The organism is Pseudorhodoferax aquiterrae (assembly GCF_014652235.1).
Taxonomy (GTDB): Bacteria; Pseudomonadota; Gammaproteobacteria; order Burkholderiales; family Burkholderiaceae_C; genus Pseudorhodoferax; species Pseudorhodoferax aquiterrae.
Map to the genome: position 1 here is coordinate 389,808 of NZ_BMYK01000003.1, position 55,090 is coordinate 444,897.

Here is a 55,090-nt window from a genome sequence, read left to right on the forward strand (position 1 = left end):
CTTCCAGTTGTTGGCCAGCTTGGGGTCCTTCTTGGACACGGCGGAGGGCGGCGGAGCGATCATGGGGGAAGACATCTCTTGCAGAAAACTGGCTTTGGCAGCGGTGGAGGCCACTGCTGGGGCCATGGATGGTACGGTGATTTGCGAGAGCCGCGAAGCCCTGCCGGCGCGGGCGGGCATGGGGGCCGCGGCGGTCTGCGCAGCGGGTGCGGGCGCTTTGGCCGCCTTCTTCGCGGCGGCCGCCGGTGCAGGCGCCTCCTGCGGCTTGGCCGCAGCCTTGGTCTTGGCGGATGGTTCTTTCACGCGGCGCCTCCTCGCGGGTTGGCGAACCCCGGCGCCAGCGGTTCCGGCACCAGGCGGGTCCGACCACCGCCCGCAACGTCGGCACGGTTTATACCCGCAATAGGGGGCTTTTCCGCGCCGGCGCGAAACTTTGTGCCCTGCGCCTCAGACCAGGCACTGCTCCAGGCCCTGCAGGAAGATGTCCTTGGGCAGGTCGATGCCGATGAACACCATCTTGCTGGTGCGTGCCTCGCCCTCGGCCCAGGCCGGGCCCAGGTCGCTGCCCATGAGCTGGTGCACACCCTGGAAGATGACCTTGCGCTCGGTGCCCTGCATGTGCAGCACGCCCTTGTAGCGCAGCATGCGCGCGCCGTAGATGTTCACCACGGCGCCCAGGAAGTCCTCCAGCTTGGCCGGGTCGAAGGCACGGTCGGCGCGGAACACGAAGCTCTTGACGTCGTCGTCCGTGTGGTGGTGGTGCCCATGGCCGTGCTCGTGCGCATGCGAGGGGTGGTCGCAGTGCTCGCCGTGTTCATGGTCGTGGTGGTGGTGATCGTGGTCGTCTTCCTTGAGGAAGTCGGGGTCGATGTCCAGCTTGGCGTTGAGGTTGAAGCCGCGCAGGTCGAACACCTCGGACAGCGCCACCTCGCCGAAATGCACGGCCTTGTGCGGCGCGCGCGGGTTCATGTGCTTGAGGCGGTGGATCAGCGCATCGACCTCGTCCTGGGCCACGAGGTCGGTCTTGCTGATGAAGATCTGGTCGGCGAAACCGACCTGGCGGCGCGCCTCCTGGCGCTCGTTGAGCTGCTCGGCGGCGTGCTTGGCGTCCACCAGCGTCAGGATGGAGTCGAGCAGGTAGCTCTCGGCGATCTCGTCGTCCATGAAGAAGGTCTGGGCCACGGGGCCGGGATCGGCCAGGCCGGTGGTCTCGATGACCACGCGCTCGAAGTCGAGTTCGCCCTTGCGCTTCTTCTCGGCCAGCATGGACAGCGTGGAGCGCAGGTCCTCGCGGATGGAGCAGCACACGCAGCCGTTGTTGAGCTGGATGATCTGCTCGCCGGGCTCGGAGACCAGGATGTCGTTGTCGATGTTCTCCTCGCCGAACTCGTTCTCGACGACGGCGATCTTCTGGCCATGGGCTTCGGTCAGCACACGCTTGAGCAGCGTGGTCTTGCCCGAGCCGAGGAAGCCGGTGAGGATGGTGGCGGGAATGAGGGCCATGGGGGTCTCGCTAACGACGAAAGGGCGCAAGTTTAAAGAGCTTGCGATGACCCTGTTCAGCGCCGCATGACCACCAGGCCCTTGAGGTATTCCCCTTCCGGGAAGTTGATGGTCATGGGATGGTCGGGCGCGCCGCCCATGCGCTGGGGGATGTAGCCGTCCACACCGGCGTCGATGCCGGCGCCGGCCACGATCTTGTGGAACAGGTCGGCCGGGATGCCGCCCGAGCAGGAATAAGTGAACAGCACGCCGCCCGGCTCCAGCAGGGCCAGCGCGAGCCGGTTGATGTCCTTGTAGGCGCGCGCGGCGCGCTCGGCATGGGCGGCGGTGGGCGCGAACTTGGGCGGGTCCAGCACGATGGCGTCGAAGCGCCGGCCTTCCGCACCGAAGCGCCGCAGCGAGGCATTGACGTCGGCGTCCAGGCATTCGGACCGGTCGGCCGCGAAGCCGTTCAGCGCCACGTGGGCCTGCACGCGCGCCAGCGCCGGCCCCGAGGAATCGATCGAGGTCACATGCCCGGCCACACCCGCCGCGCGCATGCCGGCCAGCGCGGCGACCGTGAAGCCGCCCGTGTAGCAGTAGCAGTTGAGCACGCGCTGGCTGCCGAGGCGCGCCACGGTGTCGGCGAACAGCTTGCGGCTGTCGCGCTGGTCCAGGTAGAAGCCGGTCTTGTGGCCGGTGGCGATGTCCAGCGTCAGCTTCCAGTCGTGCTCGGCGATGGTCAGTTCGGTCGCGCCCTCGCCGCGCAGCCAGCCCGTGGCCTCGGGCAGGCCCTCCAGGCCGCGCACGCTGGCGTCCGAGCGCTCGTACAGGCGCGTGAGGCCGGTCAGCGCGCACAGGGCGTCGGCCAGCGGCTTCTTCCAGCGCTCGGCGCCGGCCGCGCCGAACTGGGCCACCAGCGTGTCGCCGTAGCGGTCCACCACCAGACCGGGCAGGCCGTCGGCCTCGCCATGGACCAGGCGGACCCCATCGCTGCGGATGTCGAAACGGCCACGCGCCGCGATGGCCTGGGCCAGGCGCTCGCGCAGGAAGGCCGCGTCGATGCGCTGGCCTTCGTCGAAGCTCCAGGCGCGCGCCCGGATGCGCGAGGCCGGGCTGAACGCGGCCCAGGCAAGGAAGCGGCCGTCGGCCGCCTCCACGCGCACGGTCTCGCCGGCATCGGCGCCACCCCGCGCGATCGCGGACTCGAAGACCCAGGGGTGGCGGCGCAGCAGGGATTTCTCCTTGCCCTCGCGCAGGCGGATGGTTTTCATGGAAAGGGACGGTTCAGGATTTGCCCGGCGCGCGCCGCGCGCGCGGGTGCGCGGCGTCGTAGGCGCGGGCCAGGTGCTGGAAGTCGAGCCGGGTGTAGACCTGGGTGGTGGCGATGTTGGCGTGGCCCAGCAGTTCCTGCACGGCGCGCAGGTCGCCGCTGGACTGCAGCACATGGCTGGCGAACGAGTGCCGCAGCATGTGCGGATGCACGGGCGTGGCCAGGCCGGCCTGCAGGCTGCGCCGGCGCAGCCGCTGCCAGACCGACTGAGCGGTCAGCCGCGTGCCGTGGCGACCGATGAAGAGCGCCGGGTTCAGCGCGGCACCCTCGCCGCGCAGCGCCAGCCAGGCCTTCAATGCGGCCGCCGCGGCCGCGCCGATCGGCACGCTGCGGCGTTTGCTGCCCTTGCCCAGCACATGGGCTTCGCCGGCGTCCAGGTCGATCCAGCCGCGCGCGGCGCCGCTGGCCCGCACGTCCAGCCCCGTCAGTTCGGCCACGCGCAGGCCGGCGCCGTAGAGCAGCTCGACCATGGCGGCATCGCGCGCCTCCAGCCAGGGATCGTCGGCCTCGCTGCTGAACTCGGCCAGTTGCACGGCCTCGTCCACGCCCAGGGCCTTGGGCAACGGCTTGCCGGACTTGGGCGCGCGCACGTCCTGCACCGGGTTGGCGGCGACCAGGCCCTCGCGGCCCAGCCAGGCGTAGAAGCCGCGCCAGCCCGACAGGATCAGCGCGATGCCGCGCCCGCTGCGGCCGCCGCTGTGCATCTGCGCGACCCAGCGGCGGATGTGGGCGTTGTGCACGGCCAGCAGGCCGATCTGGGAGGACTCGGCATGCGTGCGCAGCTTGGCCAAATCGGCCTGGTACAGCGCCAGCGTGCGCGCGGCCAGGCGGCGCTCGACGCGCTGGTGTTCGAGGTAGCGCTCGACCAGCGCGGCATCGTCCATGGCGGGCGTCGCGGCCTTACTGCAGGCGCGACAGCGCGGCGCTGGCCAGTTCTGCGATGCGTTCGAGGAAGTCCGTGCCCATGCCGGATTCGAAGCGCTGCGGATCGGGCGAGGCCAGCACCAGCATGCCGAAGGCCGGCTCGGTGCTGTTGAGTTCGCCCACGCGCAGCGGCATCAGCACCACCGACATGGCCTGGGCCGGCTCGGGCAGCCACTGCACGGCGTCGAAGCCGGGGTTCACGCCGCAGAACGGCGCCGTCAGCGAGGACGCGAAGCTCTTGGCGTCGTCGCTGACGCCCTGGGCGAAGCCGTGGCCCGCATAGTCGCCCGACACACCCCAGACCTTGAGCGCGGCCTGCGGCACGCCGAACTGGCTCTGCACCTCGGCCACGATGCGCTGCGGCAGCTCGGCCGGTGCGCGCGTGCGCAGCAGGCTGCGGGCCCAGCGCTGCAGCTTGTCGGCGATCAGCACGTTCTCGTTGCCGTGGCGCATCATGTCCATGATGCGGTGCTCCAGGCCCTTGATCTTCTCGCGCAGCATCTCGGCCTGGCGTTCCTGCAGGCTCACCGCGCGGTTGCCGTGCGGGCTGGTCATCTGCACGGCCGTCAGCACCTCGGCATGGCGCTCGAAGAAGGCGGGCGTGTGGATCAGGAAATTGGCGATGTCGTCTTCGGTGATGGGGTTGTTGGCATGCATGCTTGTGCTTTTCCGCAGAGGGGTGCGATCAGAGTGCAGCACCGCGCAGCTGCGACACGCAGGCAGCGGTACCGAAGGCCGCGGAGCAGGCCGTGCCAGCGACATCCGCGGGACTGGCTCTGCCAGACCGCTGGATGTGCCCCCTCGAGGGGGTTGGCGAAGCGCGCAGCGCGGAGACTGGGGGTGTTCTCATGCTGGGATGTCGATTTCGCCTTCGAAGACGGTCTGGGCCGGGCCGGTCATGCGCACGGGCTGGCCGGGGCCGTCCCAGGCGATGGTCAGCAGGCCGCCGCGCGTCTGCACGTCCACGGGGCTGTCGAGCCAGCCCTGCTGGATGCCACCGACCACGGCCGCGCAGGCGCCCGTGCCGCAGGCCAGCGTCTCGCCAGCGCCGCGCTCGTAGACGCGCAGCTTCACATGGCGACGGTCCAGCACCTGCAGAAAACCGGCGTTCACGCGGTTCGGGAAACGCGGGTGGTGTTCGATCAGCGGGCCCTGCGCGGCCACGGGCGCGCTGTCCACGTCGTCCACGCGCTGCACGGCGTGCGGGTTGCCCATGGACAGCACGGCCAGCTCCACGGTGGGGCTGTCGGCTTCGGTGCCGAGCGCGAGCTTCCAGGGGCCGACCAGGCTTTCGCCTTGCGGCGACAGGCCGGCGGCGTCGAAGGGCACGCGCGCGGGCTCGAACACCGGCGCACCCATGTCCACGGTCACGCGGCCATCGGGCTCCATGGCCGGCGCGATCACGCCGGCGGCCGTGTGCACGCGCAGAGCCGCCTTGTCCGTCAGGCCATGTTCGCGCACGTACTGGAAGAAGCAGCGCGCGCCGTTGCCGCACTGCTCGACCTCGCCGCCGTCGGCGTTGTGGATCACGTACTCGAAGTCCACGCCCGGGCCGGTGGAGGGCCGCACCGTCAGGATCTGGTCGGCGCCCACGCCGAAATGCCGGTCGGCGAGAAAGCGGTACTGGTCTGCATGCAGGCCGAGCCGGCCGCGCGTCTCGTCCAGCACCACGAAGTCGTTGCCGGCCCCGTGCATCTTGGTGAATCGGATTCGCATGGCGGGATTATCGCGGGCGGGCGGTGGCCTTGTAGCCTGCGGGACAGACGCCTGCACACCGTTGGTGCGCAGCCGGCAGAATCGCCGCCATGCCACGCTCCAGCCAACTGCTCCACCCGCAGCGCGACCCGGTCGTGCCGCGCCCCGCCGCCACCGTGCTGCTGCTGCGCGATACGCCGGCGGGCATCGAGGTGCTCATGACACGGCGTTCGCTGACGGCCAGCTTCGCACCCGGCGCCTTCGTGTTCCCGGGCGGCACCATCGACGCGGCCGACCACGCGGCCCACGCCCAGGCCAATCGCCGGCCCGGGCAGGACGATGCGCGGCTCACGCAGGCGATCGCGGCCGTGCGCGAGAGCTTCGAGGAACTGGGCGTGCTGCTGGCCCGCCGCGCCGACGGGCGCTGGGCCGATGCCGCCGACGCCGCCGGGCTGGACCGCCACGCCCCGCTGCTGCCGCAGTGCGCAGCCCAGGGCCTCGTGCTGGCGGCCGACCAGGTCTTCGTGCTGGCCCACTGGACCACCGACCGCGACCTGCCCAAGCGCTTCGACGTGCCCTTCCTCGTCGCGCGCATGCCCGCAGGGCAGGAACCGGTGGCCGACGAGGCCGAGCAGTTCGAGCCCAGCTGGGTGCGCCCGGCCGACGCGCTGGCGCGCCATGCGGCCGGGCAGTTCGAGATCATCTTTCCGACCATCCGCACGCTGGAACGGCTGCAGGCCTATGCCTCGGTCGATGCCGTGCTCGCGGCCTGCGCCAGCGAGCAGCCGCTGTGGACCTCCTGCCCGCGTGCCGGCTGGCTCAACGGCGCCGAGGCCCGCTACATGGAGCACGAGACCGCCTTCGGCGAGCTGGCCATGGTCTGCCCTGACGGCCAGCTGCTGCACGCGCTGGACTGGCGCCACGACCAGCCCACGGCCCTGCTGCGCAACGTGCAGCGCCTGACCTGCGGCAACCCGGGTGTGATGACCGGCCCGGGCACCAACAGCTACCTGGTCGGCGATGCGGCCAGCGGCTACATCGCGATCGACCCGGGCCCGCTGGACGAGGCCCACCTGGACCGGCTGTTCGCGGCGGCCGGCGGCGACATCCGCAGCATCGTCTGCACGCATTCGCACGCCGACCACTCGCCCGGCGCCCAGCCGCTGGCCGATCGGGTGGAACGCGCGGGCCGCCCACGGCCGCCCGTGCTGGGCCTGGCCTCGCGCCCGACCGCGCGGCCGGCCAGCCAGTTCACGCCCGACCGCGAGATGGTGGACGGCGAACGCCTGGTGCTGCGGGGCGATGGCGTCACGCACACGCTCAAGGCCGTGTTCACGCCCGGCCACGCGGCCAACCATGTCTGCCTGGTGCTGGAGGAAGACGCCCTGCTCTTCAGCGGCGACCACGTGCTGAACGGCAGCACCACCGTGGTCGACCCGCCGGACGGCGACATGGGCCACTACCTCGCGTCGCTGGACAAGCTCAGCGCCGCCTGCGCGAAGGACGGCATCGCCTTCATCCTGCCGGCCCACGGCTACGTGCTGGGCGACGCGCCGGGCGCCATCGCCAGGCTCAAGGCGCACCGGCTCGCGCGCGAGGCCAAGGTCTTGAAGGCCATGCGCGCGGTCCCGGCCGGCAGCATGCGCGACTGGGTGGCCATCGCCTACGACGATGTGCCCCCCAAGATGTGGCCCGTGGCCGAGCGCTCCATGCTGGCGCATGTGGAGCACATCCGGTCGGCTGGAATGGTGTGAGACTCGGGCGCCCAACGGCACCCTTGGCAGAATCCCACCGCATGACCACCGACGCGACGACCACGCAGGCCGCCATCCGGGCGCTGTCCGAGGCTGCGCCACCGGACACGCAGATCCTGCTGTTCGGCTCGCAAGCCAACGGCACGGCGCACGTGGACTCGGACCTGGATTTCCTGGTGATCGAGCCCGAAGTCGATGACCGTGCCCAGGAAATGGTGCGCCTGCGCCGGTCGTTGCGTCCGCTGCGCGTCGCGGCGGACATCCTGGTCTATTCCAGGGACGAAGTGGCGCGCTGGGGCAGCCAGCCAGGCACGGCCCTGTACTGGGCGCTGAAGGAAGGCCGCCTGGTCCATGGCTGAGCCGGCGCCATCGGGCGACGTGGCGCAGCTTCTGCTCGCAGCGGCGGAGCAGGATTTGGCCGCCTGCGAGGCACTGGCGCAGGCGCCGGGCATCGGCGATGCCATCGTGGGCTTTCATGCGCAGCAGGCGGTCGAGAAAGCCATCAAGGCCGTCCTGAGCCGGCATGGCGTGGAGTTCCGCCGCACGCACGACCTGGCGCTGCTGCTGGACCTGCTGCACGACGGACAGCTGCCGGCCCCACCCGGCGCGGACTGGCTCGACGAGCTCAATCCCTATGCTGTCGAGTCCCGCTACGGCGTGCCCGGCATCGCGGGCCTGGACCGGCCCAAGGTGCTCGCGGCGCTGCGCGCGCTGTTGCAGTGGACGCGCGCGCAGCTTCGCGGCAGCGCTTGAATCACTCCCCCAGGTAAGCCCGCATCAGCGCCCCGTCGGCCTGCAGTTCCGCGGCGCTGCCCTGGGCCACGATGCGGCCGGACTCCAGCACATAGGCGTGGTCGGCCAGCGACAGCGCCAGGCCGGCCATCTGGTCCACCAGCAGCAGCGTCATGCGCTCGTCGCGCAGGCGCGCCAGCGCCGCGAACAGGTCCTCGATGACCTTGGGTGCCAGGCCCAGCGAGGGCTCGTCCAGCAGCAGCACCTGCGGCTGGGCCATGAGGCCGCGCGCGATGGCCAGCATCTGCTGCTCGCCGCCCGACAGCAGGCCGGCGCGCTGGTGCAGGCGTTCGCGCAGGCGCGGGAAGCGCTGCAGCATGTCCTCCACACGGGCCTCGCACCCCTCGGGTTTCAGGAAGGCGCCCAGGCGCAGGTTGTCCAGCACGCTGAGCTCGGGGAAGACCTGGCGGCCTTCGGGCACCAGCACCAGGCCCAGGGCCGCGATCTGCTCGGCGCCCAGGCCCGCCAGCTCCCGGCCGTTCAGGTGGATGCCGCCTGCCACCGGCCGGTGCAGCCCGGCCAGCGAGCGCATCAGCGTGGACTTGCCGGCGCCGTTGGCGCCCAGCAGCGCCGCCATCTGGCCTGCCCGCACGGACAGCGCCACGCCGTGCAGCACGGGTTCGGCGCCGTAGCCGGCCTGCAGCGCACCGATGCCCAGCACCTCCGCGCTCGCCGCAGGCGCCGGGCGGGGTACGGCGGCGCTGTGCAGACCCGCTTCGCCGAGGTAGGCGCGGCGCACCGCCGGATCGGCCCGCACCGCGGCCGGCGGGCCGTCGGCCAGGCGCTGGCCGGCGTCGAGCACGACGACGCGGTCCGACAGGTCCATCACGAGCGCCATGTCGTGCTCCACGATCACCACGCCGATGCCGCTGTCGGCAATGGCGCGCAGCAGCGTGGCCAGCCGCGCCTTGTCCTCGCGCGAGAGGCCGGCGGCCGGCTCGTCGAGCAGCAGCACCTGCGGGTCGGTGGCCAGCGCACGCGCGATCTCCACCAGGCGCTTGTCCACGTGTGCAAGGTCGGCCGCAGGCACATCGGCCGGCCCGGCGTAGCCGCATTGCGCCAGCAGCGCGCGGGCGCGTGACCGCACGGCCGGTGCGTGGAAGCGCCGCGCCGCCAGCGGCGAGCCCAGGCGGCCACGGCACATGGCCAGCGCCACGTTGTCCTCCACGCCGAGGCTGCCGAACAGCTGCGAGGTCTGGTAGCTGCGCGCGATGCCGGCCCGCGCCAGCAGGTGGCCCGCGCGGCCCTGCAAACTGCGGCCTTCGAGGCTGAAACCGCCCGCGCTGGGCTTGTAGAAGCCGCTCAGCATGTTCAGCACCGTGGTCTTGCCGGCACCGTTGGGGCCGATCAGGCTGGTGACGCCGCCGCCCACGGTCTCGAAACTGAGGTCGTGCACGGCGCGCAGGCCGCCGAACTGCCGGCCCAGACCCTGCACGCGCAGCACGCCGCGCGCAGGGCCGCGCGGCAGCGGCGGCACCGCCACCGGCGTGGTTGGCCCGGTCGGCTTGCGCCGCCAGCGCCCGAACAAGCCCGCCACGCCCAGCGGCGCCGCCCACAGCACCACCAGCAGCAGCGCGCCGAAGAACAGCAGCCGCCAGTCCTCCATGCCGGCCAGAAGTTCGGGGAGCAGGCCCACGATCAGCGCGCCGATCAACGGCCCGGCCACCGCCCCTGCGCCGCCCACCATGACGACCAGCACGAACAGGATGGACTGCAGCATGCCGAAGGTCTGCGGCGTGACGAAGCCCGACAGCGGCGCGAACAGTCCGCCCGCCAGACCCGCCAGCGCGGCCGACAGCGCGAAGGCCACGGCCTTCACGCGGACCGGCGCGATGCCGATCGATTCGCTGGCCACCTCGCTGTCGCGCACCGCGCGCAGCGCCGCGCCCCAGGCACTGCGGTCCAGCCAGGCATAGAGCAGCACGAGCACCGCGCAGGCCAGCACCGCCAGCGCGGCCACGGCGCGCTCGCCCGCCAGGCCGAACAGCCCCGGCGCGGCGATGCCCATGATGCCGTTCTGCCCGCCCGTGAGCCCGCGCCACTCCACCGCGCCGTGCTCGACGATGAAGCCGAAGGCGATGGTGACCATGGCCAGGTAGGGGCCCTTCACGCGCAGCGCCGGCACCGCCAGCAGCAGGCCCACCGCGCCGGCCAGCAGCACGCCGATCGGCCAGGCCAGCCAGAACGACAGCCCGGCCTTGGTCGTCAGCACCGCCACCGCATAGGCGCCCAACGCATAGAAGCCCACATGGCCGAACGACACCTGGCCCGCCAGGCCCAGCAGCACGTTCATGCCGATGCCCACGATGGCCAGCAGCGCCACGTTGGCCAGCACGTAGACGTAGTAGCCATTGAGCGTGGCGGCGAGCGCCAGCGCGCCGGCCAGCAGCAGCACCCACGCGGCCCAGCCGGTGGGCGAGACGACGCACTTCATACCTTCTTCACCTCGGCGCGGCCGAACAGGCCATCGGGCCGCAGCGCCAGCGCCACGATCACCAGCGAAAACATCATGATCTGGGTGTAACCCGATCCCAGCGTGGCCGTGACCAGCGCCTCGCCGGCGCCGAACACGAGACCGGCCAGCATCACCCCCCAGGCACTGCCGATGCCGCCCAGGATGGCGACTGCGAAGGCCTTGAGCCCGAACAGCGTGCCCATGTCGGCATGCACATTGAACAGCGGCGCCACCAGCGCGCCGGCCACGCCCGCCAGCAGCGTGGACAGCGCGAACGCCAGCAGCACCACATGCTTGACCGGGATGCCCATGAGCCGCGCCGCATCGCGGTTCTGCTGCACGGCCAGCACGGCCACGCCCCAGCGCGTGCGCCGCGCCACGAAGTGCAGCACGCCGGCCAGCGCCAGGCCGACCACCGGGATCACGAGCTGCAAGGGGTAGACACCGAGCGCGGTGTCGCCCAGGCTCATCGGCGTCTGCGCCCAGGGCGAGGGCAGGCTGCGCGGCTCCTTGCCGAAGCCATGCATGACCAGGTTGTCCAGCACGATGCCCAGCGCCACGGTGGACATCAGCCACGCGTTGGAGCCGCGCCGCGCGAACGGCCGCACGGCCACCAGCTCGACCACCATGCCGTACAGCGCACACACGGCAAGCGCCGCCGCCAGCGCCAGCGGCATGGGCCAGCCCATGGACTGCGAGAACACCCAGGTCAGCACCGCGCCCAGCATCATCGAGCTGCCCTGCGCGAAGTTGACCGTGCCCGACACCGCGTAGGTGATGTGAAAGCCCAGTGCGATCAGCCCGTACATGGCGCCCAGGCCCAGGCCGCTGACCAGGGCGGAGATCAGCAGCATGGCGCGCCCTCCCGGCAACGCCCCGTCACTGCGCCCCTCATGGAGCGACGGGCAGGATCTTGTTGTCGATGAACTGCGCCCAGACGTAGTCGTTCTCGGTCACCGCGTCGTGCACCTGGTCCGTGAAGGGCTTGTCATAGGTCTTGATCAGGCCCTCGTAGCGCCCGATCTTGTAGAAGCCCTGGCGCACGGCGTCGCCCTGGGTGCTGCCGGCCTGGGCGATGGCCAGCGCGCTGAGCTGCACGGCGTCGTAGGCGTTGGCCACGCCGACGGCGGGCGTCACGTCGTCCGGGCCCTTGATGTCCGGGTACTTGGCCTTCAGTGCCGCCAGCACCTTCTCGCCCACGGGTGTCTGCTTGCCGAAGAAGCTGTAGGTCTGCACGAAGTGCACGCTCTTGGCGTTGGGGCCGGCCAGCTCGGTGAAGCGCCCGCCCGCAGGGCCCCAGTGCGAGACCACGGGCACCTTCCAGCCCATGCGGTCCAGCGACTTGACGACCTGAGCCGAGGGCCCCACGTTGCCGACCAGGAACAGCGTGTCGGCGCCGGCCGCCTTGAGCTTGGTGAGCTGCGGCACCACGTCGACCGCGTTGCCGTCGAACTTCTCGATGCCCGCGGCCTGCATGTTCTTGGCGGCCAGCGCAGCCACCAGGCCCTTCTCGTTGGATTCGCCCCAGGGGTTGTCGACCAGGATCATGGCCGGCTTGGCGGCCTTGAAGGTCTTTTGCGCGTACTGCAGCATGGCCTTGTTGACGATCTCGTCCACGGCCGAGACGCGGAACGCGAAATTGGGGTTGGCGCCGTTCTTGGTGATGGGCGTGCCTGCCGCCCAGGGCCCCATGAAGGGCACCTTCTCCTGGTTGGCGATCGGCACGATGGCCATGGAGACGGGCGTGTCCAGCCCGCCGAACAGCACGGCCACCTTCTCCTTGTAGATCAGTTCGCGCGCGGCCACCACGCCCTTGGCCGGGTTGCCCTCGTCGTCGCGGCGCACGAGCTCGAGCTTGCGGCCGCCCAAGAGGCCGCCCTTGGCGTTGATCTCGTCGATGGCCACCGCCATGCCGCGCGTGATCGCTTCGCCGGCGCGCGCCGACTGGCCCGACAGCGCGGTCACGAGACCGATCTTGATGGTCTCCTGGGCGAAGGCCTGGGGGCCGGAAAGGGTGGCCAGGGCCGTCAGTGAGGTCACAGCCAGCGAGAGCAGGGAGCGGCGAAGCAGGGGCATGGGTTTCTCCGTCGGATGAATGAGGACGCACGCTCTTCGCAAGCTCCATGCCATTTCTGTCAGCAAGCCGTCAAACACATTGACGTCAAAGTCAAAAACGGATTGTCGACAATCAAAGGCGTAGATAGGCACCATAATTGCTCGGCCCTGTCCGGCGCAGCCCACCGCGCCTCGCACCATGTCTTCGCACCAAAAGCTCTCTTTTTCGCACCTCGACAGTGCAGGCCCGCTGGCCGAACGTGCCCTGCCCCACCACGGGCTGTTCGACTACCGCCCCATCACGCAGCGCAGCGACTACCACTGGCCCGGCGGCCGGCGCCTGGCCTGCTACATCGGCTTCAACCTCGAGCATTTCGCGTTCGGCGACGGCCTGGGCGCCTGCCTGGGGCCGGCCACGCCGCATCCCGACGTGCTGAACTACGCCTGGCGGGAGTACGGCAACCGTGTGGGCGCCTGGCGTTGCCTGGAGCTGTTCGACCGGCTGGGCCTGGCGACAGGCGCCATCCTCAACACCGCGCTGTACGACCACTGCCCCGAACTGGTGGCGGCCTGCGCCGCGCGCGGCGACGAACTCATCGCCCATGGCCACACCAATGCCGAACGCCAGGGCGCCATGGACGCGGCCGCCGAGCGCCGGCTGCTGGCCGACTGCCGCGCCCGCATCGCGCGCGAGAGCGGCGTGGCGCCGCAGGGCTGGCTGTCGCCCTGGATCTCCGAAAGCCCGGCCACGCCGCACCTGCTGGCCGCCACGGGCTACGCCTACACGCTGAACTGGTGCCACGACGACCAGCCCGTGCGCATGGCCACGCAGGACGGGCCGCTGTGGTCCGTGCCCTACCCGCAGGAGCTCAACGACATCCCGATGATCATGGCGCGCCAGATGGACGCCAAGGACTTCGCGCAGATGGTGATCGACAACTTCGACGAGATGCTGGAACAGTCGCGTGCGCAGCCGCTCGTGATGGGCATCGCGCTGCACCCCTACATCGTGGGCCAGCCCTACCGGCTGCGGCACCTGCGCCGCGCGCTGGAGCACATCGCACGCGCGCGCGACGCGGGCGCCATCTGGTGGACCACGCCCGGCGCCATCGCCGCCCACATGCAGGAGCACCATCCCCATGGCCACGCGTAGCCGCAGCGCCGCTGTCACCCCCTCCGTCGCGCCCGCAGCGCCGGCCCCCGTGACCGGCCTCAACGAGGCCGAGAGCCGCATCTACCACCAGGTGTTCGAGAGCGTCATGAGCCAGCGCCTGGCGCCGGGCACCAAGCTGCCCGAGCAAGGCCTGTCCGATCTGTTCGGCGTGCACCGCGCCGTGGTGCGCAAGGTGCTGCAGCGGCTCGCGCACGACCGCATCGTGGACCTGCGGCCCAACCGCGGTGCGGTGGTGGCCGAACCCACGGTGCAGGAGACGCGCCAGATCTTCGAGGCGCGCCGGCTGCTGGAAGCTGCCATCGTGCCGCTGGCCGCAGCCCGCGCCACCAAGGCCGACCTGGCCGCGCTGCGGCGCCAGCTGCGCGAGGAGCACGCCACGCTGCACCAGCAGAACCAGCCGGCCTGGGCCCGGCTGGCCAGCGCCTTCCACCAGCGGCTGGCCGAGATCGCCGGCAACGAAGTGCTGCAGCGCTACCTGCACGAGCTGATCTCGCGCTGCTCGCTGATCGTGGCGCTCTACGAGCCGCCCGGCAACGCGGCCTGCGAGCACGACGAGCATGCGCGCATCGTCGACCACATCGAGAAGGGCGAAGTCGCCAAGGCGATCAAGCTCATGGACGAACACCTGCTGGACCTGGAGCAGCGGCTGCACCTGGACCGGCCGCAGTCTGAAAAGTCACTCGGGCAGATGCTCGGATTGGGGTAGCCATGGACATCGATTTCTCCGCCATCACCGAATACCAGCGCTACAAGCTCATGGCCAGCCTGATCGTGCCGCGGCCGATCGCGCTGATCACCACGGTGAATGCACAAGGTGTGGTCAACGCCGCGCCCTTCAGCATGTTCAACATGCTGGGCGAGGAGCCACCCATCGTGATGGTCAGCATCAACCGGCTGCAGGACGGCGAGCTCAAGCACACGGCCCAGAACATCGTCGCGAACAGGGAGTTCGTGGTGCACATCGCCGACGAGGCCATGGCCCGGCAGATGCACCGCTGCGGCGAGACCTTCGCGGCCGACGTGAGCGAGCTGGCGGCCGTGGGGCTGACGGCCGCGCCCTGCCAACGCGTCAAGCCGCCGCGCATCGTGGAGGCGCCCGTGGCCTTCGAATGCACGCTGCACGAGCTGCTGGAGACGGCCAGCCGGCAGATCTTCATCGGCCAGGTGCGCTGGCTGCATGCACGCGAGGGGTTGATCGACACCGCCACCTGGCGCGTCAGGCTGCAGGATTACTTTCCCGTCGCGCGCTTCGGCGCCAGCTTCTACGTGAACACGCGCGAGCGGTTCTCGCTGGAGGGCAGCGCCAGCGCGCCGGCCACGACGACGGCCATCGACGAGATGTGAGCCGATCCAGCGTTCTCCGGGGAACGACAATCGCCAGCCTGCAGCCCACCCGAAAATGCCATGGCCAATGCTTCCAAGCTGTTCGATGGCAGTGTCGCCATCCCCGTAGCCTTCCTTGCCGAACTCGACTGGCGTGATGGCGACCAGATTGTTTGGACCGCCAGAGGCGGCGAGTTGGTGGGCATCACGCGTCGTGCGCAATTGCGCCGCGCCCAACTGCGGTTCCAACAGAGTGCCGCCAATCCTTCACCGTCTTTGTCGCAGGAATTGATCACGGAGCGCCGTCGCACAGCACAAGCCGTGTAAGGCAGGCCCGTCGTGGACGGCAGTGCTGGCGGCAGACCGAAAATGACATGACATCTGCCGACCGCGCATCCGTGCCCACTGAATCCACTGCATCCATGAACCTCCCCGTCCCCGAGGACGACGGCGCCGAGCGCCTGTCCAAGCGCGTCGCCGCGCAAGGCGGCTGGTCCCGCCGCGACGCCGAACTTCTGATCGACAACGGCGTGGTGCGCGTCGACGGCACCGTCGCCGTGCTGCCGCAGATGCGCGTGCGGCCCGAGCAGCGCGTGGAGATCGAGAAGAACGCCCGGCCGCTGCCGGTGCCTCCCGTCACCTTGCTGCTGCACAAGCCCGCCAGCGTGGAACTGGACCTGACCGCGCCGCTGGCCGGCGCGCAGCGCAGCGCGGCCGACCGCTCGGGCCTGCGGCCGCTGCCCAGGCACCTTGTGGACCAGCACTGCGTGGCGCCGCTGGGCCCACGCGACAGCGGGCTCGTGGTGTTCACGCAGGTGCACGGCATCGAGCGCAAGCTGACCGAGGATGCGGCCCTGCTGGAGCACGAACTGCAGGTCGAGGTGGATGGCGAGGCCACGGCCGAGGCGCTGCAGGCCATGCGCCCGGCGCGCGTGAGCATCGGCTCGCAGCGCGAGGGCCGCACCGTTCTGCGCTTCGCCGTCAAGGGGCCGCAGCCGGGCCAGGTCACCAACCTGTGCGCGCGCGCCGGCCTGCAGGTGCTGGGGGTGCGCCGGCTGCGCCTGGGCCGGGTGGCGCTGGCCGGCCTCGCGCCGGGCGAGTGGCGCTACCTGCGCAGCGACGAGAAGTTCTGAAGCGCCGCGGCCGCGGCGCCGTGCATGAAAAGTGTGAAGCCCGCCGATACGCCGGATTCTGTGCACCGGGGTCGCCCCCGGTGTGACCGCCATTCCTCTGGGCCGTCTGTCGCCAGACGGCTCGGTGCTACCTACCCGCCGGCTCCGCGGAGCCACATCATCACCGGCCTATTTGGTATTGCTGCGCGTAGAGATTGCCCGTTTCACCCCCGGTGGTTTGCCTTGCGGCACTCCCCCGGGACTCGTCTCTGTTGCTCTGATCCTCACCTCGCGGTGGAGAGCCGTTAGCTCCTACGCTGCCCTGTGCAGTCCGGACGTTCCTCCAGTGCGGCCTTTCGGCGCTTGCACCAGCGGCGGCCTGGCGGGCTTCACGGCGAGCATTATCGCAGTGCGCCAGAATGCCCTCTTTGCCCACCCACCGGGAGACGCCATGAAAGCCGCCAACGTCCTGCACACCATCGGCAATACGCCGCACATCCGCATCAACCGCCTGTTCGGCGACCAGGCCCAGGTCTGGGTCAAGTCCGAGCGCAGCAACCCGGGCGGATCGATCAAGGACCGCATCGCCCTCGCCATGGTCGAGGACGCCGAGAAATCCGGGCAACTCAAGCCCGGCGGCACCATCGTCGAGCCGACCTCGGGCAACACCGGCGTGGGCCTGGCCATGGTGGCGGCCGTCAAGGGCTACAAGCTCATCCTCGTGATGCCCGATTCCATGTCGGTGGAACGCCGCCGCCTGATGCTGGCCTACGGCGCCAGCTTCGAGCTCACGCCGCGCGAGAAGGGCATGAAGGGCTCGATCGCGCGCGCCCAGGAGATCGTGGCCAGCACGCCTGGCGCCTGGATGCCGCAGCAGTTCGAGAACCCAGCGAATGTGGAGGTGCACGTGCGCACCACGGCGCAGGAGATCCTGGCCGACTTCCCCGACGGCCTGGACGTGCTGATCACGGGCGTGGGCACGGGCGGCCACCTGTCCGGTTGCGCGCGCGTGCTCAAGGAAAAGTGGCCGCAACTGAAGGTCTTCGCGGTCGAGCCCCAGGCCTCGCCAGTGATCTCGGGCGGCGCGCCCTCACCGCACCCGATCCAGGGCATCGGTGCGGGCTTCATTCCCAAGAACCTGGACACCGCCCTGCTGGACGGCGTGATCCAGGTCGACGCCGAACCAGCGCGCGAGATGGCGCGCCGCTGCGCGCGCGAGGAGGGCCTGCTGGTCGGCATCTCGTCGGGCGCGACGCTGGCCGCCATCGCGCAGAAGCTGCCCGAGCTGCCGGCCGGCAGCCGCGTGCTCGGCTTCAACTACGACACGGGCGAACGCTACCTGTCGATCGAAGGCTTCCTGCCCGCATGACCCCCTCGCGCACGCTGGCCATCGCGCAGCCGGCGGCCACCAGGCTGTCGCCCGCGCAGAAGAAGTTCAACAGCCTGGTCAAGCGCATCGCCGAGCAGCGCGCGCTGCTGGCACAGTGGGAAGAAGCGGTGCCTTTGTTCCGCGAGCGGCGCGCACGCGAACTCCTGCCGCTGCTCGACGACTACCGCGTGCTCAGCGTGCAGATGGTCCGCGTGCTGCACGCGGCCGCCGCCAACCGCAAGGGACTGGGCAAGGCCGACCGCGACACCATCGCCGCGCTCATCACCGACCTGGCCGGCGCGCTGGCCGACAGCGCGCCCGACGAGGCCCTGCGCGCCGAGATGAAGCAGCGCTACAACGAGCATGCGGGCAGCGACTTCGATGAAGACGGCGCCGACAGCGATGCCATGGCGCGCGAGATGGCGCGCGATCTGTTCGGCATGGACATTCCCGACGACGTGGACCTCAACTCGCCCGAGGAGTTGATGCGCCACATCGCGCAGGAGATGCAAGCCGATGCGCAAGCACCACCGGATCGCCCGGCGAAGAAGCCATCCAAGCGCGCGCAGCAGGCCACCCAGTCGCTGCGCGAGGTCTACCGCAAGCTGGCCAGCGCGCTGCATCCCGACCGCGAGGGCGACCCGGCCGAGCGCGCCCGCAAGACGGCGCTGATGCAGCGCGCCAACGAGGCCTATGCCAACAACCGGCTGCTCGACCTGCTGCAGCTGCAACTGGAGGCCGAGCAGATCGATCCCGGCCAGCTCGCCAACCTCAGCGCAGAGCGCCTGAAGCACTACAACCATGTGCTGGCAGAGCAACTGGACGAATTGCGCCACGAGGTCGCGGCGACCGAGGGCGCGTTCGTGCTGGAGTTCAACCTGCCGCCGCTGCAGCCCCTGAAGCCAGCCCGGCTCATGGACACGCTGCGCCACCAGATCGCGCAGCTCACGCTGGACACGCACCATCTGCGCCAGCAACTGCCGCTGCTGGACGATCTGCCGACGCTCAAGCGCTGGCTCAAGGAACAGCGCGCCGCGATGCGCGCACGGCAGGAAGAGGAAGACCTGCTGAGCCTGTTCGGGCGCTGAGCGGCGATGGTGGATCTCGTCACCACGGCCGACCGCGGCCAACCGCCCCAGCTGGCCGAATTCCACCGCCTGACCGACGCCATCGCCGCGCAGCGCACCGTGCTGCAGCGCTGGCAGCAGGCCGGCGCGGACTTCCACCGGCAGCAGGCCCAGGCGCTGGCGCCGCTGCTGGCCAGCCAGCGCGCGATCGACCTCGACCTGCTGCGCCTGCTGGACCAGGCCGCCCATGCCGGCGAACTGGGCCGCAACGACCTGCACATCCTGCATGCGCTGGTGCGCGACCTTGCGGCCAGCCTGCTGCGTCAGGGCGAAGAACCCGAACTGCGCGCGATCTTCGCGCGCCACCAGGACAACGCCTACGACGACGTGCCCGAGGAAGCCCCCGAAGCCGCGGCGCCAGCCCCCACCGCCGCCGCCCCGGCCGACGACGATGGCGACTGGATGGCGCAATGGGAGCGCATGGAAGCCGCGCAATCCGATGCCGCCCAGCAGCGCGCACGCCAGCGCGCCCAGCACAAGGCGGCCAGCCGGCGCCGGCGCATGGCCGCGCCCGAACCCGAGGACGCCAGCCAGACCATCCGCGCCGTGTTCCGCAAGCTGGCCAGTGCGCTGCATCCCGACCGTGCGCCCGACGATAGTGAGCGCGCACGCAAGACCGCACTGATGCAGCGCGTCAACGTGGCCTATGCCGCGCGCAATCTGCTCGATCTGCTGCAGCTGCAATTGGAGATCGAGCAGATCGACCTGCGCAGCATCGCGGCCATGGGGGAGGAGACGCTGGCCCGCCACAACCGCGTGCTGGCCGAACAGCTCGAGGAGCTGCGCCAGGAGACTGCCGACACCGAGCGCGGCCTGCGCACGCTGCTGGGCCTGGGCCACGGCGCCGAGCCCACGGCGGCGCGGATCGCGCGCGCGATCCGCGAGCAGAGCCGCGCGCTGCAACAGAACATCGCCTACTACCGCTGGGAGCTCGACGAACTGCAGGACCCGCGCTTCTTCAAGCAGTGGCTGCGCGAGCAGCGTGACTGAGCCCCAGAGGGTCTTTCCTCTCAGCGCAACAGCGTGCGCCGCGCGAACCGCACCACCGTGACGCCGGCGCGCGCCTGCCGCGTCGAGGGCATGACCAGCACGCAGTCGTCGTAGGGCGTCGCCACCGGCTCGCCGTCGTTGTCGCCGATCACGGTGCCGGCCTTCGCGATCACTTCCAGCCCGGTGAAGGCCTCGGTGAAGCGAAAGCGCGCGCTGCGCGCGACGACAGGGCCCGTGACGTGCAATGCCCACTGGTGCGGCGCGTCCGGCTGGCGCCAGCCGGGCAGCTGGCTGGCCTCGGCGCCCGGCGCCAGCAGGCCCGCCGCGTCCAGGAAGCGCACGCACTGGTCGCGCGCCACGGCCACGCTGGCGGGATCGCCATGGAAGCCGCATTCCACCAGGAGCGAGCGGGTGTCGGGCGCCTGCGCGTCCGGCGCGCCGAAACGGCCGAAGTCGCGCATGCGCACACCGTCCTGGTGGCCGGCATCGACCACCACGTGGGCGGGCGTGCGCAGCTGGCGTGCCAGCGCCAGGTTGCGCGCTTGCAGGCCGGTCAGCGCCAGCGGTGCGCCGCTCTCGTGCATGGAATGCAGGTCCAGCAGCCAGTCGGCGCGCGCCACGAAGGCTTGCAGCGCGGCCGCGCGGCGCCGCTCGCGCGTGCCGCCCTCGGCCATGCGCGCGGGAAGCCACTGGCGGTTCAGGTCCTCGTCGACGAAGCGCGAGGCGTCGTGGTCGCGCACGTCGAAGCGGTCGAAGGCCTCCAGGTTGCAGAAGGCCAGGGTCAGCGTGCCGCGCGCTGGGCGCACGCCGGCCTCCAGCAGCCCGCGCAGGGCCCAGGCACCACACAGCTCGTTGCCGTGGACCAGGGCGCTCAGCATGACGTGGGGGCCGGGCCGGCCAGAGTCGAAGGACCAGACGCCCTCGGTGCCGGTGTTGCCGGCGCGCCAGGCGGACAGGTCGGGCGGCGCGAGTTCGAATGCGGGGGTGTTCATTCCTTGATCTTCGCAAACTCGACGATCCGGCGGTACTTGGCCGTCTCGGCGGCCAGGAAGCGCGGCAGGTCCGCGCCCGCCAGCGCCAGGGTGGAGCCGCTGTCCTCCAGCTTCTTGCGCAGCTCGGGTGCCTGCAGCGCCTCGGCCAGCGCCGTGCGCAACCGGGTGGCGATGGCTGCGGGCAGCTGCGCCGGCGCCATCAGCGCGAACCACACGCCGATGTCCAGGTCCTTGAGCGCCGGATGGGCGGCCAGCGGCGCGATGTCGGGCGCAGCGGCCGAACGCGTCTTCTCGGTGATGCCCAGCGCCACCACCTTGCCGCTGCGGATGTGCGGCAGGCCGCTGGACAGCACGTAGACGCCCAGGTCGATCGTGCCGCCGTACAGGTCGGTCGTCAGCGGTGCCACGCCGCGGTAGGGAATGTGGGTCATGAACAGCCCGCCCTGCTGCTTGGCCATCTCGCCGGCCAGGTGCAGGGCGGTGCCCACGCCGGAACTGCCATAGCTGTAGTGGCCGGGCCGGGCGCGCACGGCCTGCAGCATCTGGTCGACCGTGCGCATGCCGCTGGCGGTGGAGGCCACCAGCACCATGGGCTGCGAGGCCACCAGGCCGATGGGCGTGAAATCCGACGTGCTGTACTTGACGGCGGCCGAGACCTGCCGGGCGATGGCGATCTCGTTGTTGGCGCCCAGCAGCAGCGTGTAGCCGTCCGGCGCGGCACGGGCCACCTTCTGCGCGCCGATGGTGCCGCCGGCGCCGCCCAGGTTCTCGACCACCACCGGCACGCCCAGCGTGCGGGCCAGCTGGTCGGCCACGGCCCGGCCGGTCAGGTCGGTGCTGCCGCCCGGCGGATAGCCCACGACCAGCGTGATCGGGCGTTCGGGATAGCCGCCGCCCTGGGCCTGGGCGGCGGGCGCGAGCATGGCGGCCAGCAGCGCCGGCAGCAGCAGCGCGCGGATGCAGTGGATGGATGGCATGGTGTGTCCCCGGGGTTCGGATGCCGCCGATTGTTCTGGCGCGGCCGGCGCAACCCGGTGCCGGATCGGCACGGAACGGTGCCGATCCGGTGCGCCTGCCCTCATGCCGGCACGACGGCCTCCCACAGCCGCTCGGCCAACGGTGACAGCCGGCGCTTGGAGCGCACCATGCGCACCTCGAACGCGATCTCCATGGCCTTGCCGGCCAGCGGCACGATGTTCTTCTGCCGGCAGGCGCCCGCCGCCAGCGACCAGGGCAGCCAGGCCACGCCCATGCCCTTCTGCACGTACTCGAGCAGAGCGTCGGCGGAATCGACCTCCAGCCTGCGCTCCAGGCGCGGCGCCTGGGCGTGGTTGGCCAGGTGGTCGGCCACCAGGTGGCCCAGTGCCAGGCTGTCGGCATAGGCCAGGAAGGGTGCGGGCCGGGCACCGTCGAGACGGAACATCGGGCGCCCGTCGGCCTGCGCGCGGGCCACCGGCACCAGGCGGTCGTGCGCCACCGTGTGCTGCAGGTGCTGCGCGGGCTCCAGGTGCAGCGCGATCAGCGGGTGGTGGTAGCTCAGCATGAAGTCGATTTCGCCGCGCTCCAGGCGCTGCAGCACCTCGGCCATGGCGCTGGTGCGCACCTGGACCATGGCCTGCGCCGTCAGCGTGCGCACGCGCCAGAGCCAGTCGGCCGCGATGGTGCGTGCCAGCGTGCGGCCCGTGCCCAGCGTGAAGACGGGCTGGCCCGAGGCTGCGCCGCCGCGCATCTCGCGCTGCGCGGCGGCCAGGCCGTCCACGGACTGGCGCGCCTGCCGCAGCAGGGTCTCGCCGGCGGCCGTGAGTGTGACCGGCGCGCCACCGCGCAACACCAGCGGCACGCCGGCCCATTGCTCCAGCTCCCGGATGCGCCGGCCGAAGGCCGGGTGCGTCACATGGCGCACCGCGGCTGCGCGCGTGAAGCTGCGCGTCTCGGCCAGCGCGATCAGGTCTTCCAGCCATTTCATCTGCATCGTGGGGCTCTCCTGCGCAACGCGCACATGTTCCGTATCATCCGCGGGCCCGAAGCCTGCCCGATCACCACGGGCCACCACCATGCCCCTGCGCCTTTCCGAGATCAAGCTGCCGCTGGACCACGATGCCGCGGCACTGGCCAACGCCATCGCCCGCAAGCTGGATCTGCCGCCCGCCGCCATCGCCGGCCACACCGTCCACAAACGCAGCTTCGACGCGCGCAAGGCCGAGCTGCTGCGCGTGTACATCGCCGACGTGGCGCTCGCCGACGGCCGGGACGAGGCCGCCGTGCTGGCGCGGCTGGCCGGCGATCCGCATGTGGCGCCCACGCCCGACATGGCCTGGCACCCGCCCGTGCAGCGCGCGCAGCCGCCCCAGCTGCGCCCCGTGGTCGTGGGCTTCGGCCCCTGCGGCATCTTCGTCGCGCTGGCGTTGGCGCAGATGGGCCTGGCGCCCATCGTGCTGGAGCGCGGCAAGGCGGTGCGCGAACGCACGCAGGACACCTGGGACCTCTGGCGCCGGCGCGAACTGCACCCCGAATCCAATGTGCAGTTCGGCGAAGGCGGCGCCGGCACCTTCTCCGACGGCAAGCTGTACAGCCAGATCAAGGACCCGCGCTTCCTCGGCCGCAAGGTGCTCGAGGAATTCGTCAAGGCCGGTGCCCCCGAGGAAATCCTGTGGGAAGCCCACCCCCACATCGGCACCTTCCGGCTCGTGAAGATGGTGGAGAACATGCGGGCCGACATCCTCGCGCTGGGCGGCGAGATCCGCTTCCAGCACAAGGTGGAGGACATCGTGGTCGAGAACGGCCGGCTGCGCAGCCTGGTCGTGTTGAACCAGGCCAGCGGCGCCACCTACGAACAGCGCGCGGACCATGTGGTCATGGCGCTGGGCCACAGCGCGCGCGACAGCTTCGAGATGCTGCACCGGCGCGGCGCGCCCATGGAGGCCAAGCCCTTCTCGATCGGTTTTCGCGCCGAACACCCGCAAAGCCTGGTCGACCGCGCGCGCTGGGGTCGCCATGCGGGCCACCCGGACCTGGGCGCGGCGGAGTACCGGCTCGTGCACCACGCCAGCAATGGCCGCTCGGTCTACAGCTTCTGCATGTGCCCGGGCGGCACCGTGGTCGCCGCGACGAGCGAGCCGGGACGCGTGGTCACCAACGGCATGAGCCAGTACTCGCGCGCCGAGCGCAATGCCAATTCGGGCATCGTGGTGGGCATCACGCCGGCGGACTTCCCGACGGAGTACCGGCATCTGGACGTGCCGGCCTCGGCCCAGGGCAAGCCGCATCCGCTGGCCGGCGTCGAGCTGCAACGCCGACTGGAGACCGCCGCCTTCGTGCTGGGCGGCGGCGACTACAGCGCACCGGGCCAGCTCATGGGCGATTTCCTGGCCGGCCGGCCTTCGACGCAGTTCGGCGCGGTGCAGCCCAGCTACAAACCCGGCGTGCACCTGACGGACCTGTCCGGCGTGCTGCCCGACTACGCCATCGCCGCGATGCGCGAGGCCTTCCCGGCCTTCGCGCGCAAGATCCCCGGCTACGACCTGCCCGATGCCGTGCTGACCGGTGTGGAGACGCGCACCTCGGCGCCCGTGCGCATCGCGCGCGACCCCGACACACTGCAGTGCGAGGGCCTGGCAGGCCTGTACCCCGCCGGCGAGGGCGCGGGCTATGCGGGCGGCATCCTGTCGGCCGGCGTGGACGGGCTCAAGGTCGCCGAAGCCGTGGCCAAGGCGATGGCGTGAGCGCAGCGCCGGGCCGCCCCCAGCCAGCTCGCTGCTGCCCCATGGGGGGACAGGCCGCAAGCCGAAGGGGGCCGCAGTGAGCGGCGCGCCGCGCGGCGCCGACGGCCGGTTCCGTAACACCGAGGCCTTCGAGCCCCGCGGCCTGGCCGACGTGCTGCGCTGGCAATGGCAGGCCCGGCGCGAACAGCAGGCCGCAGCACAGCCCACGCCGACCCAGCCTGCCGACCTCGACTTCCTCGCGCGCAACCGCGGCGGCGCGATCGGCCCGGCCGTGACCTGGCTGGGCCACGCCAGCGTGCTCGCCCAGTTCGGCGGCGTGAACCTGCTGACCGACCCGCATTGCAGCCACCGTGCCTCGCCGTTCTCGTTCACCGGCCCGCAGCGCGCGCAGCCTGCCGCCATCGCGCCGCAGGACATGCCGCCCATCGACCTCGTGCTGGTCTCGCACAACCACTACGACCACCTCGACGTCGCCACCGTGCAGGCGCTCGCGCGCCAGCCCGGCGGGCCGCCGCTGTTCGTCGTGCCGCTGGGCCTGAAGACCTGGTTCGCGCGCCGCGGCATCGCCGAGGTGCTGGAACTGGACTGGTGGCAGACCGCGCTGGCGCGCGGCGTGGAGCTCACGCTGACGCCCGTGCGCCACTGGTCCTCGCGCACGCTGGGCGACCGCATGGCCTCGCTGTGGGGCGGCTTCGCCGTGCTGGCGCCCGACATGCACCTGTACTTCGGCGGCGACACGGGCTATTCGCCGAGCAACTTCATCGACACGCGCGCGCACTTCGCCGGGCGCCAGAGTGCGGCGCACGGCGGCGGCTTCGACCTCGCGCTGCTGCCCATCGGCGCCTACGAGCCGCGCTGGTTCATGGCGCCCCAGCATGTGAACCCCGAGGAATCGGTGCGCATCCACCAGGAGCTCGGCGCCAAGCGCTCGCTGGGCATCCACTGGGGCACCTTCAAGCTGACCAACGAGCCGCTGGACGAACCGCCGCGCAAGCTGGCCGAGATGCTCCGCACCGCGGGCCTCACGGCGCAGGACTTCTGCGTGACGGCCATCGGCGAAACCCTGCGGCTCGCGCCGCGCACTCCCCTGCCTCCACCATGATCCACGACGACCTGCACTCCTACGAACCGCGCTCGGGCCATGACCTGCCACACGACCCGTTCAATGCCATCGTCGGGCCGCGGCCGATCGGCTGGGTGTCCACGCGCAGCGCGGCGGGACTCGTGAACCTCGCGCCCTACAGCTTCTTCAACGCCTTCAACTACGTGCCGCCCATCGTGGGCTTCGCGAGCATCGGCCGCAAGGATTCACTGGCCAACGTGGAGCAGACCGGCGAGTTCGTCTGGAACCTGGCCACGCGCCCACTGGCCGAGGCCATGAACGCGAGCTGCGCGGCCGTGCCGCCCGAAGTGAACGAGTTCGAACTGGCCGGCCTCACCCCCGTGCCGTCCGTGCGCGTCGCCCCGCCGCGCGTGGGCGAAAGTCCCGTGGCCTTCGAATGCAAGCTGTCGCAGCTGATCCGGCTGCAGGGCGCCGACGGCCAGGCCGTGGACACCTGGCTGGTGCTGGGCGAGGTGGTGCAGGTGCACATCGCGCGCACGCTGCTCAAGGACGGCATCTACGACACGGCCGCCGGCCAGCCCATCCTGCGCGGTGGCGGCCCGGCCGACTACTTCGGGCTGGGCGAGAAGTTCCTGATGCGCAGGCCGCGCTGAAATGCAAAGAGCCGCCCGAAGGCGGCTCCTTGCATGGGAGAAACGAAGCTCAGACTTCGCCGCCCACTTGCTGGCCGTGGCGCACGGCGTAGACGGCTTCGGCACGCACGGCGTCGCGGCTCAAGGTGCTCTTGGCGGTGGCGACCGCACCGGTGTCGGCGCCTTCGCCGTACTCGGGCAGCGTGCCGTTGCGCTCGGCCTGCAGGTACTCGGCACGCACGGCGTCGCGGGACAGGCCGCTCACGGTGCTGGAGACTTGCGGCACGTAGCCGACTTCACCGCTGATGTTGTCGCCCGCGAAGCTGGGGGCGGCAGCGAAACCGGCGGCGGCGATCAGGGCGGAGGCGAGGAGCTTGTTCATGATGGATTCCTTTCAACGGTGGACGGGACTTCTCAGTCGGCGGGGCTGGACACCATGTCTGCCCCGTCTCGATGAGTCGTCTTGCATGCGTCTCATCGATGGGTTGAATTGTGGAAGTCGCAGCACAAAAGAAAAACCGGCCTTCGCGCAATGGATCGTTTCCTTTGCAGAAACAAAAGAGCCGCCCGAAGGCGGCTCCTTGGCGGGGGACACGCGGCTTATTGCGCGTTCTGCAGCGCGGCGATGCGCTGTTCGATCGGCGGGTGCGTCGAGAACAGCTGGCCGATGCCACCGGCGATGCCGAAGGCCGCCACGCTCTTGGGCAGCTCGCCCGTGTGCAGGCCGCCCAGGCGGGCCAGCGCGTTGATCATGGGCTGCTTGCGGCCCATGAGCTGGGCGGCGCCCGCGTCGGCACGGAACTCGCGCTGGCGCGAGAACCAGGCCACGATGATGGCGGCCAGGAAGCCGAGCACGATGTCCAGCACGATGGTGGTGACCCAGTAGCCGATGCCGGGGCCCGAGTTCTCGTTGTCGCCGCGGCGCAGGAAGCTGTCCACCGCATAGCCGATCACGCGCGAGAGGAACACGACGAAGGTGTTCATCACGCCCTGGATCAGCGTCATGGTGACCATGTCGCCGTTGGCGATGTGCGCGACCTCGTGGCCGATCACGGCCTCGACCTCTTCGCGCGTCATGTTCTGCAACAGGCCGGTGGACACCGCGACCAGCGCCGAGTTCTTGAACGCGCCGGTGGCGAAGGCGTTCGGGTCGCCCGGGAAGATGCCGACCTCGGGCATGCCGATGCCGGCCTTGTCGGCGAACTTGCGCACGGTCTCGACGATCCAGCGCTCGTCGGCCGAGCCCGTGCCGTCGATCACCTGCACGCCCGAGCTCCACTTGGCCACGGGCTTGCTGATCAGCAGCGAGATGATGGCGCCGCCGAAGCCCATGATCAGCGCGAAACCGAGCAGCGCGCCGAGGTTCAGGCCATTGGCGGTGAGGTAGCGGTTGACGCCGAGCAGGCTGGCGACGACGCCCAGCACCACCACGACGGCGAGGTTGGTCAGGACAAACAGGACGATGCGTTTCATGGGTTCTCCGGGGGCGCCCTTCAATCAAAGTGGGGGGACGGTTGCGCACATGGGGGCAGTGTGCACAACCTCAAGCCGCGCCTGGCAATGTCCTTTGTTCTCGTACGTCTGAACACGGGGCGCGGCGAAAGACAAACGGGTCATCATAGAAGGATTCGTGTGCGTTCCCTGCGCACCACCCTGGTACGCCGAGCACCGGCAGCGGTGCGAAGGGCTTGGCCTCCCACGCGTCGGCAGCGATGGAAGCGGCCAGCCAGCGGTCGATGTCCGCTATCGAATCAAGAGCTTTCGGAGCCGCCAGCACGTGGGCGGTGAGGGGCTTGCGCGGGTGCTGGAGCTGCTCCAGCAAGCCGTGACCGAAGACCAGCAGGCGGGCCTGGGACCACAGCGCACGGCGCGTGACGAAAAGGCCGCGCCAGTCGCGCGCGCGCAGCGCATCCCACATGCTGCGTGGGGCCAACAGCAGCGCGCCGTTCTCGTCGAACAGCGTCAGCGCGTCGCGCAGGGGGCCGCGCCGCGAGTCTGCACCGCGCCGGGCGATCTCGGCTGCGTGCAGCGCGTTGAAGCGCCACTTCGTGCGCGGAAAGTGCAGCCACGACAGGCCATTGAGCAGGTCGTGCAGGTTCTCGCGCGTGGGGCACAGGCGCTGCGCGTGCAGCAGCGCCTCGTAGCCCTGGCCCGCGGACAGCGACTGCTGCGGCACGAAGCGGGGCTGGTCCGTGCCGGCGACGGCGTTCAGGGCCGCGTGCAATGGCAGGCCCTGACCCCTGGCGTTCTCGAGCGCGTGCCCCTGCGCGGCGTAGGGCTGCAGCCAGGGCCGGGACCAGTCCAGGCTCACGCCGGGTCGGGTGCCCAGCGCAGCTTGCGCGGCTGCGCCTGCGGCGTGAGTTCCACGCCGGGCACGTGCTTCTTGAGAAACTTGGACATCACGGCCTGGCGGCCCAGCAGCTTGGCCTCGCGCAGGCGCTTGGCGACTTCGCCGAAGTCGACCTCCTGGCCGTCGGCCACGCCCGGCAGTTCGCGCAGCAGGGCCTGCACGCGCTCGCTGAGCTCGGCTTCCTTGGCGGCGGCGGCAGCTGCACGGGCCGAGACCGCGGCCGCCTCGGGGGCCGTCGCCGGTGCAGACGCTGGCGCTGGCGCCGGCGCGGGCGCCGCTTCCACCACGGCCTTGGCGGCGCTCTTGCGGGCCGGCGTCTTCCGCGCGGCCGCCTTGCGCACCGGCGCGGGCGCCTCGACCGGTGCGGCGACCGCCACGACGCTGGCCGCCGCGCTGCGCCGCGCGCCGAGCAACACCACCTCGTCGTAGAAGCCGTGCACCTCGGGCGACATCTTGTTGGCCTGCGAGAAGCAGACCGTTCGCACGCCGCGCTCGCGCAGCCGCAGCACCAGCGGCGCGAAGTCCGCGTCGCCCGTGCCGATGGCCAGCACGCCCGGCTGGTATTGGGCGCACAGGTCCATGGCGTCCACGGCCAGGGCCATGTCGGTGGTGTTCTTGGCCAGCGGCAGGTTCACGCAGAGGTGGAAGGCGTACTCGCGCAGCACGCCGGCCAGGCCCCTGAGGTTTTCGGCGCTGCCATAGGCGCGGCGGACCGCCACCGGCCCGGCCAGCTGCGTCAGGTGCCGCACGGCCTGGGCCACCATCTCGGGTGCCGACAGGTTGTCGGCATCGATGAGCAGGACGACCGGGCCCGCAGGCACCACCGTGCTCATGCGAGGACCCGCCACGGCAGCACCTCGCCCGCGCGCAGCGGCTTGAGGTTGGCCTCGCCGTAGACGTAGCTGTCGGGCACCGTCCACTCCTCGCGCCGCAAGGTCACGGTGCCCTGGTTGCGCGGCAGGCCGTAGAAGTCGGCGCCGTGGAAGCTCATGAAGCCTTCCAGCTTGTCCAGCGCCCCGGCCTTGTCGAAGGCCTCGGCGTACATCTCCAGCGCCGCATGCGCGGTGTAGCAGCCCGCGCAACCCGTGGCGTGCTCCTTGAGGTGCGCCGCATGCGGCGCGCTGTCGGTGCCCGCGAAGAACTTGGGACTGCCGCTGGTGGCGGCCTCGACCAGTGCCACACGGTGCGTCTCGCGCTTGAGCACGGGCAGGCAGTAGTAATGCGGACGGATGCCGCCCGTGAAGATGGCGTTGCGGTTGTACAGCAGGTGGTGCGCCGTGATGGTGGCGGCGGTGTTGGCATCGGCGCTGCCCACGTACTGCGCGGCCTCGCGCGTGGTGATGTGCTCCATGACGATCTTGAGCCCGGGGAAATCGCGGCGCAACGGGATCAGCTGCTGGTCGATGAAGGCGGCCTCGCGGTCGAACAGGTCCACGCTCTGGTCGGTCACCTCGCCGTGCACGAGCAAGAGCATGCCCTCGCGCTGCATGGCTTCGAGCACGGGGTAGACCGTGCGCAGCCCGGTCACGCCCGCATCGCTGTTGGTGGTGGCCCCGGCCGGGTACAGCTTGGCCGCCACGACACCGGCCGCACGCGCACGGCCGATCTCTTCGGGCGCGATCTGGTCCGTGAGGTACAGCGTCATGAGCGGCTCGAAGGCCGCGCCCTGCGGCAGGGCCGCCAGGATGCGCCCGCGGTAGGCCACGGCCTGGTCGGTCGTGGTGACGGGCGGGCGCAGGTTGGGCATGACGATGGCGCGCGCGAACTGCGCGGCGCTGTGCGGCACCAGCGTGCGCAGCACTTCGCCGTCGCGCAGGTGCAGGTGCCAATCGTCGGGGCGGGTCAGCGTCAGGGTGTCGGTGGTGGCTTGCATGGGGCGGATTCTCCCATCGCACCTCCATGTGAAGGCGCGCCTCCATAGAATCGAACATCGATATTCATAACAACGCAATCGCACGCACCGAGTTGGATCACCGATGCAACCCGGTGGTGCATTCCAGACCCGATGGCCACACGCAAGCCCACCGCGGCGCCCGCGCCCAAGGTCGACGAGGACAAGCCCGCCGACCCCCTGTTCAACCAGTCGCTGGAGAAGGGCCTGGCCGTGCTGCGCGCCTTCGACGCCTCGCACCGCACGCTGACGCTCGCGGAACTGGCCGAGCTGACCGGCATGACCAAGGGCTCGGCCCAGCGCACCGTGCACACGCTGCAAGTGCTGGGCTACGTGGGCAAGCACCCGCGCACGCGGCGCTTCCAGCTGCTGCCGCGCGCCATGGAGATCGGCGCCAACTACCTCGTGGGCCATCCGCTGGTGCAGGTGTCGCACCCCTACCTGGCGCAGCTGACCCATGCCAGCGGCGAGACCGCCAACGTGACGGAGCCGGTGGGCACCGACATGCTCTACCTCGCGCAGCTCACGACCTCCAAGCACATCCCGGTGTTCACGCCCGTGGGCATGCGCATCCCCATGTACTGCAGCAGCTGCGGCCGGGCCTGGCTCAGCATGCTGCCGGACGAGCAGGTGCGCCAGATCCTGCAAACCTCGCCGCGCCCCGCGCGCACGCAGCACACGCTGACCGACGTGGATGCCATCCTCGAGCAGGTGCGCCAGTGCCGCCAGGTCGGCTACGCCACCAATAGCGAGGAGCTGTTCCTGGGCGACATGGGCCTGGCCGCGCCGCTGGTGGACCGCCAGGGCCAGCCCGTCGGCGCGCTGCACCTGTCGCCACCGACCAGCCGCTGGACCATGGAGGAGGCGCGCCAAAAGCTCGCGCCCATGCTGATCGAAAGCGCGCGGGCGATCTCGAGCACGATCGCGTTCTGACGCTCAGACCACCGAGGCCGCGGCCACCTCCGTCGGCACCGAAGCGTGCGGATCACGCGGCGGCGCCGTGACGATGGAGGTCACCGCCGGTTCGGCCATGCGCAGCCGCGCGATGTCCGGCCGTGGGCGGCGCAGCCGCGGGTCGGCCGCGAAGGCCTGCTCCAGCGCCTGGGCCGCGTCCAGCAGCCGCAGGTCGCCGCGGAAGGGGCCCACCACCTGCAGGCCGAACGGCATGCCACGCGCGTCCACGCCGCAAGGCAGCGTGATCGCCGGGTTGGTCGCGAGCGTCACCACATAGGTCAGCGCCAGCCAGCGGTAGTAGTTCTCCTGGGGCTTGCCGTCGACCTCGGCCGCGTAGAGCTGGGTCCAGGGGAAGGGCGAGACCGGCGTGGTCGGCGACAGCACGAGGTCGTAGGAAGCGAAGACCCGCTGGAAGCGCTGGATGATGCGCGTCTGCTCGGTCTGCGCCCAGGCCGCGTCGCGCAGACTCATGCGCACGCCCATCTCGTAGTTGGCGCGGGGGTTGGGGCCCAGGCTGTCCGGGTCGCGTTCGTAGGTGGCACGCATGCCGGCGACGAAGGCCTCGGCGCGCAGCACGTCGAAGCAGCGGTGCACCTCGCCCAGCTCGAAGCGCACCTCGTCGCAGGCCGCGAACAGGCCACGCATGGCGGCCATGCGCTCGCGCATGGTGCTGCGCACCAGCGGGTCCACGTCGCAGGCGTCGAAGTCCTCGGTCCAGGCCACGCGCAGGCGCGACAAGTCCAGCGGCGCAGCGTGCAGGAAGGCCAGCGGGTCCAGCGGATGGCTCAGCGGATCGCCCGGGTGCGGGCCGGCCGTGGCAGCCAGCTGCAGCCGGCAGTCGGTGACGTCGCGCCCCATGGGGCCGACCACCGAGATCGGCGACCAGCCGAGCGGCTTGCGCACGCTGGGCACCACGCCGGGCGAAGGCCGCAGGCCCACCACGCCGCACTTGGCGGCCGGGATGCGCAGCGAGCCGCCCGTGTCCGAGCCGGTGCACACGGGTAGCATGTCCAGCGCCAGCGCGGCCGCCGAGCCGCCCGAGGAACCGCCCGCGTTGAGGTTGGGATCGAAGGGATTGCCGGTCGCGCCCCAGACCGGGTTGCGGCTGTTGGCCCCGGCGCCCATCTCGGGCACGTTGGTCTTGCCGACCACGATGGCGCCGGCCGCGCGCAGCCGGCGCACCAGTTCCACGTCCTGCGCCGGCACATGGTCGCGCAGGCTGGGCGTGCCCGAGGTGGACAACAGGCCTTGGGTGGGCTCCAGGTCCTTCACGCCCAGCGGCAGGCCGTGCAGCAGGCCCAGCGGTTCGCCGCGCAACACGGCCTGCTCGGCCGCGCGGGCCTCGGCGCGCGCACGCGCGTAGCAGGTGGCTGTCACGGCGTTGACGAAGGGATTGAGCTGCTCGATGCGCGCGATGCAGGCCTCCAGCAGTTCGACGGGCGAGAGTTGGCGAGCGCCGATCAGGCGGCGCAGTTCGATGGCGGATTGCTCGACCAGCATGGGATCAATCGGCCTTGATGTCGGCACGTTGGGCCACGGCGCGCATCAGCGGCAGCTCCTTCTCGATCAGCGCGGCCGATGCGGCCGAGCCCGAGAACAGCGGCTCGGCGCCGTTGGCGCGCAGCTGCGCCGCAACCGACGGCAGGGCGACGCTGCGGGCCAGCGCGCTCTCCAGCTTCTGGCGCACGGCGGCGGGCAGGCCCTTGGGCGCAACGACCATGATCCAGGTGTCGGCATCGATGTCGGGGTAGCCCGATTCCGCGAAGGTGGGCACCTCGGGCAGCTGCGAGGAGCGCTTGGCGGTGGTCACCGCGATGGCCCTGACCTTGCCGGCCTTGAGTTGCGGCAAGGCGGCCGTGACCGTGTCCACCGAGAACGGCACCTGCCCGCCGATCAGGTCGGTCATGGCCGGTGCGCTGCCCTTGTACGGCACGTGCAGCGCCTTGGCGCCGATGGCGCGCAGCACGATCTCGCCCGTGAAGTGCGCCGTCGAGCCCGAGCCGAAGGAAGCGTAGGCGTACTTGTCGGGGGCTGCGCGCAGCGCCGCCACGAACTCCTTGACGTTGTGCACGGGCACGTTGTTGTTGGCCAGCACGATGAGCGGGATGCGCGCCACCACGGCGATGGGGTCGAAGCTCTTGACCGCGTCGTAGGGCAGGTTCGTGCGGATCGCCGGGTTGGCCGTGAAGGTGGAGCCCGAACTGATCAGCAGCGTGTGGCCGTCGGGCTGCGCCTTGGCCACCATGCCGGCCGCGATGGCCGTGCCGGCGCCGGGCCGGTTGTCGATGACGACGGGCTGGCCCAGGGCCTCGGACAGCTGCTGGCCCATGAGCCGGCCCACGGTGTCGGCGCTGCCGCCAGGCGGGAACGGCACGACCAGCGTGATGGGCTTGCTCGGGTAGACGCTCTGCGCCAGAGCGGGAACGGCGGCCTGCGCAGCGGCCAGGCTGGCGACGGCCAGGGCAGCACGGCGGGAGAAGCAAGCAAGAGGCATGGGCGGAACCTGGGTGGCGAGCGGATGGGGGCATCGTAGGAACGGCATTGCCGTGCAGCAAGCACAATGCATGGAAACCTTCGTTGCCCATATCGCAACGCAACCGGAGCCCGAGCGCCATGCCATCCACCCCTGTTCGCCGCCCACGCGCCCGCCGCGGCCTGAACCAGCGCGTGCTGCAGGAGGTGGCGCTGCGCCACTTCCTCGAGGTGGCGCGCGCCGGCTCGGTCACCGAGGCCGCGGCGCGGCTGGAGGTGGCGCCCTCGGCTGTGAGCCGCCAGATCGGCCGGCTCGAGCAGGAGCTGGACACGCTGCTGTTCGAGCGGCGCGCGCGCGGCATGGTGCTCAACAGCGCGGGCGAGCTGCTCGCCGCCCACGCGCGGCGCGCCTGGCTGGACATCGAACGCGTGGCCGACGAGATTCTCGCCCTGCGCGGCCTGCGCCAGGGCGAGGTGCGCATCGTCGCTACCGAGGGCTTCGCCTACGACTTCCTGCCCTCCCTGGTGGCCGGATTCCAGCAGCGCAACCCGGGCATCCGCTTCACGCTGGACATGTCGGTGCAGAGCGAAGTCAGCCGCCGCGTGCGCGAAGGCCAGGCCGACCTGGGCGTCACGGTGTCGCTGCGGTCGGAGCGCGGCATCGACGTGGTGCTGCGCCACCCGGCGCCCATCCTGGCCGTGGTGGCCGCCGGCCATGCGCTCGCGGCGCGGCGCCATCTGGCACTGGCGCAGTTGGTCGCGCACCCGCTGGCCTTGCCCGCGGCCAGTTCCACGCTGCGGCAGCTGCTGGACATCAGCGCCAGCCGCCAGGGCCTGGCGCTGGAGGCGGCCATGACCAGCGACCACCTGTACCCGCTGATCCAGTACGTGGCCCACACCCAGGCCGTCACCTTTTGCGGCGAACTGGCGCTGCGCCAGCTGCTGCACAGCGGCAGCATCGCCGCCGTGCCGCTGCGCGACCGCGAGATGAACGAGCGCCACTTCGAGGTGCAGGCCATGGCCGGGCGGCACCTGCCGGAGGCGGCACGCGCCTTCGTCGCCCACCTGCGCGAGGCGCTGGAGCGCGACGCATGAGGGACGCCGGGCCCCTGCGTTGCGCCACCGGCAACGCAGGCTTGCCCGTCGCCGCATTGGCGCATGGCATGCCAGACGACACAATGGACCAGGACTTCCCGCAACTCCATCCCGCACCCCCGATGTCGATGCCGCCTGCCCTCCCCTCCCCCCAGCCCCCCTGCCGCAACGGGCGGCCATGCCTGTCCGGCGGGTGGTCGGCATGAGCGCGACAGTGCTGGTCCTGGGTGCCGGCATGGTCGGCACCTGCACCGCGATCCACCTGGCGATGCGCGGCCACAGCGTGGTGCTGGCCGACCGGCGCGCGCCCGGCGAAGAAACCTCCTACGGCAATGCCGGCCTGATCCAGCAGGAGGCCGTCGAGCCCTATGCCTTTCCGCGCGAAGCCGCCAAGCTGCTGCGCGTGGCCCTCAAGCGCGGCATCGACGTGAACTACCACGCCGCGGCGCTGCCCGGCCTGGCCGGCCCGCTCGCACGCTACTGGCAGGCCTCCGGGCCGGCGCATTACCCGGCCATCGCCCAGGCCTATGCGCGCTTCATCGCGCAGGCCATCCCCGAGCACGCGCCGCTGATCGCCGCGGCCGGTGCCGACGACCTCGTGCAGCGCACGGGCTACCGCTGGGTGTTCCGAGAACAAGCCACCATGGCCGAGGCCCTGGCCCGCGCACAGCGCCTGCACCGCGACTACGGCGTGCAGCACCACGCCATGGACGCCGGCGCGCTGGCGGCGGCCGAACCGGCGCTCAAGCTCCGGCTGGCGGGCGCCATCCATTGGCCGCAGCCCTGGGCCGTCGCCGACCCCGGCGCCCTCGTGGCGCGCTATGCGGCGCATTTCGCGCGGCTGGGCGGGCGCATCGTGCAGGCCGACGCTGCCACGCTGCAGGCACGGGGCGCGGGCTGGGCCGTGCAGAGCGCCGACGGCCTGCTGGATGCCGAGCATGCCGTGGTGGCCCTGGGCCCCTGGGCCGACACGCTGCTGCGCCCGCTGGGCTACCGGCTGCCGCTGTTCGTCAAGCGCGGCTACCACCGCCATTACCGGGGCGGCCCGGTGCCCACCATGCCCTGGCTGGACGCGGACCGCGGCCTCGTCGTCGCGCCCATGCAGCGCGGCGTGCGCGTGACCACCGGGGCCGAATTCGCGCCGCGCGATGCGGCGTCGACCCCCCGGCAGATGGCCGGCGCCGAAGCCGCGGCGCGCGAGCTGCTGGACCTACCGCAGCCCGTGGAGCCCCAGCCCTGGCGCGGCGCGCGGCCCTGCACGCCGGACATGCTGCCCGTGGTCGGCCCCGCCCCGCGCCACCGCGGCCTGTGGTTCAACTTCGGCCATGCGCACCAGGGCTTCACGCTGGGGCCGGCGAGCGGGCGGCTGCTGGCCGAACTCATCGACGGCAGCGCGGCGCCTATGGTCGATCCGGCGCCCTATGCGCCGGGACGCTTCGGGGCTTAGCCCGCGCGCTCCAGCATCGCCAGCAGCAGCACATTGGCGCCGGCCTCGATGTGCTCGGGCAGCGCATTCTCGATCTCGTTGTGGCTGATGCCGTCCTTGCAGGGCACGAAGACCATGCCGGTGGGCGCGACCTGGGCCACGTAGACGGCGTCGTGGCCTGCGCCGCTGACCACATCCATGTGCGGCAGGCCGAGCAGCTCGGCCGCGCGGCGCACGCTGGCCACGCAGGCTGCGTCGAAGTGGCAGGCGTCGAACTGCACGACCTGGCGCAGTTCGACGGCGACGCGCGTGTCGCCGGCGATCTGCACCAGCTGTGTGCGCAGCGCGGCCTCCATGCGGTCCAGGCCCTCGTCCGTGAGGTTGCGCAGGTCGACCGAGAAGTGCACCTCGCCCGGGATCACGTTGCGTGAATTGGGCAGCACCTGCAGGTGGCCCACCGTGCCGCGCCCGTGCGGGGCCTCGGCCAGCGCGATGCGGTGCACGGCCTCGACCATGCGCGCGGCGCCCAGCATGGCGTCGCGCCGCAAGGCCATGGGCGTGGGGCCGGCATGCGCGTCCATGCCGGTCACGGTCACGTCGAACCAGCGCTGGCCCAGCGCGCCGCTGACCACGCCGATCGGCAGGCCCGCATCCTCCAGCACCGGGCCCTGCTCGATGTGGGCCTCGAAGTAGGCGGCATAGCCGCCGCCCGGCACCTCGCCGCAGGCGTGCTCGCCCAGGTAGCCGATGCGGCGCAGTTCGTCGCCGACCGCCAGCCCCGCCCCATCGACCTGCGCGCGCACGAAATCGGGCAGGAATACGCCTGCGAATGCACCGGAACCCATCATGACCGGCGTGAAGCGCGTGCCCTCCTCGTTGGTCCAGACGACGACCTCGAGTGGCGCACGCGTGGCGATGCCATGGTCGTTCAGCGTGCGCATGACCTCCAGTCCGGCCAGCACGCCGAAGTTGCCATCGAACTTGCCGCCCGAGGGCTGGGTGTCGATGTGGCTGCCCGTGGCCACGGCGCGGGCCTGCGGATCCGTGCCCGGGCGGCGCGCGAACATGTTGCCGACCTCGTCCACGCGCACGTCCAGGCCGGCCTCGCGGCACCAGGCCGCCACCTGGTCGCGGCCGGCGCGGTCCGCGTCGGTCAGCGCGATGCGGCAGACGCCGCCCTTGGGCGTGGCGCCGATGCGGGCCAGGTCCATCAGCGAACGCCACAGGCGCGCACCGTCGATGCGCAGCCCGACGTTGGCCATGGTGCCGACCGTTGCGGCGGAAGGGGTGAGAACGGACGAATCCATGCTGCTTGCTCCAAAGTGGGGAATGAACGCCAGCGGGAAAGCGCGAATTGGCAGACCGTCCTGGCGAAGCAATAAACGGACCGCACACCTATGCAATCAATATTAGTTGACCGATTTTCGATGCACAGAAAATCATTTCATCAACATGAAAATCGATTATCGATATTCAGGGGCTGACCTGGCACACCGCTTGCTAAACGGACCTGGACCGTCATCCGTCATCCACCGCCCGTACCCCACAGGAGATCCCACGTGAACCTTGCACTCCCTTCTTTCGCGCTGAAGTCCGTGACCGCAGGCGCCGCACTGTGCCTGCTGTCGCTGGCCGGCACCGCCCAGGCGCAGGAAAAGACGCTGCGCATCGCGATGACCGCCGCCGACATCCCGCGCACGCTGGGCCAGCCCGACCAGGGCTTCGAAGGCAACCGCTTCACCGGCATCCCCATGTACGACGCGCTCACGCAGTGGGACCTGTCCAAGGCCAACGGCCCCAGCGTGCTGATCCCGGGGCTGGCGACCGAGTGGGCCGTGGACGCCAAGGACAAGACCAAGTGGGTGTTCAAGCTGCGCCCGGGCGTCAAGTTCCATGACGGCTCGGCCTTCAACGCCGACGCCGTGGTCTGGAACGTGCGCAAGGTGCTCGACAAGAGCGCCCCGCACTTCGACGCCAGCCAGGTCGGCGTGACGGCCTCGCGCATGCCCACGCTGGTCTCGGCCCGCAAGATCGACGAGCTCACCGTGGAGCTGACCACCAGCGAGCCCGATTCCTTCCTGCCGCTGAACCTGACCAATCTGTTCATGGCCTCGCCCGCGCACTGGGAAGCCAAGCTCAAGGCCGTGCCGGCCAGCGTGGCCGACCCGGCCGAGCGTGCCAAGCAGGCCTGGACGGCCTTCGCCTCCGACGCCTCGGGCACCGGCCCGTTCAAGATGACGCGCTTCGTGGCGCGCGAGCGCCTGGAAGTGGCGGCCAACAAGGCCTACTGGGACCCCAAGCGCACGCCCAAGATCGACAAGGTCGTGATGCTGCCCATGCCCGAGGCCAACGCGCGCACGGCCGCGCTGCTGGGCAACCAGGTGGACTGGATCGAGGCACCCGCACCCGACGCCATGCCGCAGATCACGCAGCGCGGCTACAAGATCTATTCCAACGCCCAACCGCACGTGTGGCCCTGGCAGCTCTCGTTCGCCGAAGGCTCGCCCTGGCTGGACAAGCGCGTGCGCCAGGCCGCCAACCTGTGCGTGGACCGCGCGGGCTTGAAGCAGTTCCTGGGCGGCATGATGGCCGAGCCCAAGGGCACGGTGCCGCCCGGCCACCCCTGGTGGGGCAACCCCAAGTTCGACATCAAGTACGACGTGAAGGCGGCCCAGGCGCTCATGGCGCAGGCCGGCCACACGGCGGCCAAGCCGCTCAAGGTCAAGGTGCAGATCTCGGCCTCGGGCTCGGGCCAGATGCAGCCGCTGCCCATGAACGAGTTCGTGCAGCAGTCGCTCAAGCAATGCTTCTTCGACGTGCAGTTCGACGTGATCGAATGGAACACGCTGTTCACGAACTGGCGCCGCGGCGTCAAGGACCCTACCGCCAACGGTGCCAACGCGATCAACGTGAGCTTCGCGGCCATGGACCCGTTCTTCGCCATGGTGCGCTTCGCCTCGACCAAGACCTACCCACCGGTCTCCAACAACTGGGGCTACTACGGCAACGCCGAGGTCGACAAGCTGATCAGCGATGCGCGCACGACCTTCGACGACAAGGGCCGCGACGCCGCGCTGGCCAAGCTGCACGCCCACCTGGTCGATGACGCAGCCTTCATCTGGATCGCCCACGACGTGGGCCCGCGCGCCATGTCGGCCAAGGTCAAGAACGTGGTGCAGCCGCAGAGCTGGTTCATCGACATCGCGACGATGACCATGGATTGATGCTCCGCCCCCGGCCGCGCGCCCTGCGGCCGGGCATTCCCTCCGCCAGCTTCCAGCCAGCCCCGCCATGCTCGCCTACATCCTGCGCCGCATCGTCTACGCCATTCCCATCATGCTGGGCGTGGCCCTGGTCTGCTTCGCGCTGGTGCACCTCGCGCCGGGCGACCCACTCGTCTCCATCCTGCCGCCCGACGCCTCGGCCGAGCTGCAGGCCCAGTTGCGCGAGCTGTACGGCTTCAACCGGAGCCTGCCCGAGCAGTTCGCCAGCTGGGTCTGGCGCGCGCTGCAGGGCGACCTGGGCACCTCGATCGCCACCAGCCGACCGGTCGCGGGCGAGGTCCTCAAGGCGGTGGGCAACACGCTGCGGCTGGCCGTGGTCGCAACCCTCATCGGCTTCGTGTTCGGCTGCCTGTTCGGTTTCGTGGCCGGCTACTTCCGCGGCTCCTGGGTCGACCGCGTCGCCTCGGTGGTCTCGGTGCTGGGCGTGTCGGTGCCTCACTACTGGCTCGGCATGGTCATGGTGATCGTGTTCTCCTCGCTGCTGGGGTGGCTGCCGGCCACGGGCGCGGGGCCAAGCGGTTCCGACCAGTGGCACTGGAACTGGGAGCAGCTGCAGTTCCTGATCCTGCCGGCCATCACCATGTCGGTGATCCCCATGGGCATCATCGCGCGCACGGTGCGCGCGCTGGTGGCCGACATCCTCGAGCAGGAGTTCGTGCTGGGCCTGCGCGCCAAGGGGCTCACGCACTTCGGCGTGTTCTGCCACATCGTCAAGAACACGGCGCCCACGGCGCTCGCGGTCATGGGCCTGCAGCTGGGCTACCTGCTGGGCGGCTCGATCCTGATCGAGACGGTGTTCTCGTGGCCCGGCACGGGCTTTCTGCTGAACTCGGCGATCTTCCAGCGCGACCTGCCGCTGCTGCAGGGCTCCATCCTGGTGCTGGCCATGTTCTTCGTGGTGCTCAACCTGGTCGTGGACATCGTGCAGACGCTGCTGGACCCGCGCATCGCGCGCGGCTGAACGAAGGAGAAGAACCATGTCCGCCGTCCTCTCCCCCTCCGCTGTGGCCGTCGAGCCGCTGCCGGCCCAGCGCTCGCGCGGCTACTGGGCCTCGGTCTGGCTGCGCTTTCGGCGCGACCCGGTTGCCGTGGGCGCCGCCTGCGTCGTGCTGCTGCTGATCGCAGTGGGCCTGTTCGGCGCCTGGCTCGCGCCGGCCGACCCGTACCAGGCCTCGATGCTGAACCGGCTCAAGCCCATCGGCACCCCCAACTACCCGCTCGGCAGCGACGAGCTGGGCCGCGACATGCTCTCGCGGCTGATCGTGGGCGCGCGGCTGTCGCTCTTCATCGGCATCACACCGGTGCTGTGCGCCTTCGTGATCGGCTCGGTCATCGGCATCGTGGCCGGCTACGCCGGCGGCGCCGTCAACAGCGTGATCATGCGCACCATCGACGTGTTCTACGCCTTCCCTTCGGTGCTGCTGGCCATCGCGTTGTCGGGCGCCTTGGGTGCCGGCATCCTGAACTCGCTGATCTCGCTGACCATCGTGTTCATCCCGCAGATCGCGCGCGTGGCCGAGGCCGTGACCACCCAGGTGCGCGGGCGCGACTACGTGGAGGCCGCGCGCGCCTCGGGCGCCAGCGCCTTCACCATCGTGCGCGTGCACGTGCTGGGCAATGTGCTGGGGCCGATCTTCGTGTACGCCACCAGCCTGATCGCGGTCTCCATGATCCTGGCCTCGGGCCTGTCCTTCCTGGGCCTGGGCGTGAAGCCGCCGGAGCCCGAGTGGGGCCTGATGCTCAACACGCTGCGCACGGCCATCTACGTGCAGCCCTGGATCGCCGCGCTGCCCGGCGTGATGATCTTCATCACCTCGATCTCGTTCAACCTGCTCTCGGACGGGTTGCGCACAGCCATGGACAACAAGGGGTGAGCACGATGACCACAGAACTGCTGGCCGCCGCCGCCACGCTGGAGCATGCCGACGAGATCGGCGGCCCGGCCCAGCCGCTGCTGACCATCCGTGGCCTGACCAAGCACTTCGCGCTCAAGGGCGGCGTGCTGCCGGGCGCGCCGCGCAAGGTGGTGCGCGCCGTGGACGGCGTGGACTTCGAGGTGCTCAAGGGCGAGACGCTGGGCGTGGTCGGCGAGTCCGGCTGCGGCAAGTCCACCACCGCACGGCTGCTCATGCAGCTGATCGCCCCGAGCGCGGGCGAGGTGGTGTTCGACGGCCGCACCGTGGGCAGCCGCGAACTGCCGCTCAAGGAGTTCCGGCGCCAGGTGCAGATGGTGTTCCAGGACAGCTACGCCTCGCTGAACCCGCGCCTGACCATCGAGGACTCCATCGCCTTCGGCCCGCAGGTGCACGGCGTCTCCACCCGCGAGGCCGTGGCACGCGCCCGCGATCTGCTGGCCCGCGTGGGGCTGGAGCCCGGGCGCTTCGCCGAACGCTATCCGCACGAGCTCTCGGGCGGGCAGCGCCAGCGCGTGAACATCGCCCGCGCGCTGGCGCTGCAGCCGCGCATGGTGATCCTGGACGAGGCCGTCTCGGCGCTGGACAAGTCGGTCGAGGCCCAGGTGCTGAACCTGCTCATGGACCTCAAGGCCGAGTTCGGCCTGACCTATGTGTTCATCAGCCACGACCTCAACGTGGTGCGTTTCATCAGCGACCGCGTGATGGTGATGTACCTGGGCCGCGTGGCCGAGGTCGGCCCTGCGGACGCGTTGTTCGACGACCCGGCCCACCCCTACACGCGGGCGCTGCTGTCGTCCATGCCGTCCATGGACCCGGACCACCGCACCGAGGAGGTGCCGTTGGCCGGCGACCCGCCCAACCCGATCGACCCGCCCTCGGGCTGCCGCTTCCATCCGCGCTGCCCGCAGGCCGCAGCCGTGTGCAACCGCACCGAACCCCAGCGCGTCGTGCGCGCGCAGCAGTCCGTCGCCTGCCTGATCCACCAGGCCGGTAGTGGCCATCCCCTCGCGAGCCTGGCATGAGCACCTCCACCGAACCCTTCGTCCGCCTGCGCGACCTGCACGTCACCTTCACGGGTGGCCGCAAGCCCGTGCAGTCCGTCAACGGCGTGAACCTGGACCTGCGCCAGGGCGAGGTCGTCGCGCTGATCGGCGAGTCCGGCTCGGGCAAGAGCGTGACCATGCGCACGCTGCTGCGCCTGCACCCGCCGCGGCGCAGCCAGGTCACGGGCGAGGTGCGCGTGGCCGGCCGCGACGTGCTGGCCATGTCCGAGCGCGAACTGGCCGACTACCGCGGCAAGATGGTCTCCATGATCTTCCAGGAGCCGCTGCTGGCGCTGGACCCGGTCTACCCCGTGGGCGCGCAGATCGTCGAGTCGATCCGCCGGCACGAGCCCGTGTCCAAGGCCGAGGCGCACCAACGCGCGCTCGCCCTGTTCGAGCGCGTGCGCATCCCCAGCCCCGAACGCCGGCTGCAGGCCTACCCGCACGAGATGTCGGGCGGCATGCGCCAGCGCGCCATGATCGCGCTGGCCCTGGCCTGCAAGCCGCAGGTGCTGCTGGCCGACGAACCCACGACGGCGCTGGACGCCACCGTGCAGATCCAGATCCTGCTGCTGCTGCGCGAACTGCAGCGCAACCTGAACCTGTCGGTGCTGTTCGTCACGCACGACATCGGCGCGGCCGTCGAAGTGGCCGACCGCATCGCCGTGATGTATGCCGGCCGCATCGTCGAGGAAGGCACGGCGCGCGAGCTGATCCGCGCGCCGCGCCACCCCTATACCGTGGCCCTGCTCAAGAGCCGCGCCCACGGCGCGCTGGCCAAGGGCGCGCGGCTGGAGACCATTGGCGGCGCGCCGCCCGACCTGGCCGCGCTGCCGCCGGGCTGCGCCTTCGCCGCGCGCTGCAGCCTGGCCGAGGCTGCCTGCCTGCAGACCCGGCCCGAACCCGTCACACTGGCGCCGGGCCACCGCGCCCGCTGCCTGCGCACCGATGCCGTGGCCGCACTCGCGCCCGTGGCGGTCGGTTGAACCCACCCGGAGATTCCCACGATGCCCATGCACGATCCCGCCCACGCCTTCGTCCCCTACCCCGACGTGCCCGTCCCGGCGGCGCCCACCGGCCCCTTGACGGGCCTGAGCTTCGCGGTCAAGGACCTCTACGACGTCGCGGGCTACCCGACCGGTGGCGGCAGCCCCTTCGTGCTGGCCATGTCCGGCATCAAGACGCGCAGCGCGCCCGTGGTGCAACAGCTGCTGGACGCCGGCGCGCGCTTCGTCGGCAAGACCGTGACCGACGAGCTGGCCTTCTCGATGAACGGCAACAACGCGCACTTCGGCGCGCCCATCAACGGCGCGGCGCCGGAGCGCATCACGGGCGGCTCGTCCTCGGGCTCGGCGTCCGCCGTGTCGTCGAAGCTGTGCGATTTCGCGCTGGGCAGCGACACGGGCGGCTCGGTACGCGCGCCGGCCAACCACTGCAGGCTCTACGGCATCCGGCCCACGCACGGCCGCATCAGCCTGGAGGCCACGCTGGACCTCGCGCCCAGCCTGGACACCTGCGGCTGGTTCGCGCGCGACGTGCAGACCTTCGCGCGCGTGGGCGCCGTGCTGCTGGGCGACGATCCGACGCCGCTGCCGGCCAAGGTCCGGCTGCTGCGCCCCAGCGACGTCTGGTCACTGGTCGAGGCGCCCGTGGCCGACGCGTTGGCCGAGGCCGTGGCCCGCACCGAGCAGGCCTTCGGCCCGGCCGCGGACTGCCGCGTGGCGCTCGAGTCCTGGGACGCGATGTACTGGAACTTCCGCTACATCCAGGCGCGCGAGGCCTGGCTGACCGACGGCCCGCTGATCGAGCGCTTCGCGCCGCCGCTGGGCCCCGGCGTGGCCGAGCGCTTCGCCTGGTCGCGCGGGGTGACCGACGCCCAGGTGCAGGCCGCACGCGCCTTCCGCGAGAAGTTCCGCGGCCTGCTGGCCACGCTGCTCGGTCGGGACGGCGTGCTGCTCATGCCCACCATGCCCGACATCGCGCCGCTGCGCAGCGAGGGCGAGGCGGGCCTGGAGACCTACCGCAACCGCGCGATCCAGATGCTGTGCATCGCCGGGCTGTCGGGCTTTCCGCAGATCTCGCTGCCGCTCGCGCAGCGCGAGGGCGCGCCGCTGGGGCTGTCGCTGCTGGGCCCGGCGGGCGCGGACCGCTCGCTGATCGCGCTGGCCGAACGGCTCGCTTGAGCGCGACCGCGCGTGAAGGGCTCGCGCAACGCGCTGGTCTCGCTGCGCGTGTTCGTGGCCGCGGCGCAGCGCCTCAACTTCAGCCGCACGGCCGAGGACCTGCACCTCACGCAGAGCGCCGTCAGCAAGCATGTGCAGGCGCTGGAGTCCAAGCTCGGCGTGGCCTTGTTCAAGCGCACGCCGACGGGCCTGCGCATCACCTACGCCGGCGCCGTCTACTTGGAGAAGGTGGCGGCCGCGCTGCGGCTGATCGACGAGGCCGATGCCGCGGTCGCGCATCCCGACGCGCGCGTGAACCTCAACATCGCGGTGTCGCCCTCGTTCGCGCAGTACGTGCTGATCCCGCGTCTGCGCGCCTTCTTCGCACTGCACCCCGAGGTGCGGCTCAACATCCGACCGCGCCTGCTGTCGCCACGCGACAAGGGCGAGCGCTTCGACGCCGAGATCCAGCTGCACACGGGCCACGTCAGCGGCATGCAGAGCCGTTACCTGTGCGGCCATGAGATGGCCCTGGTGGCCGCGCCGTCGCTGCTGGACGGCCACCGGCTCACCACACCGCAGGACCTGTCCGCCCTCACGCTGCTCAAGCGTGCGCAGCGCGGCTACGGCTGGGACGACTGGCGTGCCGCCATGGCCCCCCACTGGCCCGGCCCGGGGCCGCAGGCGCCCGAGTACGAAGGCTTCTCGGTGCTGATGCCTGCGCTGCTGCACGGCCTGGGCGCCGCCATCGTGCCGCTGTGCCTGGTGGCGGACCCCTTGCGCGAAGGCCGCCTGGTGCGCCCCTTCGGAGAGAGCGTGGCCGGCCGCTACGGCTACCACCTGATGCTGCCGCAGCCGCACTCCGGCGGCCTGTACCTCGAGAGCTTTTGCAACTGGGTGGCCGGCATGGCCGGCGACCTGGCCCTGCCTGCCGCCCGCCATTCCTGAGTGGAATGGGGGATGCCCATTCGTCGCTTGGCGCCTGCGCCAGCGCTGCGAAGAATCGCCGATTCCTTCTCTTCCTGCCACACCATGCGACGCCACTTTCTCCGCGCGCTGCCGGCCCTGGCCCTGGCGATGACCAGCCTGGCCGCGCAGGCACAGCCCTACCCCAGCCAGCCCGTCAGGATCGTCGTGCCGTACTCGCCCGGCGGCAGCTCCGACGTGCTGGCCCGCGCCATCGGCGACGAACTCGGCAAGGCGCTGGGCCAGGCCGTCATCGTGGACAACCGCCCCGGTGCGGGCTCCATGCTGGGCACCCAGTTCGTCGCGGGCGAGAAGGCCGACGGCCACACGCTGCTGCTGGCCGATGTGCCTTTCGCCATCGTGCCGGCGCTGTACCGCGAGCGCGTCAAGTACCACGTGGAGCGCGACTTCGCGCCGGTCGCGCTGCTGGGCGTGTCCCCGGCCTACCTGTTCGTCAACGCCGATGCGCCGCAGCGCAGCGCCGCCGACCTCGTGCAGGCTGCCAAGGCCGCGCCGGCCACGATCTCGATCGGCTCGGGCGGCAACGGGTCGCTCACGCACATGATGGCCGAGCTGTTCATGGGATCGACCGGCGCCCAGCTCGTGCACGTGCCCTACAAGGGCGCGGGCGCGGCCATCACCGACCTCGCGGCCGGCCAGATCCAGTCCGGCTTCACCACCATGGCCAGCGCCAGCGGCCTGTACCGCGCCGGCAAGCTGCGCGCGCTGGCCGTGACCAGCCCCGAGCGGCAGAAGGCCACGCCCGACGTGCCGACCTTCGCCGAAAGCGGCATCGCCCACATGACGGTGCAGAGCTGGTGGGGCCTGGTGGCGCCGGCCGGCACCAGCGCCGAGGTGCGCCAGCGCCTGTCCGGTGCCATGCGGCAGGTGCTGCAGATGCCAGCCGTGCGCGCGCGCTTCGCGACCGCTGGCGTGGAGGTGCCGGCCGACACCGGCGCTGCCGCGCTGCAGAAGTACGTGCAGGAGGATCTCGCGCGCTGGCGCGAGGTGGTGCAACGGGCCGACATCCGCATCCCATGACGCCCGAACTCCTAGCGGCTGGCAACCAGCCTGCCGGGTGGCTCGATGCCGCCGCGGCCGATGCGGCCTTGCTGCCCGACTTCGCGCGGCTGTGCGCCTTCGGCGGCCGGCTGGCCGGCAGCGGGGGCGACGAGGCCGCACTGGCCTGGGCACTGGAACGCCTGGCCCCGCTGGGCGGACAGGTACGCCGCGTGCAGGTGCCGTACGCCGGCTGGCGCGCAGAGCGCGCCGAGCTGCTGCTGCCCGGCGCGAGCACACCGCTCGCCTGCCGCGCGCTGCTGCGCTCGGCCTCCACCCCACCCGAGGGCCTCGTCGCCGAAGTGCTCGATCTGGGCCAGGGCCGTGCGCAGGACTTCGCGGCCGCCGGCGCGCGGCTGCGCGGGCGCATCGCACTGGTGCGGCACGAGTACCCATTCTCGGCCGCGCACCTGCACCGCCGCCGCAAGTACGACATGGCCATGGCGCAGGGCGCCGCGGCCTTCCTGATCGCCAACCCCTTGCCCGACCACGGTCTGCTGTCGGGCTCGTCCGGCCGGCCGCCGGGTGGCGCCGGCATCCCGGCGGCCTACATCGACCACGCGGCGGCCAGCCGCTTGGCCAGTCTGCCGGCCGGCCAGTCCGTGCGGCTCACGGTACTGGGCCACGAGCAGCCGGGCGCCCAGGCCGGCGTGGCGGTCTGGGACCTGGCCGGCGAGCGTGCCGAACGCATCGTCATCAGCGCCCACATCGACGGCCATGACCTGGGCTGCAGCGCGCTGGACAACGCCACCGGCGTGGCCGTGGCGCTGGCCGCGGCGCGGGCGCTGGCGCCGCGCATCGGCCGCGGCAGCAACAGCCTGCGGCTGTGCCTGTTCTCGGCCGAGGAATGGGCGCTGGCCGGTTCGGCCGAATACCTGCGCGGCCTGCCCGCCGACGAACGCGCGACGCTGAAGCTCAACCTGAACCTGGACACCGTGGCCGGCGACGACCGCCTGACCGCGCTGACCAGCGGCTTCGCGGGCCTGGCACCGCTCGTGGAGGCCGCAGGCCGGCTGGCCGGCGTGCCGGTGGGCGTGCACCTGCCCCTGATGCCCAACTCGGACCACGCCAACTTCGCCGCGGCCGGGGTGCCGGCCCTGCGGCTGCTGGCCGGCTTCGAGCGGCCGGCATCGCGCGTGCGCCACATCCTGTCGGCGCACGACCGGCCCGAGGTGGTGCGGCCCGACGAGCTGCGCCAGGCCGTGCGTGTGACCTGCGCCATGGCGGCACTGGGCCTGGCCGCCGACGCGCCGGCCCTGGGGGCCCTGGCGGCCTGATCAGGCCGGCGCGGCGCCCACCAGATCCTGCAGCGTCTCGCGAAAGCGCCGCGCCGCGGGCTTCTCGCGCTCGGCGCGCCAGGCCAGCGCCAGGCCGATCTCCACGTCGGCGCCCGGCCCTTGCAGCGGGCGGAACACGATGTGGCGCGTGGCATGGCGCGCCGCCACCGAAGGCACCAGCGCCACGCCCAGGCCGCTTTCCACCAGGCTCACCACGGTCTGCACCTGCACGGCCTCCTGCTGCACGCGCGGCACGAAGCCGGCCTGCTGGCAGGCCAGCAGCGCCATGGCGTGCAGACCGGGCACGGCCTCGGCACCGAACAACACGAAGGGCTCGTCCTGCAGCTCGGCCAGCGCCACGCGGCGGCGCCGCGCGAGCCGGTGCGTAATGGGCAGCGCCGCGACGAAGCGGTCGCGCTCGATCGGCAGGATCTGCAGGGCCAACGCGCGCACCACCGGAAAACGCAACAGCGCGGCATCCACATCGCCCTGCTGCACGTCGTCGATCAGGCGGCGCGTGGTCGATTCGGTCAGCGCCAGCTGCACCTCGGGATAGCGCGCGCGGAACACCGGCATGACCTGCGGCATCAGCGCGTAGGTTGCAGATCCCACGAAGCCGATGCGCAGGCTGCCGGCCTCGCCGCGCGCGGTGGCGGCGGCCACGCGGCCGAACTGCTCGGTGTGGAACAGCGCACGCCGCGCGTCCTCCAGCGCCGCGGCACCGGCCGCCGTCAGCGCAGTGCCGCGGCGCGTGCGCTCGAACAGCTGCACGCCCAGCTGCTCCTCGAGCCGGCGGATCGAGGCCGACAGCGGTGGCTGCGACATGTGCAGCTGCTCGGCGGCGCGGTGGTAGTTCAGCGTTTCGGCCACGGCGACGAAGTGGCGCAGTTGTCGGGAGTCCATTGATACGGTTGGGCTATCACAGGCAGAGAAAGAAATATTAGACGCGACACAGCGGCCGCCGAACAATCCGCGCCCATTCCCATCCCCATGGAGACAAGACGATGGCGCCGCTCAAGGGCCTGCGCGTGCTGGACCTGTCCAGCGTGATCTTCGGCCCGCTGGCCAGCCAGCTGCTGGCCGACTACGGCGCCGAGGTCGTGAAGATCGAGCCGCCCGAGGGCGACTCCACGCGCCACACGGGGCCCGCGCGCGAGGACGGCATGGCCGCGATGTTCCTGGGCGCCAACCGCAGCAAGCAGAGCGTGGTGCTGGACCTGAAGCAGCCGGCCGCGCGCGAGGCCTTGCAGGCCCTGCTGGCCACGGCCGACGTGTTCATGCACAGCATGCGGCCGCAGAAGCTCGCGGCCCTGGGCGTGGACCCCGGCACGCTGCGCACGCGCTTCCCGCGCCTGGTCTATGCCAGCCTGCTCGGCTTCCTGCCCGGGCCCTACGCGGGCCGCCCGGCCTACGACGATGTGGTCCAGGGCATGTCGGGCCTGGCCGACCTCATGGCACGCCAGGGCAGCGACACCCGCTACCTGCCGACCATCGCGGCCGACAAGACCTGCGCCCATGTGGCGGCCCATGCCATCCTGGCCGCGCTGTGGCAGCGCGAGCGCACGGGCGAAGGTGCGCACGTGGAGGTGCCGATGTTCGAGTCCATGGTGGGCTTCAACCTGGTCGAGCACTTCTACGGCCAGCACTTCGAACCGCCGCTGTCCGGCGCCGGCTACCCGCGCGTGCTGGCCCCATGGCGCCGGCCCTACCGCACGGCGGACGGGCACGTGGCCATGATGCCCTACACCGACCAGCACTGGCAGCGCTTCTTCACCGAGGTCGGCGCACCCCAGCATGCGGCCGATCCGCGCTTCGTCGGCATCGCGAACCGCACGCGCCACATCGCCGAACTGCTGGAGCTGGCTTCGACCTACGTGGCGCGCGAGAGTACGGCCCACTGGCTCGCCACCTGCGAGCGGCTGGAGATCCCGGCCGCGCCGATCGCGCGCCTGGACGCACTGCCGCAGGACCCGCACCTGGCGGCCACCGGCTTCTTCGAGACCGTCACCGACAGCGCGATGGGCCAGCTCCGCTTTCCCGGCACGCCCGTGCGCTTCGACGGCGGGCGCCAGCCGGTGGCCCTGCCTCCGCGGCTGGGCCAGCACACGCGCGCGCAGCTGGCCGCGGCCGGCCTCGCGCCACCACAGATCCAGGCCCTGATCGACCAGGGCGCCGCCCGCAGCCATCCCACCGGAGATACCGCATGAACAGCCCCGCCGCCATCGACCGCAGCCTGCCCCGCCTGGGCCAGGGCTTCGTCTGGCAGGACCTCACGGTCGGCCAGCGCCTGCGCACCTTCGCGCGCACCGTGACCGAGACCGACCTCGTCAACTTCATCGGCGTGACCGGCATGCTGGAGGCCATCTTCATCGAAGAAGGCTACGAAGGCGCCGCCATGGCCGGCCGGCCCGTGCCGGGCGCGCTGACCTACGCGCTGATCGAGGGCTTCATCCTGCAGACCATGATCCAGGGCACGGGCCTGGCCATGCTGGAGCTGCACCAGAAGATCCTCGCGCCCGTGCTCGTGGGCGACACCATCGAGGCGCAGATCGAGGTCACCGGCATCAAGCCCACGTCCAGAAGCGGCCGCGCCGTCGTCGATTCTCGCATCGACGTGTTCAACCAGCGCGGCGTGCTGGTCATGACCTACACCGCCACGCGGCTGCTGGCCGGGCGCCCCTGAGACACCACACAACCATCGAAGGAGACACCGTGAACCTGCCATCCACCCGCCGCGCCGCGCTCGCGCTCGCCCTCACCGCCGCACTGGCGCCCTGGGGCGCCGCCCAGGCCCAGGCGGCCTACCCAGCCAAGCCCATCACCATGGTCGTGCCCTTCCCGCCCGGCGGGCCGACCGACCTGGTGGCGCGCGTGCTCGCGCAGAAGCTGTCCGAACAGATGGGCCAGCCCATCGTGGTCGACAACCGGGCCGGTGCCAACGGCAACATCGGCGCGGTGGCGGTCGCCAAGGCCGCGGCCGACGGCTACACGCTGCTCTACAACACCTCGTCGATCACGCTGAGCCCTTCGCTGTACAAGAGCCTGGCCTATGACCTGCAACGCGACCTGGCGCCCGTGGCGCTCACGGCCGTGGTGCCGCTGGCGCTGGTGGTGAACCCCAGCGTCCCGGCCAACACCGTGGCCGAATTCGTCGCCTACGCCAAGGCCAACCCCGACAAGCTGTCCTATGGCTCGGCCGGCAACGGCAACGTGACGCACCTGGCGGCCTACCAGTTCGTGCGCGCCCAGGGCATCGTCGCCACGCACGTGCCCTACAAGGGCAGCGCGCCGGCCGACGTGGACCTCGCGGCCGGGCAGATCCAGTTCATGACCGACACCATCAACTCGGTCATGCCCTTCGTGAAGGACAAGCGCATCAAGCTGCTGGCCGTGACCTCGGCCAAGCGCATGGCGCTGTTCCCCGCCGTTCCCACATTGGCCGAAACCGTGATGCCGGGCTTCGAGGCCGGTGCCTGGCAGGGCCTGATGGTGCCGGCCGGCACGCCCGCGGCCGTGGTGCAGCGGCTCAACGCCGAGGTCGCCAAGGCGCTCAAGAACCCGGACCTGCGCGACAAGCTGGCCGTGCAGGGCGCCGAACCGCTGGGCTCCACGCCCGAGGAGTACGGCACCTATCTGCGCAAGGAAACGGAGCGCTGGGCCGGCGTCGTGAAGGCCACGGGCGTCACGCTGGAATGACGACGGAGATGCCCTGCTCCCAGCGCACCACGTCGCAGTCCACGGCCTGAGCCGCCCGCTCGACGACCACGAAGTCGCCGGCGTCCACGGCCAGCAGCGCGTGGTGCCAGGTGCCTGGCGCGAGCACCACGCCCTGCGTGCCATCGGTCATGAATGCGGCCAGCGCGCCGAGGTCCGGCTCCGGTGCCGCCGGGGCCACCACCAGCACGAAGCGCCGCTGCCCCAGCGGCACGAAGGTCTGGCTGCCCAGCGCGTGGCGCTCCAGTTCGTTCACGGCATGCGGGAAGCGGCGCGCCTGGGCGCGGAACAGCGCGAGCATGGGGCGGCCGCCCTCGGCGGTGAGCGCCATGTCGGCGAGCAGGTCGAAGCGTTGCGAGGTGCCGCCGTTGATGGGGCGGCCCGCGCCGCCGCGGGGGACTTCGACGACGGTGCCGAACGCGGCGAAGGCGGCCGCGGTCAGCGGCTGGACGGACAAGGTGTTGTGCATGTGCCCATCCTAAGGAAAGTCCCCATGCGGCAGTGCAGCACGCGCACCTATGATCCGCGCCGATGCCGCCGGGCCTCGTGGCCGGCGGCTTTTGTTTTTGGCTCTTCCTTCGCTCCATGCCTCCTGAGAACGACCCGGGCCTGCCCGACGCTCCGGCCCCCGCTGACGAACCGACCCGCGTACCCCTGAAGATCGAGGACTGGCTGACCGTGCTGATCATGGCCGCGCTGGCGCTGATCACCTTCGCCAACGTGCTGGTGCGTTACTTCACCGACAGTTCCTTCGCCTGGACCGAGGAGTTCTCGGTCTTCCTCATGATCCTGCTGGCCATGGTGGCCGGCTCGGCCGCCGTGGCGCGCGACCGCCACATCCGCATCGAGTACTTCAGCGAGGCCGGCTCCATGGCGCGGCGCCGGCGCCTGGCCCAGTTCGGCGCGCTGATGGTGGCGCTGCTGTTCTTCCTGATCGCCGCGCTGTCGCTGCGCGTGGTCTGGGACGACTTCCGCTTCGAGGAAACCTCGCCCGGCATCGGCGTGCCGCAGTGGTGGTACTCCATCTGGCTGCCCATCGTCTGCACGGCCATCGGGCTGCGCGCCGTCGGCCTGTTCATCCGCCGTGGCCGGACGGTGCAGGAATGATCGCCACGCTGCTGTTCACGGGCTTCGTGCTCATGATGCTGGCGGGCGTGCCCATCGGGGCCGCCCTGGGCCTGGCCGGTGCGGCCTGCATCGCGCTGGCCAATGCCGACGCGCAGTGGTTCGGCCTGCTGGCCGTGCCGCAGAACTTCTACGCGGGCCTGGGCAAGTACCCGCTGCTCGCGATCCCGATGTTCGTGCTGGTCGGCTCCATCTTCGACCGCTCGGGCGTGGCGCTGCGGCTCGTCAACTTCGCCATCGCCATCGTCGGCCGCGGGCCCGGCATGCTGCCGCTGGTGGCCATCGTGGTGGCCATGTTCCTGGGCGGCATCTCGGGCTCGGGGCCGGCCAACGCGGCAGCCGTGGGCGCCGTGATGATCGCGGCCATGTCGCGCGCGGGCTATCCCGCCGCCTACTCCGCCAGCGTGGTCGGCGCGGCCGCCGCCACCGACATCCTGATCCCGCCCTCGGTGGCCTTCATCGTCTACTCGGTGCTGGTGCCGGGCGCCTCGGTGCCGGCGCTGTTCGCGGCCGGCATGGTTCCGGGCCTGCTGGCCGGCCTCGCGCTGGTCGTGCCGGCGGTGTGGATGGCACGCCGCCACAACATGGGCCAGCTCGAATCCAGAGAGCCGCGCCCGGCGTTCTGGCAGAGCCTGCGCGAAGCCATCTGGGGCCTGGCCGCGCCCGTGCTGATCCTGGGCGGCATGCGCATGGGCTGGTTCACGCCGACCGAGGCGGCCGTGGTGGCGGTGTTCTACGGCCTCTTCGTGGGCATGGTGGTGCACCGCACGATCAGCGTGCGCGACCTGTTCCCCATCCTGCGCGAATCGGGCGAGCTCTCGGCCGTGATCCTGCTGGTGGTCTCGCTGGCCGGCATCTTCGCCTACTCGCTGTCCACGCTGGGCGTGATCGATCCGGTGGCCAAGGCCATCGTCAACTCCGGACTGGGCGAGTACGGCGTGCTGGCGCTCTTGATCCTGCTGCTGATCACCGTGGGCATGTTCCTGGACGGCGTCTCGATCTTCCTGATCTTCGTGCCGCTGCTGTGGCCCATCGTGCAGCACTACCAGTGGGACCCGGTGTGGTTCGGCGTGATCCTCACGCTCAAGGTCGCGCTGGGCCAGTTCACGCCGCCGCTGGCGGTCAACCTCATGGTGTCCTGCCGCATCGCCAAGGTGCGCATGGAAGAGACCGTGCGCTGGGTCGGCTGGATGCTGTTCGCGATGTTCCTGGTCATGGTGGCGGTGATCGCCTGGCCGCAACTCGCGCTGTGGCTGCCGGCCAAGCTCGGCTATTGATGTTTCCAACGAAAGGAGTCTGTCCATGAAATTGCGCCGCTCGCTGCTCGCGCTGGCCGCCGTCGCCACCGCCTTCGGCACCTTCTCCGTTTCCGCCACCGCGCAGAACTACAAGGCCGAGTACAAGCTCTCGCTGGTGCTGGGCCCGCCCACGCCTTGGGGCATGGCCGGCAAGATCTGGGCCGACATGGTCAAGGAGCGCACCCAGGGCCGCATCAACATCAAGCTGTACCCCGGCGTCTCGCTGATCCAGGGCGACCAGACGCGCGAGTTCAGTGCGCTGCGCCAGGGCGTGATCGACATGGCCGTGGGCTCCACGATCAACTGGTCGCCGCAGGTCAAGGAATTGAACCTGTTCTCGCTGCCCTTCCTGATGCCCGACTACGCGGCCGTGGACGCGCTCACGCAGGGCGAGGTCGGCAAGGACCTGTTCGCGCGGCTCGAGAAGGCCGGCGTGGTGCCGCTGGCCTGGGGCGAGAACGGCTACCGCGAGATCACCAACTCCAAGCGCCCGATCAAGTCGCCGGAAGACCTGAAAGGCATGAAGCTGCGCGTGGTCGGCTCGCCGCTGTTCGCCGACACCTTCACGGCACTGGGCGCCAACCCCACGCAGATGAGTTGGGCCGATGCCCAGCCCGCGCTGGCCAGCGGCGCCGTGGACGGCCAGGAGAACCCGCTGTTCATGTTCCCCGTGCTCAAGCTGCACAACATGGGCCAGAAGTTCGTGACCACCTGGGGCTACATGGCCGACCCGCTGGTCTTCGTGGTCAACAAGGAGATCTGGGAATCCTGGACGCCGGCCGACCGCGAGATCGTGCGCAAGGCCGCGCTGGACGCCGGCAAGGAAGAGGTCGCGCTGGCGCGCAAGGGCCTGGTCGAGGCCGACAAGCCGTTGCTCAAGGACATCGCCGGCTTCGGCGTGACGGTGACCCAGCTCAGCGCCGCCGAGCGCGATGCCTTCGTCAAGGCTACGCGCCCGGTCTACACCAAGTGGAAGGCGCAGATCGGCAGCGGGCTCGTCGACAAGGCCGAGAAGGCCATCGCGGCGCGGCCGAAGTGAGGGGGCCCAGCGCATGAGCACCTAC

55 protein-coding genes and 1 other RNA gene (2 of these 56 only partly in view) are annotated in these 55,090 nt (G+C 71.1%); 33 read left to right on the forward strand and 23 right to left on the reverse strand.

The features are described from left to right. The 6 genes from dksA to dapF all read right to left on the reverse strand — a co-directional run. Positions 1-180, reverse strand: partial view of an RNA polymerase-binding protein DksA gene (gene dksA, locus IE209_RS07140; RefSeq protein ID WP_145550905.1) — the start only. 423 nt of this gene lie to the left of the window's left edge; only the first 180 of its 603 coding nucleotides appear in the window; the start codon lies at positions 178-180; the stop codon falls past the left edge of the window. Between the two features lie 267 nt (positions 181-447). Further along, entirely contained in the window at positions 448-1,503 is a 1,056-nt protein-coding gene (locus IE209_RS07145) for a CobW family GTP-binding protein (protein WP_189686263.1), read from the reverse strand. Between the two features lie 56 nt (positions 1,504-1,559). Next, positions 1,560-2,756, reverse strand: coding sequence for a class I SAM-dependent rRNA methyltransferase (locus IE209_RS07150; RefSeq protein ID WP_189686264.1), 1,197 nt, complete (start codon positions 2,754-2,756; stop codon positions 1,560-1,562). A gap of 13 nt (positions 2,757-2,769) precedes the next feature. Beyond that, a complete protein-coding gene (locus IE209_RS07155) occupies positions 2,770-3,699 on the reverse strand; it encodes a tyrosine-type recombinase/integrase (RefSeq protein ID WP_189686265.1) in 930 nt (309 codons plus the stop codon). A 16-nt stretch (positions 3,700-3,715) separates the two neighbouring features. Continuing rightward, entirely contained in the window at positions 3,716-4,396 is a 681-nt protein-coding gene (locus IE209_RS07160) for a DUF484 family protein (protein WP_189686266.1), read from the reverse strand. 189 nt (positions 4,397-4,585) lie between these two features. Beyond that, positions 4,586-5,455, reverse strand: a complete 870-nt coding sequence (gene dapF, locus IE209_RS07165) for a diaminopimelate epimerase (RefSeq protein WP_189686267.1) — start codon at positions 5,453-5,455, stop codon at positions 4,586-4,588. An 89-nt stretch (positions 5,456-5,544) separates the two neighbouring features. On the opposite strand from dapF, the gene IE209_RS07170 reads away from it, so the two are divergent. Genes IE209_RS07170 through IE209_RS07180 form a run of 3 tightly spaced genes read left to right on the forward strand, consistent with a single transcriptional unit; the run spans position 5,545 to position 7,941 of the window. After that, on the forward strand, positions 5,545-7,188 hold the full coding sequence (locus tag IE209_RS07170; protein WP_189686268.1) for an MBL fold metallo-hydrolase: 1,644 nt from the start codon (positions 5,545-5,547) through the stop codon (positions 7,186-7,188). 41 nt (positions 7,189-7,229) lie between these two features. Continuing rightward, a complete protein-coding gene (locus IE209_RS07175) occupies positions 7,230-7,547 on the forward strand; it encodes a nucleotidyltransferase domain-containing protein (RefSeq protein WP_189686269.1) in 318 nt (105 codons plus the stop codon). Next, on the forward strand, positions 7,540-7,941 hold the full coding sequence (locus IE209_RS07180) for a HEPN domain-containing protein (RefSeq protein ID WP_189686270.1): 402 nt from the start codon (positions 7,540-7,542) through the stop codon (positions 7,939-7,941). The genes IE209_RS07175 and IE209_RS07180 overlap by 8 nt, the downstream gene beginning before the upstream one ends. Position 7,942: 1 nt before the next feature. On the opposite strand, the gene IE209_RS07185 is transcribed toward IE209_RS07180, so the two are convergent. The 3 genes from IE209_RS07185 to IE209_RS07195 are packed head-to-tail and all read right to left on the reverse strand — an operon-like array spanning position 7,943 to position 12,511. Next, positions 7,943-10,414 (reverse strand): branched-chain amino acid ABC transporter ATP-binding protein/permease, encoded by a 2,472-nt coding sequence (locus IE209_RS07185; protein ID WP_189686271.1) that lies wholly within the window; start codon positions 10,412-10,414, stop codon positions 7,943-7,945. Then, positions 10,411-11,289: a branched-chain amino acid ABC transporter permease gene (locus IE209_RS07190; RefSeq protein WP_189686272.1), complete on the reverse strand. Its 879-nt coding sequence runs from the start codon at positions 11,287-11,289 to the stop codon at positions 10,411-10,413. Before IE209_RS07190 ends, IE209_RS07185 begins: the two co-directional genes overlap by 4 nt. Before the next feature lie 37 nt (positions 11,290-11,326). Then, positions 11,327-12,511: an ABC transporter substrate-binding protein gene (locus IE209_RS07195; protein WP_189686273.1), complete on the reverse strand. Its 1,185-nt coding sequence runs from the start codon at positions 12,509-12,511 to the stop codon at positions 11,327-11,329. Positions 12,512-12,689: 178 nt separating this feature from the next. On the opposite strand from IE209_RS07195, the gene IE209_RS07200 reads away from it, so the two are divergent. From IE209_RS07200 to IE209_RS07220, 5 genes are all read left to right on the forward strand, one after another. Next, complete coding sequence (locus tag IE209_RS07200; RefSeq protein WP_229882720.1) at positions 12,690-13,643, forward strand: polysaccharide deacetylase family protein; 954 nt, start codon at positions 12,690-12,692, stop codon at positions 13,641-13,643. Beyond that, a complete protein-coding gene (locus tag IE209_RS07205) occupies positions 13,630-14,370 on the forward strand; it encodes a GntR family transcriptional regulator (RefSeq protein ID WP_189686274.1) in 741 nt (246 codons plus the stop codon). The genes IE209_RS07200 and IE209_RS07205 overlap by 14 nt, the downstream gene beginning before the upstream one ends. Before the next feature lie 2 nt (positions 14,371-14,372). Then, a complete protein-coding gene (locus IE209_RS07210; protein ID WP_189686275.1) occupies positions 14,373-15,008 on the forward strand; it encodes a flavin reductase family protein in 636 nt (211 codons plus the stop codon). Between the two features lie 60 nt (positions 15,009-15,068). Then, entirely contained in the window at positions 15,069-15,314 is a 246-nt protein-coding gene (locus IE209_RS07215) for an AbrB/MazE/SpoVT family DNA-binding domain-containing protein (protein ID WP_189686276.1), read from the forward strand. Between the two features lie 95 nt (positions 15,315-15,409). Next, positions 15,410-16,120, forward strand: coding sequence for an RNA pseudouridine synthase (locus IE209_RS07220; RefSeq protein WP_189686277.1), 711 nt, complete (start codon positions 15,410-15,412; stop codon positions 16,118-16,120). A 31-nt stretch (positions 16,121-16,151) separates the two neighbouring features. Here IE209_RS07220 and rnpB read toward each other — a convergent pair. Then, positions 16,152-16,490: RNase P RNA component class A (rnpB, locus tag IE209_RS07225), an RNA gene on the reverse strand. Between the two features lie 60 nt (positions 16,491-16,550). Between rnpB and cysK the strand changes: the two genes are divergently transcribed. From cysK to IE209_RS07240, 3 genes are read left to right on the forward strand one after another with little or no spacing between them, the layout of a single operon-like run. Continuing rightward, positions 16,551-17,468, forward strand: coding sequence for a cysteine synthase A (gene cysK, locus IE209_RS07230; protein ID WP_189686278.1), 918 nt, complete (start codon positions 16,551-16,553; stop codon positions 17,466-17,468). Next, on the forward strand, positions 17,465-18,556 hold the full coding sequence (locus tag IE209_RS07235; RefSeq protein WP_189686279.1) for a J domain-containing protein: 1,092 nt from the start codon (positions 17,465-17,467) through the stop codon (positions 18,554-18,556). The genes cysK and IE209_RS07235 overlap by 4 nt, the downstream gene beginning before the upstream one ends. A gap of 6 nt (positions 18,557-18,562) precedes the next feature. After that, positions 18,563-19,585, forward strand: coding sequence for a J domain-containing protein (locus tag IE209_RS07240; RefSeq protein WP_189686280.1), 1,023 nt, complete (start codon positions 18,563-18,565; stop codon positions 19,583-19,585). A 20-nt stretch (positions 19,586-19,605) separates the two neighbouring features. Here IE209_RS07240 and IE209_RS07245 read toward each other — a convergent pair whose 3' ends face one another. The 3 genes from IE209_RS07245 to IE209_RS07255 all read right to left on the reverse strand — a co-directional run bounded on the left by IE209_RS07245 (position 19,606) and on the right by IE209_RS07255 (position 22,549). Further along, positions 19,606-20,577, reverse strand: a complete 972-nt coding sequence (locus tag IE209_RS07245) for a M14 family metallopeptidase (protein WP_189686281.1) — start codon at positions 20,575-20,577, stop codon at positions 19,606-19,608. Continuing rightward, positions 20,574-21,554, reverse strand: a complete 981-nt coding sequence (locus IE209_RS07250) for a Bug family tripartite tricarboxylate transporter substrate binding protein (RefSeq protein WP_189686282.1) — start codon at positions 21,552-21,554, stop codon at positions 20,574-20,576. The genes IE209_RS07245 and IE209_RS07250 overlap by 4 nt, the downstream gene beginning before the upstream one ends. Positions 21,555-21,655: 101 nt before the next feature. Beyond that, the gene (locus IE209_RS07255; protein WP_189686283.1) at positions 21,656-22,549 is read right to left on the reverse strand and encodes a LysR family transcriptional regulator; all 894 of its coding nucleotides are present in this window, start codon (positions 22,547-22,549) and stop codon (positions 21,656-21,658) included. 82 nt (positions 22,550-22,631) lie between these two features. On the opposite strand from IE209_RS07255, the gene IE209_RS07260 reads away from it, so the two are divergent. From IE209_RS07260 to IE209_RS07270, 3 genes are all read left to right on the forward strand, one after another. After that, the gene (locus IE209_RS07260) at positions 22,632-24,299 is read left to right on the forward strand and encodes an NAD(P)/FAD-dependent oxidoreductase (RefSeq protein ID WP_189686284.1); all 1,668 of its coding nucleotides are present in this window, start codon (positions 22,632-22,634) and stop codon (positions 24,297-24,299) included. A 76-nt stretch (positions 24,300-24,375) separates the two neighbouring features. Next, complete coding sequence (locus tag IE209_RS07265) at positions 24,376-25,401, forward strand: MBL fold metallo-hydrolase (RefSeq protein WP_229882721.1); 1,026 nt, start codon at positions 24,376-24,378, stop codon at positions 25,399-25,401. After that, complete coding sequence (locus tag IE209_RS07270) at positions 25,398-26,015, forward strand: flavin reductase family protein (protein ID WP_229882722.1); 618 nt, start codon at positions 25,398-25,400, stop codon at positions 26,013-26,015. Before IE209_RS07265 ends, IE209_RS07270 begins: the two co-directional genes overlap by 4 nt. A gap of 49 nt (positions 26,016-26,064) precedes the next feature. Here the strand turns inward: IE209_RS07270 and IE209_RS07275 are convergent, their stop codons facing one another. From IE209_RS07275 to pyrC, 5 genes are all read right to left on the reverse strand, one after another. Continuing rightward, positions 26,065-26,376, reverse strand: coding sequence for a DUF4148 domain-containing protein (locus tag IE209_RS07275; protein ID WP_189686286.1), 312 nt, complete (start codon positions 26,374-26,376; stop codon positions 26,065-26,067). A 218-nt stretch (positions 26,377-26,594) separates the two neighbouring features. After that, positions 26,595-27,467, reverse strand: a complete 873-nt coding sequence (gene htpX, locus IE209_RS07280; RefSeq protein WP_145550718.1) for a protease HtpX — start codon at positions 27,465-27,467, stop codon at positions 26,595-26,597. Positions 27,468-27,537: 70 nt separating this feature from the next. Continuing rightward, positions 27,538-28,305, reverse strand: coding sequence for a DUF3025 domain-containing protein (locus IE209_RS07285; protein ID WP_189686287.1), 768 nt, complete (start codon positions 28,303-28,305; stop codon positions 27,538-27,540). Then, positions 28,302-29,177: an NYN domain-containing protein gene (locus IE209_RS07290; protein ID WP_189686288.1), complete on the reverse strand. Its 876-nt coding sequence runs from the start codon at positions 29,175-29,177 to the stop codon at positions 28,302-28,304. The genes IE209_RS07285 and IE209_RS07290 overlap by 4 nt, the downstream gene beginning before the upstream one ends. After that, a complete protein-coding gene (gene pyrC, locus IE209_RS07295) occupies positions 29,174-30,217 on the reverse strand; it encodes a dihydroorotase (RefSeq protein WP_189686289.1) in 1,044 nt (347 codons plus the stop codon). Before pyrC ends, IE209_RS07290 begins: the two co-directional genes overlap by 4 nt. A gap of 132 nt (positions 30,218-30,349) precedes the next feature. Between pyrC and IE209_RS07300 the strand changes: the two genes are divergently transcribed. Next, complete coding sequence (locus tag IE209_RS07300) at positions 30,350-31,168, forward strand: IclR family transcriptional regulator (protein ID WP_189686290.1); 819 nt, start codon at positions 30,350-30,352, stop codon at positions 31,166-31,168. Between the two features lie 3 nt (positions 31,169-31,171). Here IE209_RS07300 and IE209_RS07305 read toward each other — a convergent pair whose 3' ends face one another. After that, positions 31,172-32,689, reverse strand: a complete 1,518-nt coding sequence (locus IE209_RS07305; RefSeq protein ID WP_189686291.1) for an amidase — start codon at positions 32,687-32,689, stop codon at positions 31,172-31,174. A 4-nt stretch (positions 32,690-32,693) separates the two neighbouring features. Further along, positions 32,694-33,683: a Bug family tripartite tricarboxylate transporter substrate binding protein gene (locus IE209_RS07310; RefSeq protein WP_189686292.1), complete on the reverse strand. Its 990-nt coding sequence runs from the start codon at positions 33,681-33,683 to the stop codon at positions 32,694-32,696. Positions 33,684-33,802: 119 nt separating this feature from the next. Here IE209_RS07310 and IE209_RS07315 point away from each other — a divergent pair, with 119 nt between their 5' ends. Together IE209_RS07315 and IE209_RS07320 are read left to right on the forward strand one after the other, a co-directional pair. After that, positions 33,803-34,756, forward strand: a complete 954-nt coding sequence (locus tag IE209_RS07315) for a LysR family transcriptional regulator (RefSeq protein ID WP_189686293.1) — start codon at positions 33,803-33,805, stop codon at positions 34,754-34,756. A gap of 202 nt (positions 34,757-34,958) precedes the next feature. Continuing rightward, positions 34,959-36,203: an NAD(P)/FAD-dependent oxidoreductase gene (locus IE209_RS07320; protein WP_189686294.1), complete on the forward strand. Its 1,245-nt coding sequence runs from the start codon at positions 34,959-34,961 to the stop codon at positions 36,201-36,203. On the opposite strand, the gene IE209_RS07325 is transcribed toward IE209_RS07320, so the two are convergent. Then, positions 36,200-37,444, reverse strand: a complete 1,245-nt coding sequence (locus tag IE209_RS07325; RefSeq protein ID WP_189686422.1) for a Zn-dependent hydrolase — start codon at positions 37,442-37,444, stop codon at positions 36,200-36,202. The genes IE209_RS07320 and IE209_RS07325 overlap by 4 nt on opposite strands. A gap of 297 nt (positions 37,445-37,741) precedes the next feature. Between IE209_RS07325 and IE209_RS07330 the strand changes: the two genes are divergently transcribed. From IE209_RS07330 to IE209_RS07370, 9 genes are all read left to right on the forward strand, one after another. Further along, on the forward strand, positions 37,742-39,406 hold the full coding sequence (locus tag IE209_RS07330) for an ABC transporter substrate-binding protein (protein ID WP_189686295.1): 1,665 nt from the start codon (positions 37,742-37,744) through the stop codon (positions 39,404-39,406). A gap of 67 nt (positions 39,407-39,473) precedes the next feature. Beyond that, complete coding sequence (locus IE209_RS07335; protein ID WP_189686296.1) at positions 39,474-40,427, forward strand: ABC transporter permease; 954 nt, start codon at positions 39,474-39,476, stop codon at positions 40,425-40,427. Between the two features lie 16 nt (positions 40,428-40,443). Next, complete coding sequence (locus IE209_RS07340) at positions 40,444-41,340, forward strand: ABC transporter permease (RefSeq protein WP_189686297.1); 897 nt, start codon at positions 40,444-40,446, stop codon at positions 41,338-41,340. Between the two features lie 5 nt (positions 41,341-41,345). Continuing rightward, the gene (locus IE209_RS07345; RefSeq protein ID WP_229882723.1) at positions 41,346-42,404 is read left to right on the forward strand and encodes an ABC transporter ATP-binding protein; all 1,059 of its coding nucleotides are present in this window, start codon (positions 41,346-41,348) and stop codon (positions 42,402-42,404) included. Further along, the gene (locus IE209_RS07350; RefSeq protein ID WP_189686298.1) at positions 42,401-43,411 is read left to right on the forward strand and encodes an ABC transporter ATP-binding protein; all 1,011 of its coding nucleotides are present in this window, start codon (positions 42,401-42,403) and stop codon (positions 43,409-43,411) included. Before IE209_RS07345 ends, IE209_RS07350 begins: the two co-directional genes overlap by 4 nt. A 21-nt stretch (positions 43,412-43,432) precedes the next feature. Then, a complete protein-coding gene (locus IE209_RS07355) occupies positions 43,433-44,608 on the forward strand; it encodes an amidase (RefSeq protein ID WP_189686299.1) in 1,176 nt (391 codons plus the stop codon). Between the two features lie 12 nt (positions 44,609-44,620). Next, positions 44,621-45,535, forward strand: a complete 915-nt coding sequence (locus IE209_RS07360; protein WP_189686300.1) for a LysR substrate-binding domain-containing protein — start codon at positions 44,621-44,623, stop codon at positions 45,533-45,535. An 84-nt stretch (positions 45,536-45,619) separates the two neighbouring features. Further along, positions 45,620-46,594: a Bug family tripartite tricarboxylate transporter substrate binding protein gene (locus tag IE209_RS07365; RefSeq protein WP_189686301.1), complete on the forward strand. Its 975-nt coding sequence runs from the start codon at positions 45,620-45,622 to the stop codon at positions 46,592-46,594. Then, positions 46,591-47,889 (forward strand): M28 family peptidase, encoded by a 1,299-nt coding sequence (locus tag IE209_RS07370; protein WP_189686302.1) that lies wholly within the window; start codon positions 46,591-46,593, stop codon positions 47,887-47,889. Before IE209_RS07365 ends, IE209_RS07370 begins: the two co-directional genes overlap by 4 nt. Here IE209_RS07370 and IE209_RS07375 read toward each other — a convergent pair whose 3' ends face one another. Next, on the reverse strand, positions 47,890-48,792 hold the full coding sequence (locus tag IE209_RS07375; protein ID WP_189686303.1) for a LysR family transcriptional regulator: 903 nt from the start codon (positions 48,790-48,792) through the stop codon (positions 47,890-47,892). Between the two features lie 101 nt (positions 48,793-48,893). Between IE209_RS07375 and IE209_RS07380 the strand changes: the two genes are divergently transcribed. Genes IE209_RS07380 through IE209_RS07390 form a run of 3 tightly spaced genes read left to right on the forward strand, consistent with a single transcriptional unit; the run spans position 48,894 to position 51,585 of the window. Then, positions 48,894-50,096 (forward strand): CaiB/BaiF CoA transferase family protein, encoded by a 1,203-nt coding sequence (locus IE209_RS07380; RefSeq protein WP_189686304.1) that lies wholly within the window; start codon positions 48,894-48,896, stop codon positions 50,094-50,096. Beyond that, on the forward strand, positions 50,093-50,572 hold the full coding sequence (locus IE209_RS07385) for a MaoC family dehydratase (protein ID WP_189686305.1): 480 nt from the start codon (positions 50,093-50,095) through the stop codon (positions 50,570-50,572). The genes IE209_RS07380 and IE209_RS07385 overlap by 4 nt, the downstream gene beginning before the upstream one ends. 29 nt (positions 50,573-50,601) lie before the next feature. Continuing rightward, positions 50,602-51,585 (forward strand): tripartite tricarboxylate transporter substrate binding protein, encoded by a 984-nt coding sequence (locus tag IE209_RS07390; RefSeq protein ID WP_189686306.1) that lies wholly within the window; start codon positions 50,602-50,604, stop codon positions 51,583-51,585. Here the strand turns inward: IE209_RS07390 and IE209_RS07395 are convergent. After that, positions 51,572-52,072: an ureidoglycolate lyase gene (locus IE209_RS07395; protein ID WP_189686307.1), complete on the reverse strand. Its 501-nt coding sequence runs from the start codon at positions 52,070-52,072 to the stop codon at positions 51,572-51,574. The two genes, IE209_RS07390 and IE209_RS07395, sit on opposite strands and share 14 nt — an antisense overlap. A gap of 116 nt (positions 52,073-52,188) precedes the next feature. Between IE209_RS07395 and IE209_RS07400 the strand changes: the two genes are divergently transcribed. The 4 genes in view from IE209_RS07400 to IE209_RS07415 are tightly spaced (at most 25 nt apart) and all read left to right on the forward strand, a layout consistent with a single transcriptional unit that may run on beyond the window. Next, complete coding sequence (locus IE209_RS07400; protein ID WP_189686308.1) at positions 52,189-52,710, forward strand: TRAP transporter small permease; 522 nt, start codon at positions 52,189-52,191, stop codon at positions 52,708-52,710. Then, positions 52,707-54,005: a TRAP transporter large permease gene (locus IE209_RS07405; RefSeq protein WP_189686309.1), complete on the forward strand. Its 1,299-nt coding sequence runs from the start codon at positions 52,707-52,709 to the stop codon at positions 54,003-54,005. The genes IE209_RS07400 and IE209_RS07405 overlap by 4 nt, the downstream gene beginning before the upstream one ends. Before the next feature lie 25 nt (positions 54,006-54,030). Continuing rightward, a complete protein-coding gene (locus tag IE209_RS07410) occupies positions 54,031-55,065 on the forward strand; it encodes a DctP family TRAP transporter solute-binding subunit (protein ID WP_189686310.1) in 1,035 nt (344 codons plus the stop codon). Between the two features lie 13 nt (positions 55,066-55,078). Then, a protein-coding gene (locus IE209_RS07415; RefSeq protein WP_189686311.1) for a GFA family protein crosses the window boundary here: on the forward strand, positions 55,079-55,090 show its start. The gene runs 339 nt beyond the window's last position; only the first 12 of its 351 coding nucleotides appear in the window; its start codon is at positions 55,079-55,081; its stop codon lies beyond the right edge, outside the window.

Coding starts and splice junctions, on each gene's coding strand:
- IE209_RS07310 (WP_189686292.1), bottom strand. CDS start 33,683: ATGCCTCTTGCTTGCTTCTCCCGCCGTGCTGCCCTGGCCGTCGCCAGC.
- IE209_RS07275 (WP_189686286.1), bottom strand. CDS start 26,376: ATGAACAAGCTCCTCGCCTCCGCCCTGATCGCCGCCGCCGGTTTCGCT.
- IE209_RS07385 (WP_189686305.1), top strand. CDS start 50,093: ATGAACAGCCCCGCCGCCATCGACCGCAGCCTGCCCCGCCTGGGCCAG.
- IE209_RS07290 (WP_189686288.1), bottom strand. CDS start 29,177: ATGAGCACGGTGGTGCCTGCGGGCCCGGTCGTCCTGCTCATCGATGCC.
- IE209_RS07190 (WP_189686272.1), bottom strand. CDS start 11,289: ATGCTGCTGATCTCCGCCCTGGTCAGCGGCCTGGGCCTGGGCGCCATG.
- IE209_RS07345 (WP_229882723.1), top strand. CDS start 41,346: ATGACCACAGAACTGCTGGCCGCCGCCGCCACGCTGGAGCATGCCGAC.
- IE209_RS07365 (WP_189686301.1), top strand. CDS start 45,620: ATGCGACGCCACTTTCTCCGCGCGCTGCCGGCCCTGGCCCTGGCGATG.
- htpX (WP_145550718.1), bottom strand. CDS start 27,467: ATGAAACGCATCGTCCTGTTTGTCCTGACCAACCTCGCCGTCGTGGTG.
- IE209_RS07325 (WP_189686422.1), bottom strand. CDS start 37,444: ATGGCCAACGTCGGGCTGCGCATCGACGGTGCGCGCCTGTGGCGTTCG.
- IE209_RS07370 (WP_189686302.1), top strand. CDS start 46,591: ATGACGCCCGAACTCCTAGCGGCTGGCAACCAGCCTGCCGGGTGGCTC.
- IE209_RS07155 (WP_189686265.1), bottom strand. CDS start 3,699: ATGGACGATGCCGCGCTGGTCGAGCGCTACCTCGAACACCAGCGCGTC.
- IE209_RS07210 (WP_189686275.1), top strand. CDS start 14,373: ATGGACATCGATTTCTCCGCCATCACCGAATACCAGCGCTACAAGCTC.
- IE209_RS07215 (WP_189686276.1), top strand. CDS start 15,069: ATGGCCAATGCTTCCAAGCTGTTCGATGGCAGTGTCGCCATCCCCGTA.
- IE209_RS07355 (WP_189686299.1), top strand. CDS start 43,433: ATGCCCATGCACGATCCCGCCCACGCCTTCGTCCCCTACCCCGACGTG.
- IE209_RS07150 (WP_189686264.1), bottom strand. CDS start 2,756: ATGAAAACCATCCGCCTGCGCGAGGGCAAGGAGAAATCCCTGCTGCGC.
- IE209_RS07410 (WP_189686310.1), top strand. CDS start 54,031: ATGAAATTGCGCCGCTCGCTGCTCGCGCTGGCCGCCGTCGCCACCGCC.
- IE209_RS07205 (WP_189686274.1), top strand. CDS start 13,630: ATGGCCACGCGTAGCCGCAGCGCCGCTGTCACCCCCTCCGTCGCGCCC.
- IE209_RS07235 (WP_189686279.1), top strand. CDS start 17,465: ATGACCCCCTCGCGCACGCTGGCCATCGCGCAGCCGGCGGCCACCAGG.
- IE209_RS07340 (WP_189686297.1), top strand. CDS start 40,444: ATGTCCGCCGTCCTCTCCCCCTCCGCTGTGGCCGTCGAGCCGCTGCCG.
- IE209_RS07240 (WP_189686280.1), top strand. CDS start 18,563: ATGGTGGATCTCGTCACCACGGCCGACCGCGGCCAACCGCCCCAGCTG.
- dapF (WP_189686267.1), bottom strand. CDS start 5,455: ATGCGAATCCGATTCACCAAGATGCACGGGGCCGGCAACGACTTCGTG.
- IE209_RS07195 (WP_189686273.1), bottom strand. CDS start 12,511: ATGCCCCTGCTTCGCCGCTCCCTGCTCTCGCTGGCTGTGACCTCACTG.
- IE209_RS07320 (WP_189686294.1), top strand. CDS start 34,959: ATGAGCGCGACAGTGCTGGTCCTGGGTGCCGGCATGGTCGGCACCTGC.
- IE209_RS07405 (WP_189686309.1), top strand. CDS start 52,707: ATGATCGCCACGCTGCTGTTCACGGGCTTCGTGCTCATGATGCTGGCG.
- IE209_RS07400 (WP_189686308.1), top strand. CDS start 52,189: ATGCCTCCTGAGAACGACCCGGGCCTGCCCGACGCTCCGGCCCCCGCT.
- IE209_RS07395 (WP_189686307.1), bottom strand. CDS start 52,072: ATGCACAACACCTTGTCCGTCCAGCCGCTGACCGCGGCCGCCTTCGCC.
- IE209_RS07380 (WP_189686304.1), top strand. CDS start 48,894: ATGGCGCCGCTCAAGGGCCTGCGCGTGCTGGACCTGTCCAGCGTGATC.
- IE209_RS07300 (WP_189686290.1), top strand. CDS start 30,350: ATGGCCACACGCAAGCCCACCGCGGCGCCCGCGCCCAAGGTCGACGAG.
- IE209_RS07270 (WP_229882722.1), top strand. CDS start 25,398: ATGATCCACGACGACCTGCACTCCTACGAACCGCGCTCGGGCCATGAC.
- IE209_RS07170 (WP_189686268.1), top strand. CDS start 5,545: ATGCCACGCTCCAGCCAACTGCTCCACCCGCAGCGCGACCCGGTCGTG.
- IE209_RS07160 (WP_189686266.1), bottom strand. CDS start 4,396: ATGCATGCCAACAACCCCATCACCGAAGACGACATCGCCAATTTCCTG.
- IE209_RS07305 (WP_189686291.1), bottom strand. CDS start 32,689: ATGCTGGTCGAGCAATCCGCCATCGAACTGCGCCGCCTGATCGGCGCT.
- IE209_RS07185 (WP_189686271.1), bottom strand. CDS start 10,414: ATGAAGTGCGTCGTCTCGCCCACCGGCTGGGCCGCGTGGGTGCTGCTG.
- IE209_RS07335 (WP_189686296.1), top strand. CDS start 39,474: ATGCTCGCCTACATCCTGCGCCGCATCGTCTACGCCATTCCCATCATG.
- IE209_RS07145 (WP_189686263.1), bottom strand. CDS start 1,503: ATGGCCCTCATTCCCGCCACCATCCTCACCGGCTTCCTCGGCTCGGGC.
- IE209_RS07200 (WP_229882720.1), top strand. CDS start 12,690: ATGTCTTCGCACCAAAAGCTCTCTTTTTCGCACCTCGACAGTGCAGGC.
- IE209_RS07315 (WP_189686293.1), top strand. CDS start 33,803: ATGCCATCCACCCCTGTTCGCCGCCCACGCGCCCGCCGCGGCCTGAAC.
- cysK (WP_189686278.1), top strand. CDS start 16,551: ATGAAAGCCGCCAACGTCCTGCACACCATCGGCAATACGCCGCACATC.
- IE209_RS07175 (WP_189686269.1), top strand. CDS start 7,230: ATGACCACCGACGCGACGACCACGCAGGCCGCCATCCGGGCGCTGTCC.
- IE209_RS07375 (WP_189686303.1), bottom strand. CDS start 48,792: ATGGACTCCCGACAACTGCGCCACTTCGTCGCCGTGGCCGAAACGCTG.
- IE209_RS07255 (WP_189686283.1), bottom strand. CDS start 22,549: ATGCAGATGAAATGGCTGGAAGACCTGATCGCGCTGGCCGAGACGCGC.
- IE209_RS07220 (WP_189686277.1), top strand. CDS start 15,410: ATGAACCTCCCCGTCCCCGAGGACGACGGCGCCGAGCGCCTGTCCAAG.
- IE209_RS07250 (WP_189686282.1), bottom strand. CDS start 21,554: ATGCCATCCATCCACTGCATCCGCGCGCTGCTGCTGCCGGCGCTGCTG.
- IE209_RS07180 (WP_189686270.1), top strand. CDS start 7,540: ATGGCTGAGCCGGCGCCATCGGGCGACGTGGCGCAGCTTCTGCTCGCA.
- IE209_RS07245 (WP_189686281.1), bottom strand. CDS start 20,577: ATGAACACCCCCGCATTCGAACTCGCGCCGCCCGACCTGTCCGCCTGG.
- IE209_RS07350 (WP_189686298.1), top strand. CDS start 42,401: ATGAGCACCTCCACCGAACCCTTCGTCCGCCTGCGCGACCTGCACGTC.
- IE209_RS07260 (WP_189686284.1), top strand. CDS start 22,632: ATGCCCCTGCGCCTTTCCGAGATCAAGCTGCCGCTGGACCACGATGCC.
- pyrC (WP_189686289.1), bottom strand. CDS start 30,217: ATGCAAGCCACCACCGACACCCTGACGCTGACCCGCCCCGACGATTGG.